Origin of the sequence: Paenibacillus sp. BC26 (genome assembly GCF_900116125.1) — a bacterium.
In the GTDB taxonomy this organism is placed as follows: domain Bacteria; phylum Bacillota; class Bacilli; order Paenibacillales; family Paenibacillaceae; genus Paenibacillus_Z; species Paenibacillus_Z lignilyticus.
This window is the reverse complement of the sequence record NZ_FPAD01000001.1, coordinates 3,460,097-3,517,767: the sequence shown is the minus strand read 5'-3', so window position 1 is coordinate 3,517,767 and position 57,671 is coordinate 3,460,097. Positions and strand designations below refer to the sequence as shown.

Annotated in this window: 49 protein-coding genes (1 of these 49 cut by a window edge); 42 read left to right on the top strand and 7 right to left on the bottom strand. The window is 52.3% G+C overall.

Going from position 1 to position 57,671, the window contains the following annotated elements:
• Positions 1–174: 174 nt before the first annotated feature.
• The 3 genes from BM412_RS15910 (at position 175) to BM412_RS15900 (ending at position 4,359) form a co-directional block, all read left to right on the top strand.
• On the top strand, positions 175–669 hold the full coding sequence (locus BM412_RS15910) for a ComEA family DNA-binding protein (protein ID WP_091219776.1): 495 nt from the start codon (positions 175–177) through the stop codon (positions 667–669).
• Positions 670–903: 234 nt separating this feature from the next.
• The gene (locus BM412_RS15905) at positions 904–1,434 is read left to right on the top strand and encodes a deoxycytidylate deaminase (RefSeq protein ID WP_091219773.1); all 531 of its coding nucleotides are present in this window, start codon (positions 904–906) and stop codon (positions 1,432–1,434) included.
• Positions 1,435–1,578: 144 nt separating this feature from the next.
• Positions 1,579–4,359, top strand: a complete 2,781-nt coding sequence (locus BM412_RS15900; protein WP_091219770.1) for a ComEC/Rec2 family competence protein — start codon at positions 1,579–1,581, stop codon at positions 4,357–4,359.
• A 47-nt stretch (positions 4,360–4,406) separates the two neighbouring features.
• Here the strand turns inward: BM412_RS15900 and BM412_RS15895 are convergent, their stop codons facing one another.
• Positions 4,407–4,724, bottom strand: a complete 318-nt coding sequence (locus BM412_RS15895) for a hypothetical protein (protein ID WP_091219767.1) — start codon at positions 4,722–4,724, stop codon at positions 4,407–4,409.
• A 149-nt stretch (positions 4,725–4,873) separates the two neighbouring features.
• On the opposite strand from BM412_RS15895, the gene BM412_RS15890 reads away from it, so the two are divergent.
• The 4 genes from BM412_RS15890 to holA all read left to right on the top strand — a co-directional run bounded on the left by BM412_RS15890 (position 4,874) and on the right by holA (position 9,103).
• Positions 4,874–5,833, top strand: a complete 960-nt coding sequence (locus BM412_RS15890; protein WP_091219765.1) for a D-2-hydroxyacid dehydrogenase — start codon at positions 4,874–4,876, stop codon at positions 5,831–5,833.
• Positions 5,834–6,164: 331 nt separating this feature from the next.
• Positions 6,165–6,713 carry an RNA polymerase sigma factor gene (locus BM412_RS15885; RefSeq protein ID WP_090980011.1) on the top strand — a complete coding sequence of 183 codons (549 nt, stop codon included), beginning with the start codon at positions 6,165–6,167 and terminating at the stop codon, positions 6,711–6,713.
• Positions 6,710–7,834, top strand: coding sequence for a zf-HC2 domain-containing protein (locus BM412_RS15880; protein ID WP_091219762.1), 1,125 nt, complete (start codon positions 6,710–6,712; stop codon positions 7,832–7,834). Before BM412_RS15885 ends, BM412_RS15880 begins: the two co-directional genes overlap by 4 nt.
• Before the next feature lie 252 nt (positions 7,835–8,086).
• Positions 8,087–9,103 (top strand): DNA polymerase III subunit delta, encoded by a 1,017-nt coding sequence (holA, locus tag BM412_RS15875; RefSeq protein ID WP_371264819.1) that lies wholly within the window; start codon positions 8,087–8,089, stop codon positions 9,101–9,103.
• 65 nt (positions 9,104–9,168) lie between these two features.
• Here holA and rpsT read toward each other — a convergent pair whose 3' ends face one another.
• Positions 9,169–9,441, bottom strand: a complete 273-nt coding sequence (gene rpsT, locus BM412_RS15870) for a 30S ribosomal protein S20 (protein WP_091219755.1) — start codon at positions 9,439–9,441, stop codon at positions 9,169–9,171.
• 189 nt (positions 9,442–9,630) lie between these two features.
• On the opposite strand from rpsT, the gene gpr reads away from it, so the two are divergent.
• The 20 genes from gpr to BM412_RS15770 all read left to right on the top strand — a co-directional run bounded on the left by gpr (position 9,631) and on the right by BM412_RS15770 (position 29,407).
• Positions 9,631–10,638, top strand: coding sequence for a GPR endopeptidase (gene gpr, locus BM412_RS15865; protein ID WP_091219751.1), 1,008 nt, complete (start codon positions 9,631–9,633; stop codon positions 10,636–10,638).
• A gap of 246 nt (positions 10,639–10,884) precedes the next feature.
• Positions 10,885–12,204: a stage II sporulation protein P gene (gene spoIIP / locus BM412_RS15860; protein ID WP_091219749.1), complete on the top strand. Its 1,320-nt coding sequence runs from the start codon at positions 10,885–10,887 to the stop codon at positions 12,202–12,204.
• 24 nt (positions 12,205–12,228) lie between these two features.
• The gene (locus BM412_RS15855; RefSeq protein ID WP_091219746.1) at positions 12,229–12,711 is read left to right on the top strand and encodes a hypothetical protein; all 483 of its coding nucleotides are present in this window, start codon (positions 12,229–12,231) and stop codon (positions 12,709–12,711) included.
• A gap of 66 nt (positions 12,712–12,777) precedes the next feature.
• Positions 12,778–14,595 carry a translation elongation factor 4 gene (gene lepA / locus BM412_RS15850; RefSeq protein WP_091219743.1) on the top strand — a complete coding sequence of 606 codons (1,818 nt, stop codon included), beginning with the start codon at positions 12,778–12,780 and terminating at the stop codon, positions 14,593–14,595.
• A 113-nt stretch (positions 14,596–14,708) separates the two neighbouring features.
• Positions 14,709–15,866: a radical SAM family heme chaperone HemW gene (hemW, locus tag BM412_RS15845; RefSeq protein WP_091219741.1), complete on the top strand. Its 1,158-nt coding sequence runs from the start codon at positions 14,709–14,711 to the stop codon at positions 15,864–15,866.
• Between the two features lie 108 nt (positions 15,867–15,974).
• Positions 15,975–16,436 (top strand): N-acetyltransferase, encoded by a 462-nt coding sequence (locus tag BM412_RS15840; RefSeq protein WP_091219738.1) that lies wholly within the window; start codon positions 15,975–15,977, stop codon positions 16,434–16,436.
• Between the two features lie 189 nt (positions 16,437–16,625).
• Positions 16,626–17,693: a C40 family peptidase gene (locus tag BM412_RS15835; protein ID WP_177245850.1), complete on the top strand. Its 1,068-nt coding sequence runs from the start codon at positions 16,626–16,628 to the stop codon at positions 17,691–17,693.
• A 252-nt stretch (positions 17,694–17,945) separates the two neighbouring features.
• Positions 17,946–18,971, top strand: coding sequence for a heat-inducible transcriptional repressor HrcA (gene hrcA, locus BM412_RS15830; RefSeq protein ID WP_091219731.1), 1,026 nt, complete (start codon positions 17,946–17,948; stop codon positions 18,969–18,971).
• A gap of 62 nt (positions 18,972–19,033) precedes the next feature.
• Entirely contained in the window at positions 19,034–19,600 is a 567-nt protein-coding gene (grpE, locus tag BM412_RS15825; protein WP_091220572.1) for a nucleotide exchange factor GrpE, read from the top strand.
• Positions 19,601–19,657: 57 nt separating this feature from the next.
• A complete protein-coding gene (gene dnaK, locus BM412_RS15820) occupies positions 19,658–21,505 on the top strand; it encodes a molecular chaperone DnaK (protein ID WP_091219728.1) in 1,848 nt (615 codons plus the stop codon).
• A gap of 125 nt (positions 21,506–21,630) precedes the next feature.
• Positions 21,631–22,767: a molecular chaperone DnaJ gene (gene dnaJ / locus BM412_RS15815; RefSeq protein ID WP_091220569.1), complete on the top strand. Its 1,137-nt coding sequence runs from the start codon at positions 21,631–21,633 to the stop codon at positions 22,765–22,767.
• Positions 22,768–22,850: 83 nt separating this feature from the next.
• Complete coding sequence (locus tag BM412_RS15810) at positions 22,851–23,006, top strand: YfhD family protein (protein WP_143111636.1); 156 nt, start codon at positions 22,851–22,853, stop codon at positions 23,004–23,006.
• Positions 23,007–23,019: 13 nt separating this feature from the next.
• Positions 23,020–23,211, top strand: coding sequence for a hypothetical protein (locus BM412_RS15805; protein ID WP_091219723.1), 192 nt, complete (start codon positions 23,020–23,022; stop codon positions 23,209–23,211).
• 120 nt (positions 23,212–23,331) lie between these two features.
• On the top strand, positions 23,332–23,661 hold the full coding sequence (locus BM412_RS15800) for a cupin domain-containing protein (RefSeq protein WP_177245849.1): 330 nt from the start codon (positions 23,332–23,334) through the stop codon (positions 23,659–23,661).
• Entirely contained in the window at positions 23,658–24,683 is a 1,026-nt protein-coding gene (locus BM412_RS15795) for a Gfo/Idh/MocA family protein (RefSeq protein ID WP_091219718.1), read from the top strand. The genes BM412_RS15800 and BM412_RS15795 overlap by 4 nt, the downstream gene beginning before the upstream one ends.
• A 138-nt stretch (positions 24,684–24,821) precedes the next feature.
• Positions 24,822–25,802 carry a 50S ribosomal protein L11 methyltransferase gene (prmA, locus tag BM412_RS15790; protein ID WP_091219716.1) on the top strand — a complete coding sequence of 327 codons (981 nt, stop codon included), beginning with the start codon at positions 24,822–24,824 and terminating at the stop codon, positions 25,800–25,802.
• Between the two features lie 36 nt (positions 25,803–25,838).
• On the top strand, positions 25,839–26,546 hold the full coding sequence (locus BM412_RS15785) for a site-2 protease family protein (RefSeq protein WP_256256329.1): 708 nt from the start codon (positions 25,839–25,841) through the stop codon (positions 26,544–26,546).
• 139 nt (positions 26,547–26,685) lie between these two features.
• Complete coding sequence (locus BM412_RS15780) at positions 26,686–27,462, top strand: RsmE family RNA methyltransferase (protein ID WP_091219713.1); 777 nt, start codon at positions 26,686–26,688, stop codon at positions 27,460–27,462.
• A 5-nt stretch (positions 27,463–27,467) separates the two neighbouring features.
• Positions 27,468–28,850 (top strand): tRNA (N(6)-L-threonylcarbamoyladenosine(37)-C(2))-methylthiotransferase MtaB, encoded by a 1,383-nt coding sequence (gene mtaB, locus BM412_RS15775; RefSeq protein WP_091219711.1) that lies wholly within the window; start codon positions 27,468–27,470, stop codon positions 28,848–28,850.
• 119 nt (positions 28,851–28,969) lie between these two features.
• Entirely contained in the window at positions 28,970–29,407 is a 438-nt protein-coding gene (locus BM412_RS15770) for an NUDIX hydrolase (RefSeq protein WP_091219709.1), read from the top strand.
• Between the two features lies 1 nt (position 29,408).
• Here the strand turns inward: BM412_RS15770 and BM412_RS15765 are convergent, their stop codons facing one another.
• Positions 29,409–30,392 carry a Na/Pi cotransporter family protein gene (locus BM412_RS15765; protein WP_091219707.1) on the bottom strand — a complete coding sequence of 328 codons (984 nt, stop codon included), beginning with the start codon at positions 30,390–30,392 and terminating at the stop codon, positions 29,409–29,411.
• Here BM412_RS15765 and BM412_RS32150 point away from each other — a divergent pair.
• The 7 genes from BM412_RS32150 to BM412_RS15735 all read left to right on the top strand — a co-directional run bounded on the left by BM412_RS32150 (position 30,382) and on the right by BM412_RS15735 (position 46,200).
• Positions 30,382–30,525 carry a hypothetical protein gene (locus BM412_RS32150; protein ID WP_177245848.1) on the top strand — a complete coding sequence of 48 codons (144 nt, stop codon included), beginning with the start codon at positions 30,382–30,384 and terminating at the stop codon, positions 30,523–30,525. The genes BM412_RS15765 and BM412_RS32150 overlap by 11 nt on opposite strands.
• Entirely contained in the window at positions 30,494–31,903 is a 1,410-nt protein-coding gene (locus BM412_RS15760) for a class I SAM-dependent rRNA methyltransferase (protein WP_091219705.1), read from the top strand. The genes BM412_RS32150 and BM412_RS15760 overlap by 32 nt, the downstream gene beginning before the upstream one ends.
• Before the next feature lie 1,084 nt (positions 31,904–32,987).
• Positions 32,988–36,530, top strand: a complete 3,543-nt coding sequence (addB, locus tag BM412_RS15755) for a helicase-exonuclease AddAB subunit AddB (RefSeq protein ID WP_091219702.1) — start codon at positions 32,988–32,990, stop codon at positions 36,528–36,530.
• Positions 36,530–40,753 (top strand): helicase-exonuclease AddAB subunit AddA, encoded by a 4,224-nt coding sequence (gene addA / locus BM412_RS15750; RefSeq protein ID WP_091219700.1) that lies wholly within the window; start codon positions 36,530–36,532, stop codon positions 40,751–40,753. Before addB ends, addA begins: the two co-directional genes overlap by 1 nt.
• A 25-nt stretch (positions 40,754–40,778) precedes the next feature.
• Entirely contained in the window at positions 40,779–42,014 is a 1,236-nt protein-coding gene (locus BM412_RS15745; protein ID WP_091219698.1) for an exonuclease SbcCD subunit D, read from the top strand.
• Positions 42,011–45,457: an AAA family ATPase gene (locus BM412_RS15740; RefSeq protein ID WP_091219696.1), complete on the top strand. Its 3,447-nt coding sequence runs from the start codon at positions 42,011–42,013 to the stop codon at positions 45,455–45,457. Before BM412_RS15745 ends, BM412_RS15740 begins: the two co-directional genes overlap by 4 nt.
• Before the next feature lie 131 nt (positions 45,458–45,588).
• Positions 45,589–46,200, top strand: coding sequence for a hypothetical protein (locus BM412_RS15735; RefSeq protein ID WP_091219694.1), 612 nt, complete (start codon positions 45,589–45,591; stop codon positions 46,198–46,200).
• A 134-nt stretch (positions 46,201–46,334) separates the two neighbouring features.
• Here the strand turns inward: BM412_RS15735 and BM412_RS15730 are convergent, their stop codons facing one another.
• From BM412_RS15730 to BM412_RS15715, 4 genes are all read right to left on the bottom strand, one after another.
• Positions 46,335–47,462 carry a Ger(x)C family spore germination protein gene (locus BM412_RS15730; RefSeq protein WP_091219691.1) on the bottom strand — a complete coding sequence of 376 codons (1,128 nt, stop codon included), beginning with the start codon at positions 47,460–47,462 and terminating at the stop codon, positions 46,335–46,337.
• The gene (locus tag BM412_RS15725; RefSeq protein ID WP_091219689.1) at positions 47,459–48,529 is read right to left on the bottom strand and encodes a GerAB/ArcD/ProY family transporter; all 1,071 of its coding nucleotides are present in this window, start codon (positions 48,527–48,529) and stop codon (positions 47,459–47,461) included. Before BM412_RS15725 ends, BM412_RS15730 begins: the two co-directional genes overlap by 4 nt.
• Before the next feature lie 6 nt (positions 48,530–48,535).
• On the bottom strand, positions 48,536–49,954 hold the full coding sequence (locus BM412_RS15720) for a spore germination protein (protein WP_177245847.1): 1,419 nt from the start codon (positions 49,952–49,954) through the stop codon (positions 48,536–48,538).
• A 219-nt stretch (positions 49,955–50,173) separates the two neighbouring features.
• Positions 50,174–51,517 (bottom strand): FAD-dependent oxidoreductase, encoded by a 1,344-nt coding sequence (locus BM412_RS15715; RefSeq protein WP_091219684.1) that lies wholly within the window; start codon positions 51,515–51,517, stop codon positions 50,174–50,176.
• 268 nt (positions 51,518–51,785) lie between these two features.
• On the opposite strand from BM412_RS15715, the gene BM412_RS32525 reads away from it, so the two are divergent.
• From BM412_RS32525 to BM412_RS15675, 8 genes are all read left to right on the top strand, one after another.
• Positions 51,786–52,280: a hypothetical protein gene (locus BM412_RS32525; protein WP_240548123.1), complete on the top strand. Its 495-nt coding sequence runs from the start codon at positions 51,786–51,788 to the stop codon at positions 52,278–52,280.
• Positions 52,281–52,431: 151 nt separating this feature from the next.
• Complete coding sequence (locus BM412_RS15705) at positions 52,432–52,770, top strand: histidine triad nucleotide-binding protein (protein WP_091219681.1); 339 nt, start codon at positions 52,432–52,434, stop codon at positions 52,768–52,770.
• 119 nt (positions 52,771–52,889) lie between these two features.
• A complete protein-coding gene (rpsU, locus tag BM412_RS15700; RefSeq protein WP_090573672.1) occupies positions 52,890–53,063 on the top strand; it encodes a 30S ribosomal protein S21 in 174 nt (57 codons plus the stop codon).
• Positions 53,064–53,078: 15 nt separating this feature from the next.
• On the top strand, positions 53,079–53,522 hold the full coding sequence (locus tag BM412_RS15695) for a GatB/YqeY domain-containing protein (protein WP_091219679.1): 444 nt from the start codon (positions 53,079–53,081) through the stop codon (positions 53,520–53,522).
• 142 nt (positions 53,523–53,664) lie between these two features.
• Positions 53,665–55,011: an MATE family efflux transporter gene (locus BM412_RS15690; protein ID WP_091219676.1), complete on the top strand. Its 1,347-nt coding sequence runs from the start codon at positions 53,665–53,667 to the stop codon at positions 55,009–55,011.
• 76 nt (positions 55,012–55,087) lie between these two features.
• Positions 55,088–56,464 carry an NfeD family protein gene (locus BM412_RS15685; protein ID WP_256256327.1) on the top strand — a complete coding sequence of 459 codons (1,377 nt, stop codon included), beginning with the start codon at positions 55,088–55,090 and terminating at the stop codon, positions 56,462–56,464.
• An 18-nt stretch (positions 56,465–56,482) separates the two neighbouring features.
• Positions 56,483–57,478 carry a flotillin-like protein FloA gene (gene floA / locus BM412_RS15680; RefSeq protein ID WP_091219671.1) on the top strand — a complete coding sequence of 332 codons (996 nt, stop codon included), beginning with the start codon at positions 56,483–56,485 and terminating at the stop codon, positions 57,476–57,478.
• A 50-nt stretch (positions 57,479–57,528) separates the two neighbouring features.
• Positions 57,529–57,671 carry the 5' portion of a hypothetical protein gene (locus BM412_RS15675; protein ID WP_091219668.1) on the top strand. 367 nt of this gene lie beyond the right edge of the window, so the window shows 143 of its 510 coding nt (coding positions 1–143); it begins with the start codon at positions 57,529–57,531; the stop codon falls past the right edge of the window.

Genomic DNA, 57,671 nt, shown 5'->3' with positions numbered 1-57,671 from the left:
CAATCCCTCCTATGCGCTATAAGGCGATCAGCGCAGCTTTAACACTGTATTGGGTAAGCGGATCAATAAAGTCATTAAGGTGCTCTTACTACGTTATGCCGGAAAGCAAGGCCATCATGACCAGCAATAACGTTAAAAATTACAAAGTTTTCTAAATCGGGGAGGAGTAATGGGATGCCGCAAACAAAATCAGGCCGTTGGGATCGACAAAAGCTGCTGATTCTCGCCTTGTTTCTCAGCGCTATCTTATTGGCCGTGACCGCTCTCTTACATCCGAAGGATGAGGAGCCGCCGGGCTGGGTATCGGTGACTGATGAGGTGGATGTGGCATTAAAGCCGCTTGAGAAGCGAATCGCGGATATGCAGGTAGGCGGCGTTAAGCCTGCACCTGAAGCGGCAGCAGCATCTGCTGATACAAAGCCAGAAGTTGCGGGTAAGGAAGAAGAGGTACGTTCAGCCGACACGGCCGGCGGGAAGATTGACATCAACCATGCGACGGTCGAGGAGTTGGATGCGATTCCGGGTATCGGTGCTTCTAAGGCGAAATCAATTATCGAGGATCGGGAGAAGAACGGATTGTATAGCAGCATGGACGACCTGCTTCGTGTGAAAGGAATAGGGCCGAAGCTGCTTGAGAAAATGAAATCTTCCATTGTTCTCCATCCTTGATTATGCGACAATAAGAGAAATATCGGGAAGCAATGGCTATAAACGCGCATGAAGGAAGTAGAAAGTATTTCGCTTATTAATGATCATACGTTCCCAAGCCCGTACATGTGCCGCCGGATTGAATGAGAGGCATAGATGATATTTTGCATGAGTTGATTGAGCGTGCAGCTTGCAGTTTGCAGTCATAGATGTAAATGTAGATGGTACGGATGCACAAGGAGGAAGAGCCGGAGAATGACAGAAGAATTTCAAGACAGCGCCAGAAAAGACTGGGATACTTATTTTATGGATATCGCGTATATGGTTTCGACCCGTTCGCGTTGTCCGCGACGACATGTCGGCACCGTATTGGTTCAGGGGAAGAAGCTGCTTGGAACGGCCTATAACGGCGCTCCAATGGGAGTTGCGGACTGCTCTGAGGATGGCTGCATGATCGTCGAGGAGCTTGAAATGAAGCAGGTCGGTGAAGTGGAGCAGATGGTGAAGAAACAGCGCTGCATCCGCACGATTCATGCCGAGCAGAATTTGCTGCTTTTCACGGACCGGATTGACCGCGAGCGTTCGACCGTTTATGTGACGGATCAGCCTTGCTGGACCTGTGCGAACATGCTCGCTAACAGCGGTGTGCGCGAGATTGTGTATCATCGCGCCTATGCCAAAGACAGCGATAAGGTAGCATCGCTGATGAGCTTGAAAGGCATTGTTTTTCGTAATCTTGCTGCGTATGAGCCGCCGGCTCAGGCCGGTATGAATGTTATTGGTTAATCAAATCATCAGCACAAGTGGGGAAGAACCTCCGACTGTGCCTAGGGAAGAGAGCTGTGCGGTCCTTTATGGATTGAACATGGCTGCTTTCTTGGGTGTAGCGGAGGTTTTTTGTTGTTGTTTTAATGGAAGGGGGATGGGTGGATGGTGGCGCGAAGACCGCTCATCTGGTTTACGGTGTGTTGGATAGCAGGCGCAAGTGCCGCTGCGAGCTTGACGAACAACGGCGTTTATTTAACCGGCGGCGCTTTGCTTGCTGTATTGCTAGCGCTGGGGCTTATGAAACGTGCCTCATTGCCGCTCGCAGCTGCATGTTGCATCGCCTACATGGCTGCTGCCGGAGAGCGGATGTGGGCGGATTCTCGCAATGTCACTGCATTGCCAGAGCTTCAATCGGCTGCTTATGAGGCTGTTCCGGCAGGTTCCGTCGTGTTCGGTGCGGAGATCAGAGGGACTATCATTTCGCCGATTGAGATTGACGGCGATCAGGTTCGGTTCCGCGTAGCGGTAAATGAGGTATTGCTGGGGGGCGGAGAAGCCAGTCCTGAAGGGGTTGGTGGTGAGCGAGTTCAAGTACAGGTACGGCTAGCGGCGGAGGCGGAGCTTGTTGAAGCAGCTTCATGGAAGCGCGGGCAGAAGGTGTCGGCAGCCGGAGAACTGTCCGCGCCAATGGCCGCCACGAACTTCGGCGGCTTCGATTATCGCCGCTATTTGAACAGCCAGCGCATTCACTGGCTGTTCAATGTGGATGGCGCTTCCGCGGTGCAGAAAAGCGCCGGGACACGTTGGTCGGCTGCCGGGCTGCTCCGCTATGTCGATGATCTGCGCGCCGCGCTTGGAGCGCAAATGGACAACTTGTATCCGGACCTCCAGTCCGGTTACATGAAAGGCCTCGTCCTCGGCATCAGCGACGATCTCGATCCCGCCGTGTACGGCCGGTTTGCGCAGCTGGGGCTCACGCACATCCTGGCCATATCGGGCCTGCACGTCGCGGTGTTTCTCTATCTGCTCGGCGGCCTGCTGCGCTTAACGCGCATGACCCGTGAGCGCATGCTGCTGCTGCTCATGGCGGCGGTGCCGCTGTACGTGCTCCTCGCGGGAGCCTCGCCGTCGGTCGTACGCTCCGGCATTATGGCCGTGCTCGGCTTAGGTGCAGCCCGCCTGCACAAGCTCGGCGACGGGCTGCACCTGCTGGCCGCCGCCGCGCTGCTCATGCTCGCCTTCGACCCGTACATGCTCGGAAATGTCGGCTTTCAGCTGTCGTTCCTCGTAACGGCGGGTCTCATTCTCGGCGTACCGCCCGTGCGCGGCTGCTTGCCCGCCGGGAAGCGCCGGTGGGCGCGCTCCCTGCTGGATCTGCTCACCGTCACCGTGGTCGCGCAGCTCGTTTCACTGCCGGTCACGATCTACTATTTCAACGCTGTACATCTGCTCTCGCTGGGCGCGAACCTGGTACTCGTACCTTTCATTAGTTTTATCGTCATGCCGCTTGGCGGGGCATCCATGCTGCTCGGAGCGTTATGGCATCCCGCGGGAGCGCTGTTGTCGCAGGTAGCCGTCGTCGGCAATGATTGGACGTTTGCTTTTGTTACGCAGCTGAGCAGCTGGAACAGCTTTCGGATGATCTGGGCAGCCCCGCCGCTCTGGTGGGTGGTAGGGTACTACGGATTGCTATGGGGCTGTTTCGAGTTGCTTGGAAGGATAGCGCGTCGAGGTCGGCTTTATTCGGAAGAAACCTCATCACTGGGGTTAGAGGCGGATTCAGTTTCGGGTTTGGAATCATATTCCCACTCGCATTTGCTCCATCATTCAAATCCATATCCCAATTCAGACTCGACTCAGCCGATCCATGCATCCAATCCAGCGGTACCGCTCGCAATTCCGTTCATAGACATGTCTTCAGCGGAATCGCCGCGTGCCCGCCGCAAAAGCATCATGCTGCTGTCCTTCACGGCAGCAGGCTTAAGTTTGCTTGTATTATGGGCCTACCACCCTGATTTCAGAGACCGCAATGCGTATGTCGATTATATCGATGTGGGCCAAGGCGACGCGATCCTGATTCGTACCTCGGGCGGCAAACATATCTTGATTGATGGGGGAGGAGCTGTACAGTTCGGCAATCAAGAGACTTGGCGCAAGCGCAAAGATCCCTATGAGGTAGGCAGCAAGCTTCTCGTGCCGCTGCTGCAGAAACGCGGGGTACACCGGCTGGATCTGCTCGTCCTATCCCATCTCGACAGCGATCATATTAAAGGACTGCACGCCGTGCTAAGCGATATCGAAGTTAAGGCGATCATGTGGAACGGGACGCTGAAAGCTTCCGAAGATGCGGCGAAACTGCTGCGGACGGCGGTCGATAAGGATATCCCGCTATATAAGAGTACCGCGGACTTGAAATGGCAAGTCGACCCCGGTACGGCAATTCAAGTACTCGGTATGGCGCCCGGCGATGACGAGGCTATTGCGGAGGAAGACGAACAGAACGGGCAGAGCGTAGCTTTGCTCGTCGAATTGTACAATCGGAGATTCCTGTTTACGGGCGATGCTGACGCTCAGGAAGAGAAGCTGCTGCTGGAACAGCTTCATCTCTCCCAAACTTCACTGTTTGCGGATCTTTCTTCGTCTTCACCGTCTGCGGATCTCACTCAATCTTCACCGCCGTTTCCCCCAATCGACGTCATGAAAATCTCTCACCACGGCAGCAAAACCTCGACCTCCGACCTCTGGCTTAACTATTGGAGGCCGAAATGGGCGATCGTCTCCGTCGGGAGAACCAACACCTACGGTCATCCGGCTCAAGAGGTGTTGGAGCGCCTGGCGAGCGCCAATATTCAAATTCGCCGAACGGATTGGAACGGCGAGGTCCAATTTCGCGTGAGCCCCGATCAAACAATCGCCCGCAAAGAAAAAATCCCCGACTCCTAGCAGCCAAGCTGCAAGGCATCGGGGAAATCCATTTATGTTGTATCTATTTAATTAAGCGATTTGATTTTCTTCGCCAAATCCATGCGCTGTAGCTTCAAGGTTCCGATCAGCTCGCGAATCGTGCTTTCCTCGGCGGGATCGCTGCTCTGCTTCATCTGGGCAAGCAGATCCATCATTTGATGGTTGATCGTATTGAATTTATGCCACAGCTCTTCTTTGGCACTTCGTACAGCCTCTTCGCGGTCCAATGCATCCTTCTGACGCATCGCTTCGAGCAGCTCTTCCTGCCACTGCTGATCGCCAAGCTGCTTGGCAAAGTTGTAGAGGTCCAAATAATCGTCAAACCAATTGCTGGTCTTAGTCATCGTGGAGGGCTCCTTTCGTGCGCTTGTCTACCTCATATTATACTGAGATTGGGATGAGAATCAAACCTTGCCGTACTTTTCAGTTTGACATCGTTCTCGGAGCGGTGGTAATCTGTGGCAAAGAACGGTTTGGGAAGGGGATTAAGCCCATGGGAACGATCGTGTCCGTACATCCTTTTGACGAAGAACAAGTGAAGGCCATACAAGAGGCTTGTCCAAGCTTAGACTATGTAAGCGTAAGCGGCTTTGGCGCCGATGAGGCAAGAGCAGCTCTGATGGATGCAGAAGTCATTTTGGGCTGGAATCGCGATGTGCTCAAAATCATTCATGCAGACGGCATTTCACTCAAATGGCTGCAAAATCTAGGTGCGGGTGTCGACCACATCCCGCTGGAAAGGCTCCAATCGCTCGGTGTCACTTTGACGCATGCTTCCGGTGTTCATCCGAACGGAATATCGGAATCGATCTTTGCCATGCTGCTCTCCTTGACGAGGAACGTACATATTGCAATTCGCAACCAGCAACAACAAACCTGGAAGCCATCGAAGATTATGGGAGAAGCGCATGGGAAAACCATAGCGATTCTCGGGACCGGCGCCATTGGGCTTGAAACGGCCAAGCTGGCTCAGGCGTTCGGCATGAACGTGCTCGGCGTTCGCAAGTCGGGCGTACCGGCTGAATGGGTTGACCGTATGTATACGATCGAACAGTTAAATGAAGTACTTGCGCAAAGCGATTACATCGTGAATTGCTTGCCGCTGACCGCGCAGACGAAGCACCTGGTAGGCAGGGAACAGTTTGCGGTCATGAAGCCGTCCGCGATTTACATTAATATTGGGCGAGGCGGCACAACCGATACCGCTGCGCTCGTTGATGCTTTGCAGCAGGAACGAATCGCCGGCGCGGGACTGGATGTATTCGAGCAGGAGCCGCTGCCGCAAGAGCATCCGCTGTGGAATATGGAGAATGTTATTATAACGCCGCATGAAACGGGCAATACGCCTTATTATATGGACCGAGCACTGTCGATCGTGCTCGATAACTTAACGAATTACAGCGCACAGGGAAAACCTTGCCGAAACGTGGTTGACTGGCAAGCGCAATACTGATTTGTTACGTGGTCCAAAAGCCGTACGCCCACTGGTAATTTCTAGTAGGGTGTACGGTTGTTCTATTTTCTGCTATCATTTTGGATAGTATGCTTTCCTTCATTAATTCTTCAAAATCGAAGTGAAACCGCATCGTTCTTTAGGAACGCTCGTAATAAGATGTGTGCCGATTGGCCTGGAAACGGCGATGATCCGCAATTTTACGGCACTTTTTCATTGATTTTCATTTAGCTTCATCACAACAGCTTAAATTTTTATAAAGAAATGTTTAGGCTTGGTGCAACATTATAACGAACCTTTCCGTCTGAAAGGTTGCAAGGGGGGATCCTCCGTGGTAGAGCCAGGCCTTATTAAAGCCGCACAAGCCGGCGATGGCGACGCTCTTATTTCTCTATTGCGCGAGATTGAGAATCATGTTTACCGGACAGCCTACTATATTGTAGGCAATGAGCAGGATGCGATGGATGCGGCTCAAGAAGCACTTATTCGTATTTATACGAAAATCGGCAGCTATGAAGAGAAAGCCCAGTTTAAAACTTGGGTACAGCGGATTGTGACTAACATATGCATCGATAAGTTTCGTCGAACCAAACCGACTGTATCCATTGACGAGCATGAAATGGTGTTCAAGGATAATCAATCGGTGGAGGAGGAAGTTCTTACTTCCTATGCTGCGCAGGATATTCGCAAAGCGATCGACAAGCTGCCTGAGCATCATCGGGCCGTTGTTGTTCTTCGTTATTTGCAGGATTTCTCGTACAACGAAATCGCAGATTCACTTGATCTGCCGCTGAATACGGTCAAATCTTATTTATTCCGGGCAAGACAACAGCTGCAAACATACCTGCATGATTATCAGAGAGGGGGTGTCCGAGGATGAATTGTCAAGAGGTGATGGACTATATGCAAAGGCAGCTTGACGGCGATCTGGATGAGCAGGAAGCCGAATTCTTGATGACTCATACACGGCATTGCCCGGAATGTGCAGCCATGCTTGAACGGCTTGAATTGCTCTCCTCCGGACTAACCAACCTGCCGAAGGTCACGCCGAGCTACAGTTTAGTGGACGCGATACTGCCACGACTGGCAGAGCTTCGAGTCGCTCAGGATACCGTTCAAGGCAATACTTCCATGCAAGACCGTGAATTGAATTCATCGGCAACGGCAAGACGAATTGCGCCAAGCTCGGAGAAGAGAAGATGGACGGACCGATTCTCGATCCGTGCAATAGGCGGCATTATAGCAGCGGGGATCATTGCGGGGCTGTTTATCGTCAATTACGACCCGAGCAGGTCGATGAACGATTCCGCACAGGACATGGCCGCAGATTCATCCAATACTTACGATACGGCACAGAATACATCAACAGCCGATGCTTCGACCAGTGCCGATCAGTCGGAGAAGGCAACGAACGATTCCGTTGCTGCCAATGAAATTACGACTGAAACAGCTGCGCCGCTGGCCTCTATGTCCGATGAGACGCCGACGATGAAGTCGGAGATCCGGAATGTCGATCCGAATGGTGAAACGATGCCGCCGCTCACTGCCGAAACGGATGGCGGGGCACCTGCTGTAAAAGGCCAATCGCCTAACTACGAGGTTTCTCGTTCAAGCGATGCCAACTCCGATTCCGGTAATACCGCTGCTGCTACGGACAGTGGTGCCGAGGATCAGGCGGCGAACAGTAAGCAGGATAATGCCAATTCGACGGCAGATAAAGACCGTACCGGCTTCACCACGGAAAATATGATTATGGCGTCGCCTATCTCGCCGGACGGCATGTATCAAGCGTTTATTGTGGAGGATACCGTTCGCGTCTATACCGTGCAAGACAGCCTAATGATTTTTCAAGGCGTCAAACGAACCGGCATTGCGAATTTGAAGTGGTCCGAAGACAGCTTGGTATTGACTTACGAAGGTGCGGATGCCGATGGGAATAAGCATGTTTATTCCGTGGATGCCAAGAAAGCAACCGAGCAGCAAGTACAATCTATTAAATAATGTGGCGGTTGATGCACACTTTACGGGATGTTCGCGTATGGTGTAGGGAGCAGGAAACCAGTCATAGGACGGCACCTTGACGTCGTATGACCATTCGCAGCCGGTACCATGGACCGTATGCTAGCGAGTGTTTATATAGATGTTCGGGGACAAAGGGATGAGTCGCAAGCTGACTTCATCCCTTTGTTGCGTTTTTTGCAAAATGGCGCTATCGTAGGGTTGGTGGTTTAAAGGGGGACTCGATCCGTGGAAATGAAGGATGTCATGAAGGAATTGAAAGCGGGAACGTTCCGCCCCGTCTATGTACTGTACGGGAAAGACCGGTATCGCATGCGGCAGTTTGTGTCAGTCTTGGCGGACAAGCTGCTGCCGCCCGAAGAGCAAGAGCTTGGTCTTGTTAAATTCGATACATCGGAAACACCTATAGAAGAGGCCGTAGCAGAAGCCGAGACATTGCCTTTCTTCGCATCGCGCAAGCTGGTGCTTATTCGGGATTCCTCTGTGCTCGCAGCGGCTCAAGGCAAGGAAGGGAAGCTTGAGCATGGGACAGACGCGCTGATTGCTTATTTGAAGCAGCCTAATGAGAGCAGTGTCATCGTGTTTCAGGTCATGGCTGAGAAGCTGGATGAGCGTCGTAAGGTTGTTAAGCTGCTGAAGGAGCAGGATGCGTTAATTCCGTTTCAAGAGCTTCAGGAGAATGAACTGCTGCAGTGGACGGTTAAACGCGCGGAAGAACAGGGACGCGGTATGAGCCGTGACGCTGCACAGCTGCTTCTGGCCCGTACGGGGACCAATATGCAGCAGCTGGCGCATGAAGTGGACAAGCTCTGTCTGCATGCCGGCAGCGGCGGCTCCATCAGCGCCAGTGATGTGGAACATCTGATTGCCTCGACGGTAGAAGAGGACGTCTTCGCGCTTATTGACGCAATGGCATCGCTGCAGGTGGACCGTGCGCTTAAATTATATGGAGAGCTGCTGCTGCGCCGCGAGGAGCCGATAAAGATCGCAGCGTTAATCGCGCGGCAATTTCGGATTATGCTGCAGGTGAAAGAGCTGGAGCAGCACAATTATTCCCCGCAGCAGATGGCAGGGCAGCTGGGCTTGCATCCATACGCCGTCAAGCTTGCCGCAGAGAAGGCCAAACGGTTTACGGCACAGACGCTCGGGAAACATCTGAATAAGCTGGCAGAGCTGGATTACAGCATGAAGACGGGGCGCATTGATAAGACGCTTGGGCTGGAGCTGTTTCTACTCTCGCTTGCGGCCTAATAAGAACATAAAAAAAGTCCTGCTATTGCGCACTAGGCGTAAGAGCAGGACTTTCGTTTGATTGATTAGGCTTGTGCGCTAAGTGCGTTAAGCTTTTTAGCCAGGCGCGACTTCTTGCGAGCAGCTGCATTTTTATGAATCAGGCCTTTAGTTACAGCTTTATCCAGCTTTTTTGTAGCATTGATTAGAGCTGCTTGAGCAGCATCAACATCAGTAGCAACAACAGCTTGATCAGCAGCTTTAACGGCCGTGCGAAGAGCTGATTTTTGCGAAGCGTTCAAAGCGCGGCGTTTCTCGATAGTTTTAACGCGTTTGACTGCGGATTTAATGTTTGGCATTGCATTCACCTCCTGTAAAAAGGGAGAATCCCTTTGTAACAACACAACTTGACATAGTGTATCATGGGCATGACCAAAAAGCAATAGTTCGCTATTGCCTGAATTCCACGGAATACGACAGTAACCGCATAATTAGAGGTTCCCTTTCGCAAACTAGACACAAACGGATGGAAGGAGCGCCCTTATAACATGAGTGAGCTTGATCTGCAAGAGTTTAACGTGGGGATCGATTTGGCGCTTGAAGCGAAGGAATATGCAGAGGCAGCAGGGAACGGTCCGGTACCGGGTGTTCTCTCCGACGTATCGGAGGATGACGGGATAACGATCACGAGACTTGAAGTTACAACCGAAGAAGGCTCGCGGATTATGGGCAAAATGATCGGTCACTATGTGACCTTCGAAGTGCCGGAGCTGCGCAAACAAGACACCGTGCTGCAAGACCGCGTGGCTACGAAGCTGGCGCAGGAATTTGCGGAGTTTCTTCTGCGAATTGGCATTAGCAAGACGGCGAACGTCTTAATCGTCGGACTTGGCAACTGGAACGTAACGCCCGATGCGCTCGGTCCGATCGTCGTTGAGAACGCGCTTGTGACGCGTCACTTCTTCGAGCTGATGCCGAACGAGGTCGCACCGGGCTACCGCAATGTAAGCGCCGTTGCGCCGGGCGTGCTTGGAATAACCGGCATTGAATCGAGCGACATCGTACAAGGGATTGTAGATCGCTCGAAGCCGGATCTCATCATTGCGATCGATGCGTTGGCGTCTAAGGCGCTTGAGCGGGTAAACACGACGATTCAAATTGCGGATACCGGCATTCATCCCGGTTCGGGCATCGGGAACAAGCGGCGGGGGATTACGAAGGAGATTCTGGGAGTGCCGGTTGTTGCGATCGGGGTTCCGACTGTGCTGTATGCTTCGACGATCGTCAGCAACAGCATAGATCTGATGCGGGAGCATTTGAAGAAACATGCCGCGGGCAAAGCGGAGGGGTTCCTTGGCTTGCTTGATTCTATCGACGAGAATGAGCGATTGCAGCTTGTCCGCGAGGCACTTGGGCCTCTGGGTCATGATCTGCTTGTGACACCGAAAGAAATCGATCAGTTCATCGAGGACATCGCCAACATCGTAGCCAGTGGACTGAATGCCGCGCTGCATGAAGCAGTCGATAAAACGAATGTAGCGGCGTATACGCACTAGGTTATTCGGGACGAATTTAGCATTAGAAGCTCGGAAGCTGCCCCAAAAGTCCATTATGGCTTTTGGGGCAGCTTTTTGTAGGTTCGCGGAAGAAAACTCTATTCGCACTTTATTAAATCTAGCAATCTAGCAATCTCCAACTCTAGTAAACTTTCGGTTCTATTAAATCCACCTGCTTCATAAAGTGATACTAGCCTAGTGCGCGATGAAGGAATGCCACAATTGGAACTGGGAGGAGTACATGGAATGAAGCGATGGATAGTGACCCTGAACCTTGCCAAAGGCAGCATGCGTTTGCGTCAGCTGCTTGTAGCAGGCCGTACCTTTGCGTTGTTGTCATTGGGATCGATGATCCTTGTCCTTGTAGTAGGAATCGGTGCAATCGTGCATCAGAACGCCGCGTCATCGCCGGTATCGTCGATGAAAGGGTTCGCGGCAGCGGTATCCGGCGGATTATTTAAAGACATGCTGTCCATGGAATTGCCGGGCACAAGCGATGGTTCACCTAGAACAGCCATTAATGGCCGCCAGATCAGTACGTTTTTGTTCCGACTGCTGACCGACATTAACCCGGAGGATCCGAGGAGCCTGCTGGCAAGCCAGTACCCCGGCATGAGCGGCGATACGACCGTTATCCTTCGACCAGGGACAGGTACAGATGCGGTCGTCGAATCGGGAGATCACGATTCGATTCCGGGTCAAGAGGAAGGATCAGGGCTTCCGGTAACGGATTCGGGGAGGCCGGATCATGAAATAGGAGACACGCAGCCGGATCAAACGGAACCGGATAATAGCGCGACGGATACAGGGGAAGAGCCGACGACGCCGGTGAAGACGCCGGGGGATACGAAGCCGGATTCAGATCCGGAGCAGGTCGAGCCGGTTAATCCGGCGACGCCGACAACCGGAGGCAAGAAGGTCGTATTTATCTACCATTCTCACAGCCGCGAATCCTGGTTCCCCGAAATCAGCAGCAAGAAATACGCCGAATCGTCGGTGAAAAACATCACGCTGCTTGGCAAACGGCTTGCTTTTCAACTGGAGAAGAGCGGCATTGGGGCACAACAATCTTCCACGGATTATGTAACGGCGATTAAAAACTACAATTGGCTCCTATCCTATAAGTATTCGAAGAAAACGGTCGTCGATGCGATGGCCAAAAATGACGATCTCAAATTTTTCTTCGATATCCACCGAGATTCCTTGCGGCGCAAAAACACGACGATCACCATTAACGGGGAAACGTATGCGGAAGTATTCTTCATCATTGGGCTGGCCAACCCCAATTGGAAGCAGAATGAAGCGCTGGCGAACCGTATGCACGAGGCACTGGAGAAGCAATATCCGGGACTGTCACGCGGGATTTTGGGCAAAACGACCGCCAGCGGAAACGGGGAATATAATCAATCGCTTTCGCCGGACAGCGTCCTGATCGAAGTGGGCGGAGTCGACAACACGCTGAAGGAATCCTATCGGACCATTGATGTGCTGGCGAAGATCATCTCGGACATCTACTGGGATTCGGCGAAAGTTACGGCACAGCCGGTATCGAAATCGAAAAAATAGAGTACTCGTAGGGGAGTGAATCGAATGCGTCGTCAATCGATGAAAATGGCACTGGTAGGGGGAGCGGTTGCGCTCATCATTCTGTTCGGTATAGATATGGCGTCAAGCGGCATTGAACGTGTATATGGACCTGTTGAAGGAGGCGTTCAAGCTGTTAACCCTGCCGGTTATTCGTCTTCTATCCTGACCGACAATGAGGGCAATTCCAATACTTCCGGTTTATCGGATGCGGCTAAGCTCGACCAACTCCCCGAGAATCAAGTGGATCAAAATGTTCAAAGACGCACCGTGGCGGATGCGCAGCACGGAAGAACGGAAGAGGAAATTCGTCAAGAATACGAGCGCAAGCTCCAAGAAGAGCTCAATAAACGACTGACAGGCTTGCCTGATTTGCGCAGCGATGCGACGGTTAATAAGGTTGCAGATGGGACGGCAGGGGTGCTTCAAACGGTGTCTTCGAAAGGAATTCGGATGGTCGTTTCGTTTTTTGAATCGGTAACGGATTGATGGTCACCCTACAAGCTGTTATACTTATAAGAATGATTAGCAATTAGGTACCTCTGGGGGTTTAGCATGGCGGACGTACGAGACAGACAAAAACGAATTCGCAACTTTTCAATTATCGCCCATATCGATCATGGGAAATCAACGCTGGCGGACCGGATTCTTGAATTTACCGGGGCGTTGTCATCGCGAGAAATGCAAGAGCAAGTGCTCGATCAAATGGATCTGGAGCGCGAACGCGGCATCACGATAAAGCTGCAAGCCGTCAGACTCGGTTACAAAGCCGATGACGGTGTTGAATACATTTTGAATTTGATCGACACGCCGGGACACGTAGACTTTACGTACGAAGTTTCGCGCAGCTTGGCTGCTTGCGAAGGCGCTTTGCTCGTTGTTGATGCCGCGCAAGGCATCGAAGCGCAAACGCTTGCCAATGTGTATTTGGCACTCGACAACAACTTGGAGATCATTCCGGTATTGAACAAAATCGACCTGCCAAGCGCAGAGCCGGACCGCGTTAAGCAGGAGATCGAAGATGTTATCGGTCTTGACGCAAGCGATGCCGTTCATGCTTCTGCGAAAGCGGGCATCGGGATCAAGGAAATCTTGGAGCAGGTTGTCAGCAAAGTTCCGGCGCCGACCGGTGATCCGGACGAGCCGCTTAAAGCGCTTATCTTCGACTCGCACTACGATCCTTACAAAGGGGTTATCGTATATGTGCGCGTTATCGACGGCAGCATTAAATCGGGCAAGAAAATTCGCTTCATGGCAACGGGAGCGGAGTTTGAAGTCATCGAAGTCGGTGCCTTCATGCCGCGCATGGGAATCGTCGATGAGCTCGCTGTCGGTGACGTTGGTTTCGTCGTTGCGGGAATTAAGAACGTAAAGGATACCCGTGTCGGGGATACCGTTACCGATGCGAAGAAGCCTGCTCTGGAAGCACTGCCGGGTTATCGCAAAATCAACCCGATGGTATTCTGCGGCTTGTATCCGATCGAAACGCAGGATTACAACGATCTTCGTGATGCGCTTGAGAAGCTCGAACTTAACGATGCATCGCTTCGTTATGAAGCGGAGTCGTCCACGGCGCTTGGTTTCGGCTATCGCTGCGGATTCTTGGGATTGCTCCACATGGAAATCATCCAAGAGCGGATTGAACGCGAGTTCAATATTCCGCTCATTACGACCGCGCCGAGCGTTATCTATCGCGTTACATTGACGAATGGCGATGTCATTGAGATCGACAACCCGTCGAACTATCCGGAAATCGGCAAGATTGAATATGTCGAGGAACCGTTTGTAAAAGCAGCTATCATCGTACCGAATGATTACGTTGGAGCGATCATGGAGCTTTGTCAGAACAAACGCGGCGAGTTCGTTAACATGGAATATCTGGATACGAACCGAGTAACGATCACATACGATATGCCGCTCTCCGAAATCGTGTATGATTTCTTCGATCAATTGAAATCAAGCACGAAGGGTTATGCTTCCTTCGACTACGAGCTGTCCGGCTATCGCCAGTCCAAGCTTGTGAAGATGGACATCATGCTCAACAACGAGCAGGTGGATGCCTTGTCCGTTATCGTTCACCGGGACCGCGCGTATCACCGCGGACGGATCATTTGCGAGAAGCTCAAGGAGCTTATCCCTCGTCAAATGTTCGAGGTGCCGGTTCAGGCATCGATCGGAACGAAGGTTATCGCTCGCGAAACGGTTAAAGCGATGCGCAAGAACGTTCTTGCCAAGTGTTACGGCGGCGATATCAGCCGTAAGCGGAAGCTGCTTGATAAGCAGAAGGAAGGTAAGAAACGGATGAAGCAAGTCGGCAGTGTTGAAGTGCCGCAAGAGGCATTCATGGCCGTGCTGAAGATCGACGAGGATTAGAATCTTAGAGACGTTGTTCTGGGGAGGGAGCCATCGTGCTCCCTTTCTTCATGACAACGATAAGTTACACCTTGCTGTAACGAATTCCCGTCTTATGGAGGTGACAATCGCTAATGTTTAACCATGCGCCGAAGGCGCTTTATATTCATATCCCTTTCTGTACGAACAAGTGTCACTACTGCGATTTTACGTCTTATGTGCTTCGTGGGCAGCCTGTAGATGCTTACCTGGATGCGCTGGAGAGCGAGATGGCGCGGACGGTTGAGGCGCTTCCGCCGGAAGAAATCCATACGGTATTCGTTGGAGGCGGCACGCCTACCGTGCTGACACCGCCGCAGATGGAGCGTTTTCTGACTTCCGTGAAGAAATACTTCCCCATTCATCCGGATGCGGAGTTTACGATGGAAGCGAACCCGGGGACTACGGATTTGGACAAGCTTACAGCCATGAAGGCAGGCGGCGTTAATCGGATCAGTTTTGGCGTGCAGTCGTTCGATAATGGGCTGCTTGAGCGGATCGGCCGCATTCACAATGTCGACGATGTCTATCGCAGCATCGAGAATGCGCGTGCGGCAGGCTTTAGCAATTTATCGATCGATCTGATGTTCGGCCTACCCGGCCAGAGCGTGGAGCAGCTCTCTGACAGTGTTAATCGTGCTTTGCAATTAGGACTCCCGCATTACTCGCTTTATGGTCTTAAGGTTGAAGAGAATACGTTGTTCCATGCGTTATATGAGCGTAATGAGCTGCCGCTTCCGCCGGAAGAGGATGAGCTTGCCATGTATATGCTTCTGATCGATAAGCTTAAAGCGGAAGGGTTTCATCATTATGAGATCAGCAACTTCGCTAAGCCCGGCCATGAGAGCAGACACAATATTACGTATTGGCGCAACGAGCCTTATAATGGGCTTGGTGCAGGTGCGCACGGTTATGCCCGAGGCGAGCGGCACGTTAATATTAAAGGCATTCAGCCTTACATTGATGCGGCGGCGCAGCGGCTTCCTCGACTTGAAACGAACCCGGTACCCGAGCATGAAGCGATGGAAGATTTCATGATGGTCGGACTTCGCATGCTCGAAGGCGTGAATAATGATCGTTTCTCGGCTCAATTTCCCGGCCAAACGATTGAAGGCGTGTTCGGAGTGGCGCTTCAAACCGTACTCTCGCAAGGGCTGATCGAGTACACGGAAGGCAGCGGGGGCGGATATCGATTGTCTGAGAAGGGAATCCCGCTCGGCAACGAAGTATTCGGTGCCTTTATCAGCGGATAAGGGTGCGGATGCAGTCAAATTATTCTTGTGTTAACATTCATGATGGTGTATATTTATTCGTGTTAAAAGCTGTTAACTATGGAGTTTATGGAAGCGGAGGCGAGTGAGATGCAAGCGGTATGCAGAAAGGCGACCGAGAGTGATATCGAAACATTAGTGGATTTAATAGCAGGGTACGCCGAGAAAGGAATTATGCTGCCGCGATCTCGCGATATGCTGAAGCGACAAATTCATACCTTCGTTGTAGCGGAGGTTTCAGGTGAGGTAGTCGGCTGCGGTTCTTTAACACAGCTGGGCGCCGACCTCGTCGAGATCCGCTCGCTGGGCATATCTGAAGGCTATAAGGGACTGGGCATCGGCAGCAAGCTTGTCGATCAGCTGCTTCATGAAGCGAAGGAGCAGAACATCCCGAAAGTGATGGCGCTGACTTACGAGGTTAATTTCTTCGAGAAGAACGGCTTCACGATCGTGAACAAAGAGATTTTTCCCGAGAAAGTATGGACGGACTGTATCCACTGTCCGAAGCAGCATGCTTGCGACGAAATCGCCGTACTAAGAATGTTGAACTAATGTAACCATAACGACCAATTATGTTCCGACGAATAGCATCATATAACTTAAAAGCCACTGTGCCTTTTCGATAAGGTACAGTGGCTTTTTGTTTCTTCCAGTCTGGGATCGGCCATAATAATGGCCGGAATGGGAACAATACAAGCTGTTAACATGAGATCAGCAACCCTACAGGAGGATACGCAAATCATGAAGCGTTTAATGATCTTCATCTCCCTGGCTCTAATTCTGGCCTCTTGTTCGGCTAAAGAGAACGCGCATATAGGGAAGAATAACGCAAGCGGCTCGCTCGTCAATTTGCAAATACAAGGGCATCAAGGGGCGGTGACGACCCCTTATAAGATGAGAGACGGGAAGGTTTGGATTCCGGCAGATCAAGCGGCAGAGCTGTTCGGGTATCGGTACGAAATGGAGCCTGAAAGCCAGTCGGCATCAATGGGCTACACGGATCCCATATATCGATTCAAGCTGAATTCGAAGCAGGCTCATATCGGCGATGAGCCGCTGACGCTGCATGAGGCTCCTCGGCTAATAGATCGTAAACTGTATTTGGAAACGAGCTCGTTGTCGCAGCTTTGGCAAACGCCTCTCGATTGGGATGCGAAGCTCAATTCAATCGTGGTAACACCTCCTGCGGTCGAAGAGCCTGATCGATCATCCGCCATGAGCGTGCCAAGAAACACACTTCGTGCCAAAGCTTTAGACACGGACGATTCGGAATGGAACCCGAATGATAATACGGATGGAAATCAGGATGAAACGGAAGCAAATCCTGACAATAACCAGGATGGGAATACAGGAGCCGAGAGCCCCGATGGAAATCAAGGGGGAAACCAAGGCGGAAACCAAGGCGGCAATACCGCGCCTAGTGCAGATGCTGAGAAAGTCATCTCGTTTGCTAAGCAATTCATGGCGATCCCTTACAAATTTGCTGCAGCGCCTTATGTGGAGAGTCGCAAATTCGATTGCTCATCATTTGTGCAGCACGTGTTTGACCATGTAGGTATCGAGCTCCCGCGCTCATCCAGAGCGCAATCGAAGATCGGACAATACGTTACCCGCGAGTATTTCAAACCGGGAGATGTGGTGTTCTTCTACACCCCCGGCAGATACAGCAGCAACAAAATTGTCGGCCATGTCGGCATTTATATCGGCAACAACCAGGTCATTCATACGTACGGAAGTCCCGGCGTGACGATCTCCGAGCTGGAAGGAAGCTGGAACGATCGGGTTTTGTGGGGGAGAAGAGTCCTTTAATACTTTACGAATGATTGCAATGAAATGGCTGTCTTGAAAGTGCGCAGGGGAATGCTGCTTTTGAGATGGCTTTTTTCATCTTTCTTCCCGCCCAAAATACCGAACTGACTTGACAATAGGCAAGCGGTTTTGGTATTTTTGTAGTAATGATTAGCACTCATCGATAACGAGTGCTAACGGTAGAGGGATGACCGTAATAATTGGGAAGAAGCTTAAGTAGGAAACGATCTTTATAAACCGGGAGGGACTGCGATGTTAACTGAACGGCAGCGAATGATTTTGAATGTCATCATAGACGATTATATCCGCTCAGCGGAGCCAATTGGTTCACGCAGCATTTCGAAACGAAGCGATGTCAGCTTTAGCCCGGCAACCATTCGTAACGAGATGGCTGATTTGGAAGAGCTCGGATTTCTGGAACAGCCTCACACCTCGGCAGGTCGTATTCCATCCATTAAAGGCTACCGCTATTACGTCGATCATCTTGTAAGACTGAGTCAAGTCAACGAACAGGATATGCAAACGGTTCGCTCCTTCTTCACGGAGAAAGTGAACCAAATGGAACAGATTATTCAACATGCAGCCATGATTATGTCCAACCTGACGAATTACACGAGCATTGTGCTTGGGCCGGAGACGTTTACGAATTCGCTGAAGCATTTCCAGCTCGTTCCCATCAGTGATGACACTGCGGTCGCGATTATCGTTACCAACACGGGTCATGTTGAGAACCGCACGATTTCCTTGCCGGATGATATGAGCATGGAGGAAATGCAGCAGGCTGTTAACATTCTGAACAGCAAATTGATCGGGGTGCCGATTGCGCGCCTTAAATCCAAGCTGTATTCCGAAGTCGGTCAGGAGCTTGGCCGTTATGCGGACCAATGCGAGCGACTGCTCGGCGTACTCGACGACGCATTAATGAACGAAGACGATCATCGTGTATTCTTAAGCGGGACGACGAACATGCTGACGCAGCCGGAGTTCAAGGATGTCGACAAAGTAAAGACGCTGCTCGACCTGCTTGACGAGACGCCGACCATTATGCAGATGTTCAGTACGCTGCCTAGCGGTATTCAGGTTCGTATCGGAACCGAGAATACGCATGAGGCGATCAACAACTGCAGTTTGATTACGGCGACTTATTCGGCACAAGGCAAACAGCTTGGCACGATTGGGATTTTGGGACCGACACGAATGGATTACGGTAAAGTGATCAGCTTGCTGGATTTACTGTCCAAGGATATGGCGGTTCTGCTCGGTCGATGGTACAAATGACGCGAATTAACATGAGTGAAGCAATTAGGGATTACTTTCAGGAGGTGTAAGCGCTCGTGTCTGTGAATGAACAGCATACAGATGAGGAACATAAACATGAAGAGAACCGTACTGCCGAGGAAGCGCAGGAAACGGTGAATGAAGAAACGGCAGCTCCACAAGAAGAAGGAAGCGCAGGAGATTCCCGCGTAGAGGCGCTTGAGAAATTAGCCGAAGAGAACCAACAGCGATACTTAAGAGCACAAGCCGATTTTGACAATTTCCGTCGCCGTACGATGAAGGAGAAGGAAGAGCTTGGACAATATGCTTCCATGAAACTGATCGGGCAGCTTCTGCCGGTAGTCGATAACTTCGGCCGCGCCATTGATGCTGCGAAGAACGGCGGCGACGGTGAATCGTTCTCCAAAGGCGTCGACATGATCTTCCGCCAGCTTGAGCAAGTGCTTGAAGCTGAAGGACTTAAAGCGATGGATGCGGTCGGGCAGCCGTTTAACCCGGATTTTCACCAAGCCATTATGCAAGTTGAATCCGATGAGCATGAGGAAGGCATCGTTGTTGAAGAAGTGCAAAAGGGCTACGTCCTGAAGGATAAAGTGCTGCGTCCCGCTATGGTTAAAGTCAGCGGTTAACAATCAGCTTGCCTATAGATGATTCAAATTATATCCCTTTGAGGAGGAACTTTAATTATGAGTAAAGTAATCGGTATCGACCTTGGTACAACAAACTCTTGCGTTGCGGTAATGGAAGGCGGCGAAGCTGTCGTAATCCCGAATCCGGAAGGCAACCGCACAACACCTTCCGTCGTTGGTTTCAAGAAAGACGGCGAGCGTATTGTCGGTGAATCGGCTAAACGTCAAGCGATCACGAATCCGGACCGCACGATCATGTCCATTAAACGTCACATGGGCTCCAGCCATAAAGAAGTTATCGATGGCAAAGATTTCTCCGCACCGGAAATTTCCGCAATCATCCTGCAAAAGCTGAAATCAGATGCTGAGGCTTACCTTGGCCAAACGGTAACACAAGCCGTAATCACAGTACCGGCTTACTTTAATGACAGCCAGCGTCAAGCAACGAAAGATGCCGGTAAAATCGCAGGCCTTGAAGTGCTTCGTATCGTCAACGAGCCGACAGCTGCCGCACTTGCTTACGGTCTGGAGAAAACAGAAGATCACACGATCCTTGTTTATGACCTTGGCGGCGGTACGTTCGACGTTTCGATCCTTGAGCTTGGCGATGGCTTCTTCGAAGTAAAAGCAACCAGCGGCGACAACCGTCTGGGCGGCGATGACTTCGACCAAGTAATCATCGATTACCTGGTTTCCGAATTCAAGAAAGAACAAGGCGTTGACCTTTCCAAAGATAAAGCAGCTGTACAACGTCTGAAAGACGCAGCTGAGAAAGCGAAGAAAGAGCTTTCCGGCGTACTGACTTCGACGATCTCCCTGCCGTTCATCACTATGGCAGACGGCGTTCCTCAGCATTTGGAGCTTAGTCTGACTCGTGCGAAGTTCGAAGAATTGTCCCATGCCCTTGTAGAGCGTACGCTTGGCCCAACTCGTCAAGCATTGAGCGATGCTGGCATGTCCCCAAGCGATATCGATAAAGTTGTTCTTGTTGGCGGATCGACTCGTATCCCGGCTGTACAAGAAGCAGTTAAGAAATTGATCGGCAAAGATCCGCACAAAGGCGTTAACCCGGATGAGGTTGTAGCTCTTGGCGCGGCAGTTCAAGCAGGCGTATTGACAGGCGATGTGAAGGACGTTGTATTGCTTGACGTAACTCCGTTGTCCCTTGGTATCGAAACTGCAGGCGGCGTGTTCACGAAGATGATCGATCGCAACACGACAATCCCTACAAGCAAATCCCAAGTGTACTCCACTTATGCGGATAACCAACCGAGCGTTGAAATTCACGTGCTTCAAGGTGAGCGTCAAATGGCTGCAGGCAACAAAACGCTTGGCCGCTTCACGCTTGGCGATATTCCACTGGCTCCGCGCGGCGTACCGCAAATCGAAGTTACATTCGATATCGATGCCAACGGTATCGTAAACGTGTCTGCGCTTGATAAAGGCACAGGCAAGAGCCACAAAATCACGATCACTTCTTCCGGCGGTCTGTCCGAAGAAGAAATCGACCGCATGATGAAGGATGCGGAATTGAACGCAGAGGAAGACCGCAAACGCCGCGAGCTTGTTGAAGCGAAGAATGCGGCTGACCAACTGGTGTACTCCGTGGACAAAACAATCAAAGATCTTGGCGATAAAGTAGATGCAGGCGAAATTGCAAAAGCGACTGAAGCTAAAGAGAAAGTTACTGCAGCGCTGGCAACAGACGATGTGGAACAAATCAATGCGGCTGCAGAAGCGTTGACGGAAATCGTTCAACAGCTATCCGTGAAATTGTATGAGCAAGCACAAGCTGCGGGTCAAGGCGCTGAAGGCGCAGGTCCGGAAGCGGGCGGCGAATCATCATCCAGAGGCAAAGACAACGTAGTCGATGCCGACTATGAAGTTGTAGACGACAAGAAGTAAGTAGTGTAAATTAAGTTATACGCAAACGGTGTGCCGTCCGAAAAAACTTTGGACGGCGCAGCCGTTTTTCGTGTGTCTAGATAGATAATGATTTTGCAGCGCAAATAGGAGACGGGGTGACGGAGTTGGCTGACAAGCGGGACTATTATGAGGTGCTCGGCGTCGGGAAAGACGCAGGCGAGGACGAAATTAAGAAAGCGTATCGTAAAATGGCGCGCCAATACCATCCGGACGTAAACAAAGCGGCGGATGCGGAAGATAAATTTAAAGAAGTCAAGGAAGCTTACGACGTACTTAGTGACGATGGTAAGCGCGCTACGTATGACCGACATGGTCACGTAGATCCGAACCAAGGCTTTGGCGGCGGTGCCGGCGATTTCGGCGGCGGCTTCGGCGATATTTTCGATATGTTCTTTGGCGGCGGCGGTGGCGGTCGTCGTGATCCTAATGCTCCGCAGCGCGGAAATGACTTGCAGTATACGATGACCATCGAATTCAAGGAAGCCGTGTTCGGCAAGGAAACGGAAATTACGATTCCGCGCACCGAAACATGCGATACTTGTGTTGGTTCAGGCGCGAAACCGGGTACGAAACCGGAAACCTGTTCCGTTTGTCGCGGTACGGGTCAGCAAGAAGTGGTTCAAAATACGCCGTTTGGCCGTATGGTAAATCGCAGAGCATGCTCTAACTGTAATGGCGCAGGCAAAATCGTCAAAGAAAAATGTACGACTTGCCACGGCGCAGGCAAAGTGAAGAAGCAGCGTAAAATCAATGTGAAAATTCCTGCCGGTGTCGATGAAGGCGCACAAATCCGCTTAAGCGGCGAAGGTGAAGGCGGATTCCGCGGAGGACCATCCGGTGACTTATATATCGTAATTCGTGTGAAGCCTCATGATTTCTTCGAGCGTGAGAACGATGATATCTACTGCGAAGTACCGCTAACGTTTGCGCAAGCGGCACTTGGCGATGAGATCGAAATTCCGACGCTGACAGAGAAAGTGAAGCTGAAAATTCCTGCAGGCACGCAGACCGGCACTTATTTCCGTTTGAAAGGCAAAGGTGTTCCGCGCCTTCGCGGTTATGGTCAAGGCGATCAGCACGTTAAAGTAACCGTCGTGACGCCAACTGCCCTGAACGAAGAGCAGAAGGAATTGTTGCGTCAGTTCTCCGGCGTTGGATCAGCAGGCGGCACAGATGCCGGACAGCAAGAGCACCATGAATCGATCTTCGAGAAGATGAAGAAAGCATTCCGCGGCGACTAATAGGCTTAAAAGCATAAGATCGCGGCCACTTGTTTATGCTAACTTTCGTGTCTGAATCCATTTCTACATGAAGGAGCATGAACATGAGCGATCAAGACTTGGAGAAACAAAATTTCGCAGAGCTGCCGATCGGTAAAAATGAAGATGTGGAATTCTCAGCGGAGCTGGCTGACGAGGAAGATAAGAAAGCCATGCAGCGAGCGGCCGAGGCAGACGCCAGAGCGCAGAAGCAGTCATGAGGCTGCTTCCTCTATGACAGTCATTCATGCCACGTTTCAAGATGGAGATGGAGCACGTGAGGCGCAGCTGAAGCTGATGGCATTGCGCGTGCTGCAAGTGGACGGCGGCGCTGACGGCGCATCGCTAACCGCTACTGTCGGGGATGATTTGGTTGACCGCGCTCTTCATTTGATTGAACAAACCGGTGGAACAGCTAATTTGTGAACAAATCCAGGTACCGTACCCACGAAGTTGTCGAGGTGCGGTATCTTTTTTATTCCTTGTGAAACGTTTCAACGTATGGCAAAATTAACGAGAGTTTGAAGCAATGTGAGGAGGATGTACATGCCTGTTAATTTCAGAAGTGCAGCACAGGAGTATCCGGAGTGGAGCGAGCTAAGCCATTATGGGATCAACCATCTTAAAGTCGGCGATATCGTTCAACTGCATTATCATGATGCGAATGAATACTGGATCATTATAAGCGGCAAAGGAACGTGTACCACGGAAGGCGACACGTACGAAATCGGTGCCGGAGACATGGTCCTCACAAAACGCGGAGATGAGCATTCCCTAATCGTTACCGAAGAGATGGTTGCCGTCTATATTTATGGCATTATGCCTGAAGGCGGCCGGGTAGGCTATCTATTTAAAGATAAAGGAGCCGCACAATGACATTGAACATCATTCAAGTGGGTCTCGGCATGCACGGTTTTGGCGTTGCGCTTCATTTCGTAAAGCAGTCCGTTGACTTCACTTATGCGGCTGTAGTTGAAATCAATCCGGCTCGTCTGAAAGAATGCGCGACAGAGCTCGGTGTGGCTGAAGAGAAATGCTTTACGGATTATCTGGAAGCGTTCACATCCTGCGAGGCGGATGCCGTCTTTGTAACGGCAGCTTCTCCTTATCATTATGCAATTTGCAAAGCTGCCTTGGAGCATGGGCTTCATGTGCTGGTCGAGAAACCGTTCGTCCTGGATATCGGTGAAGCTTGCGAACTGGTCGAGCTTGCGAAGGAGAAACAGCTCATTCTGATGGTCAGCCAGAACTATCGTTATCAGAACCATGTCCTGTCGCTGAAGAAGGCCATCTCCGAAATGGGGAAACCGCTGTTTGTGCAGGCTCAGTTTTACTATGATCATTTTGGCAAGGACTATCAGCAGGTAATGGAGAATTTTATGCTGCTTGAGATGGCGGTTCATCACGTGGACATGGTTCGCTATTTACTGGAATCCGATATTCGGACCGTGTCGGGAAAAACGTGGAATATCCAAGGAAGTATGTACAGAGGTCATCCGAATGTGCAGGCGAGTATGGAGCTGGACAACGGAATCCCTGTCTTCTACTTAGGCAGCCTCGTATCCAAGGGACTATCAACGCCTTGGGAAGGTGACTGGCGCATTCAATGCGATAACGGTTCGATTCATTTGGATGATCTCGGTCAAGGATATGGTGTGTACATCGTCGACCAAGAGCAGAACAAACGATTCATTTCCTATGCGGACGGTCCTCTGCCGGACTCTAAACAAGGCATTCACAGCGTATTGTCTGAGTTTGCCGCACGGATCGCAGACGGCGGAGAGCCTTCGACATCGGGCAGAGATAATTTACGCACTCTGGCTGCGCTGATTGCGATCAGTGATTCCTCACGCACCGGTAAAGTCGCTTACCCCGATAGCTACATTGTTTCTAAGTAAGGCTGTGATGAGAAGTCTCTGCTGCCGATAGGCTGCAGGGGCTTGTTTTTTGTGTGAAGCCTTTATCTGGTGTAGAATAGACAAGATAGGTTAAAAATGACGAATAGAAACGATAACGCGATCAGGGGGATTTACAAAGTGAAATGGCATGAACTGACAATCTCGACAACCGAAGAAGCGATCGAGATGATTTCCAACTTCTTGCATGAAATGGATGCCGACGGCGTATCCATTGAAGAATCAGGTACACTGAACAAACAGCGGGACACATCGCTCGGCCAATGGTATGAGCACCCGCTTAACGATATCCCTGAAGGCCAGGCAGTTATTAAAGGCTACTTCTCGGAGCTTGATTCGGACATCGATGCACTCATGGCCGTACTGCCTGAGCGAATCGACCAGCTTCGCGAATTCGATATTGATCCAGGTGACTACAAGATTACCAAGGCACTTGTCGACGAAGAAGACTGGGCTAATGCCTGGAAGCAGTATTTCAAGCCGATCCGGGTGTCGGAGCGTTTGACGATTAAGCCGACATGGGAAGAGTACACACCTGCGCCTGATGAGCGGATTATCGAGCTTGATCCAGGGATGGCATTCGGAACAGGTACGCACCCGACGACAGCGCTTTGCTTGCGTACGCTGGAGACGGTTATTAAGGGCGATGAGGAAGTTATCGATGTAGGGACAGGTTCCGGCATCTTGGCGATCGGCGCGATTCTACTGGGCGCACGCCGCGTGCTTGCGCTTGATCTGGATCCGATTGCAGTTACATCCGCTACGGAGAATACACGATTAAACAAGCTGGAGAACGATATTCAAGTGCATTTGAGCGATCTGCTGGGCGTACTGAACACAGATGGCAACACAACGGATAAACCGCTGAATGTGACGGTACCGGTTGATGTTGTCGTAGCTAATATTTTGGCTGAAATTATCCTGCTGTTCATTGACGATGTTTATGCTGCGCTTAAACCGGGCGGTACTTATATTGCATCGGGTATCTTTAAGAACAAGGAAGATGCCGTCGCGGAAGGTCTTGAGCAAGCAGGCTTTACGATTATTGATCGTCAGCGTGACCAGGACTGGCTTGCTTTCATCGCGAAGAAACCGGAGTAAGCATACGCTCCGCAAAATTGTGTAGGAGGGTGAACGGTGTCGGACTTTTTGTGGTATCCGATTAAAGACTTACCTTTTATTTTTCTAACGATCATGATTGCTTTTACAGTACATGAATTCGCACATGCTTATAGCGCCTATAAATTCGGAGATCGCACTGCGTATGATGCCGGTCGGGTAACACTGAATCCCCGCGTCCATCTCGATATATTCGGGACAATTTTATTACTGATTGCCGGGTTTGGCTGGGCTAAACCTGTTCCCGTTAATCGAAGCCGCTTTAAGTATCCTCGATTAATGGGGATCGTAGTTTCGGCAGTAGGGCCGCTCAGTAATTTACTGATCGCTGTAGTTGGCATTCTTGCTGTATATATTGTGAATGAGACCGGCTTTTTGGGCTCCGCCTCGCACGGGGTTCAACAAGCTATTGGGCATTTTTCCTACTATTTGATTACGATAAATATCCTGCTATTTTTATTCAATCTTATCCCAGTACCACCATTGGACGGTTATCGAATTATTCAAGATCTAGTCCCTCTGTCGGTAAGGGTACAGATGGATAAACATGCGCAGTGGGGGATTTTCATCTTCCTTTTGATTGTATTTATTCCATCTCTGCGGCAGGAAACACTTGATCCGCTATTTTCGGTGTGGATTAACATTTTCTTGTACTGCCGAGATACGTTTGAGTTGTTCTTCTCACCTGTAGATTGGTCGACCCTTTGGACCGATTTCTTAATGTAGCTTCTTGCGACGCGGGTATCTGGAAAATGTTTAACGACCCTAGCGGAGCGAGTGCAAACCGTGTATGATGTAGGTTGGAGTTTTGACACAGACCTTGAACGTAATGGCCTGTGATTTGACTGGAAAGGTTCTACCGAAGATGCAACGATATTTTGTCACGCCGGAGCAGTTTACTGACAATCTGGTTGTTCTGACAGGCGACGATGCTCATCATGTTACACGCGTGATGCGGATGGAAGCCGGAGACACCATCATTGTTAGTGACGGCCGCACACGTGTCGCGGAAGCGACGATAAGCGCTCTATCACCGGGCAAAGTGGAAGCCGAGGTTTCCGAATGGCTGACTATGAGCGGGGAACCGACTTGGTCGGTAACGGTAGCCCAAAGCTTGCCGAAGGGCGATAAAATGGAGATTGTCATCCAGAAGGGGACAGAGATCGGCGCAGTAAGCTTCTTGCCGTTCCAATCCCAGCGGATGATTGTTCAATATGATGAGAAGAAGGAAGCCAAGCGTCTTGACCGTTGGGGCAAGATTGCGAAGGAAGCTGCTGAGCAGGCGCACCGCAGTCGTATTCCGGTTATAGAGCCGGTTGCGTCATGGCGGGAGCTGGTCGCACGCATTCCGGAGTACCACTTGGCATTGTTTTGTTATGAGAAGGAAGGCGGTGGACTTGGTTTGCGTGATGCAATCCAGGCGCGCCGAGGAACAGCAGAAGGCTGGAGCAATGATGAGCCGCGTAATATCTTGCTCATTGTTGGACCAGAAGGAGGCTTCACCGAACGTGAAGCTGAGGAAGCAGAAGAGGCCGGTGCTGTCATTATCGGTCTTGGCAAGCGAATCTTACGCGCGGAAACCGCTGCGATGGTTGGACTCGCCTGCCTCATGTATGAATCCGGAGAAATGGGAGGCGTTTAACAACTATGCCATCGGTTGCTTTTTACACATTAGGCTGCAAAGTTAACTTTTACGATACGGAAGCGATCTGGCAGCTGTTTAAGAAGGAAGGCTACGAGCAAGTCGACTTCGAAACAACTACTGCTGATGTCTATTTAATCAATACTTGTACGGTAACGAATACGGGGGACAAGAAGAGCAGACAGATTATTCGTCGTGCCATTCGTCGTAACCCGGATGCCGTTATTGCGGTTACGGGCTGTTATGCCCAAACTTCGCCTGCCGAAATTCTTGCTATTGAAGGTGTCGATCTTGTCATCGGAACGCAGGATCGGGACAAGCTGATGAATTATATCACGGACCTGCAAAATGAGCGTCAACCCGTGAACGCGGTTCGCAATATTATGAAAACACGTGAGTTCGAAGAACTGGATGTGCCGGATTTCGCCGAGCGTACTCGTGCGTTCCTGAAGATTCAAGAAGGCTGCAACAACTTCTGTACCTTCTGTATTATTCCGTGGTCGCGTGGATTGTCCCGCAGCCGTGAAGCGGAAAGCGTCATTAACCAAGCTCGTCAGCTGGTAGAATCCGGTTACAAAGAAATCGTGCTGACAGGCATTCATACCGGCGGATATGGTGATGATATGGAGAACTACCGTCTATCTGACCTGCTATGGGATCTGGATGCCATCGAAGGTCTTGAGCGGATTCGGATCAGCTCCATCGAAGCGAGTCAAATCGACGATGCGATGATCGACGTGCTGAACCGTTCCAGCAAAATGTGCCGTCATCTTCACATTCCGCTGCAATCCGGCGATAACGATGTGTTGAAGCGGATGCGCCGGAAATACACCGTGGAACAGTTTGCCGAGAAAATCAAACTGCTGCACGAAGCGATGCCGGGTGTTGCGATTACGACGGATGTTATCGTTGGATTCCCCGGCGAGACGGAAGAGATGTTCGAGAACGGCTATGCGTTTATGGAGCAAATGGGCTTTGCCGAAATGCATGTTTTCCCTTACTCCAAACGGACGGGTACACCTGCCGCGCGCATGGAAGATCAGATCGACGATGAACTGAAGAATGAGCGCGTTCATAAGCTGATCGACTTGTCCGAGCGGATGCAATTGGACTATGCGAAGAAATACGTCGGCGAAGTGCTTGATGTCATTCCGGAGCGTGAGCATAAAGGCTCCGAAGGCTCCGGTCTGATTATGGGCTACTCCGACAACTATATCCAAGTTGTATTCGAGGGTTCGGAATCGCTGATCGGCGAGCTGTGCAGAGTGAAAATTACGGAAGCCGGCGTCAATGAGTGCCGTGGACAGCTTGTACGCGTATTGGATGTCCATTCGGCGTCAACGGCTCGAGTCGAAGCCGCGCCGCAGCCGCAAGCGATGCAGGCGTAAACCGATACGAATTCAATAGCTTGAAGCGAGGATTCTAATGCGGCCGGGACAGGGCTGCAAGAGAGTCCTTGCTCTACATAAGAGCAGTAGTATCCAAGAAACGCGAAGGGGGAACGCAAATGAAGGAGATTTCAGCAGGTGGCGTCGTGTTCCGTAAGGTTGGCGGTGAGCTGCAGGTGCAGTTGATCCAAGACCGCTATGGCAAGATATCGCTGCCTAAAGGCAAAATGGAACCGGGCGAAACCATTGAGCAAACAGCCCTTCGCGAAATCGTCGAGGAGACGGGAATGGAAGGCGTTATCGTTTCGCCAATCGATCAAATCAAATACAAATACAACCATGAGTCCAAAGGGCTTGTGGATAAAGAAGTTCACTATTATCTCGTGGAAGCAGTAGGCGGTAAGCTGCAAGCGCAGGTAGAGGAAATTCGAGGCGTGGAATGGTTTGAACCGTTGGAAGCATGGCGCAGGCAGAAGCAATCCGGCTATAACAACAATGATCGGATTCTGGCCGGAGCGCTGCGCCTGCTCGGATTGAACGTACAGAACGGCGGCTGATTCAAGTTGCTGACAGCTTCCTTAAACGCGGAAGATAACAGATCGGCAACGCAATTACCGAGCACAGGACATTAAAGATGGTTTGGGCATGAGCGATTTGACTGGCCGGCGACGAGGTTAAAGAGGCCGCAATGGTGCCAAGTTCGCCTGCGAACGGTGCAAACAAGGCAGCTCCGCCGACATTAAGCAGCACATGAGCCCAAGCGACGAAACGCCCCGATGGCGTTCCCCCAAGCGCAGCGAGTACGGCCGTGATACATGTGCCTACGTTGGCTCCGAGGACAATCGCGATGCCTACGTCGAGCGGCATGGCACCTGACTGGGCGAGTCCCATCACAATGCCAATAACGGCGGCGCTGCTGTGTACGGCAGCCGTTAGGACGACTCCTGCCGCTAGTCCCCACAGTACGCTGTCTTCCGCACGGCTTATAAAGCCTTGGAAGAAGGTTGTCGCTTGTACGGCAGGTGCCACGGATTGCATCAGTCCGATTCCGATTAGGAGCAATGCGAAACCTCCCGTTAAGACGGACCCGTTGCGAAAGGGTTTTAAGAAACGGCTGGCTTTCTGTCCTGCACGGCTGAAGCGGCCAAGGCCAACCTCGCCGAATAAGGCGGTTAGCAGCCAGAGTACGAGCGAGATTTGGAGCAGCGGCCATCCAAGGCTGCCGAGATTAAGACCGATCAGCTCGGTCGTTAAGCAGGTACCGATATTGGTGCCGAGAATGATGCCGAGCGTACGCGGGAACGTGAGAACACCGGCATTGACCAGTCCAATTGCGATTACGGTAACGGCTGTGCTGCTCTGCAGTACAGCCGTTGTTGCTGTCCCGACAGCCAATCCGTGAAGCGGTGTGGCGGTGGATCTGCGCAGTACGTCCTGCAGCCGATGGCCGACAGAACGATGCATCGCCAGCTCCATCGCTCTCATGCCGAGCATGAAGACGACAAAGCCTCCCAGCACGCGGGTTATAATCATGAATAACATGGCAGCAAGCTCCTTTAACAAGATTAACGATACATATGCAGCAGATTGGACGAGCATGACAAGATCGGACCAGGCAAGCGATAGAAGGGATGAGGATACAGATGGAACGCGCGAAGGCGATATTGCAGCGTGACCGCAAGAAACGATTGGAGGCCGGACACCCTTGGGTGTTTGCAGGCGAAATCAACCGTGTTGAAGGAGAGGCGGTACCGGGAGATTTAGTTGACCTGGTTACGCATCAAGGCAAGTATTTGGCGACGGGCTATTGGAATCCCAAATCGCAAATTACCGTTCGGGTAACATCGTATAAGCCGATTGAAGCTATGGACGAAGCATACTTCCGCGAGCGTTTCATGCAATGCGCGCAGCATCGGAGTCGTTTCGTAAACGGTCATGATTGCCGTTTGGTCTATGGAGAGGCAGATTTTCTGCCGGGTCTGATCGTAGACCGATTCGGCGGCGTGCTGGTCGTGCAATTGCTGACCCAAGGCATGGATATTCGCCGTGAAGCGATTGTCGCAGCATTAGTCGCCGTATTTGCGCCGCAGGGCATTTACGAGCGCAGTGACGTGTCCGTTCGCGAGCTGGAAGGAATCGAGCAGCGGACAGGCGTTCTGTATGGCGAATGTCCGCGTATTGTGGATATTCTGGAAAATGGGCTTCAGATGGAAGTGGACATCGAAGAAGGCCAGAAGACAGGCTATTTCTTCGATCAACGCGAGAACAGAGCTTCGATTGCTCCTTTGATGCTTGGCTGGGGTGCGCGCAGCGGCATTCAATTGAAGCCGGTAGAAGAAGGCTCGCCTTCTTCGGCTCCTTCAGATGATACCGGCACGCTGGCATCTCTGAACGAAGAGAAACTTGTCCCCGTCAATGCGAATGGCAAAGTCGTCACATTCCCTTATTGGGATGGCGCAACGGTGCTGGAATGTTTCGCGCATACGGGCAGCTTCACACTGCATGCCTGCAAATATGGCGCCAAGAAAGTAACATGCCTTGACGTATCGGAGCATGCTATCGAAACAGCGCGCCGCAATGTCGTTCGTAACGGCTTCGAGGAGCGAGTGGAATTTGTTGTCGCGGATGCGTTCGAATATCTGCGCAGACAAGTGAAAGGAATCGAAGAGCGCCAAGAGCGCGGCAGCTCGAAATCCGCGGATACTTCGAAGAAGATGGGAGAAGCCGGTCGCAAATGGGATGTGGTCATTCTCGATCCTCCGGCGTTCACGAAGTCGAAGAACGCTATCGAAGGCGCAGTACGCGGCTACAAGGATATCAACCTGCACGGGATGAAGCTTGTGAATGAAGGCGGCTATCTGGTTACGGCCAGCTGCTCCTACCATATGCGTCCCGAGCTGTTCCTCGAAACGATCCAAGCAGCAGCAATCGACGCAGGCAAGACACTGCGTTTAATTGACTGGCGCGCAGCCGGCAAGGATCACCCCCAAATCGTCGGCGTCAACGAAGGCCATTATTTGAAGTTTGGGATTTTCGAAGTGCGGAGCCGGTAGTTGGATTATCGTTTTTTAAGACTCCCTTACTTAAGTGGTCACTTAAGTAAGGGAGTGTTTTTTGGGAGGGCAATGGAGCGCCTGCACACGCACTCGCACCCGTAATCGACTTGCACTCGACCAGCACCCGCACCCGTACATGCACCCGCACTTGTACTCGCACCTGAATTTGCACATGCATTAGCACTTACATTTGCACTCGCACCCGCACCCGTACTAGCACTCGCACTTATACTCGCACCTGCACTACACTTGCACTCGACCAGCACTCGCACCTGCACACGCACTCGCACCTGCACACGCATCCGTATCTGCACACGCACCCGTACCTGCACTCGCACTCCCACTTGCACTTGTACTTGCATTAGCACGTGCACACGCACTTGTCTCGCACTTGTACTTGTACTCGCACCTGCACTCGTACTTGCTATTGCACTTGCACTCGCGCCGACACCAACACCAACACCAACACCAACACCAACACCAACACCAACACCAACACCAACACCAACACCGTACCAGCACTAGCGCCAGCACCAAACCTACGATCCTCACCACCCACACTAACGTTTGTGTTTTGGGGTGAACCAAGTCAGCGACAATCTAGCCATGAATTTCACAACACAGCCACACAACACCTCACACCCCAGCAACCCCCGCCCCCCATACCATACACCTACACACTCGCACAGAGATTGGTAGCCTAGAAGCTAAACCTGAACTAGAAATTGTTGCATGGAGTAAATGCTGCTCAAAGTGCAGCATTTGCTCCTATTAGCGGAGTTGTTTCAGTCATATGTTGCTGAGAATGCAGCATATTTCATTTTTTATACTAACTACATGCGAATTGGTTGGGAGATGTTGCAGAAATAGCATCATTTGGCTGATAGGCACGTCTTTGCTGGGGGAGATGTTGCAGAACATGCAATATTTGATTGGATATCCAGCTGATTGGTTCAGCGCGTTGGCACAAAGAACAATTTACCTTAAACAAAAACGAACAAATGTTTGCGTTTCGGGATGAAACAAGCTGGGGCATATGGTAGAATAGGAGAATCGAATAACGAGAAGAGGTTGGCGAGTTATGACGCTCCGTTTTGTAATTGGCCGGTCAGGGTCGGGGAAGACCCGTTATTGTTTGGATCAAATTCGCAGCAGCGTGCTGGCACAGCCGGACGGGCCGCCGATTGTCATATTGGTGCCGGAGCAGGCAACCTTCCAAACGGAATATGCATTGCTGAATCATGCAGAGCTTAGTGGTTCTATTCGAGCGCAGGCGCTCAGCTTCCGCCGTCTATCATTCCGGATTATGCAGGAGACAGGCGGTACCGCGCTGGTTCCGATCAGCGAGAACGGCAAGAATATGCTGCTTTACAAAATCGTACACCGTCTCGAGGAGCAGCTGCAGCTGTTCAAAGGCAGCGAGTCCCAGCATGGATTCATTGAGCGTCTGGGTGAACTGATGACCGAGTGGAAGCGGTACGGCATTGGCACAGATGAGCTTTCCTCATTCGTCGAAAGCAGAATGCCTCAGAAAGGCAGCTCGCTGCTTGGAAGGAAGCTTCATGACCTGCAAATGATAGCCTCAGGACTTGAGCGCGAGCTGGACGGCCTCTATGTTGATGCCGAGGATTATTTGAGCTGGCTGGTCAAAGGTTTTCATCAAGCGCCTTCTACGGCAGATACAGAGATTTGGGTAGATGGCTTTCATGGATTTACGCCCAAAGAATTCGACGCGCTCGGCACGCTGATGAAGCACTCCAAAGGCATGACCGTGACGTTAAATTTGGACAAGCTTTACGAGCAAGGCGAACAGCCGCATGAGCTGGATCTATTCCGGCCGACTGCCGAGACCTATATGAAACTTCGCGATCTGGCAATCGAGAATGGCGTGGAGATTGAGGAGCCTGTCCTGCTGGACGGCATCCCGTACAGGTTCAAGGAAAATCCGATGCTGGCGCATTTGGAACGCCATTACGGCGGAAGGAAGCCGCTTCATCTATCAGAGCATGAGCTGGAACGTGGCGGCGTCTCGCTTCATGCTGCAGCTAATCGCCGCGCAGAAGTGGAAGCCGTAGCACGTGATATTACGCGAAGAGTGCGTGACGAAGGGCTGCGCTACCGGGAAATGGCCGTCATGGTGCGGAATGCACCGGACTACAACGATTATATTAAGGCGGTTTTTGCAGACTACGGAATCCCCTATTTCCTCGATCAGAAGAATGGTGCGCTTCATCACCCGTTCGTCGAGTTTATTCGTTCTGCGCTGGAAATTGCCACCCATGGCTGGCGATATGAAGCCGTATTCCGCTGTATTAAATCCGAGCTTCTCATCCCCGAGGACGGCAGCATCACGAGGGAAACGTTTGATTTGCTGGAGAACTATGCGCTTGCATCAGGCATGAACGGCAACAGATGGACGACGCTCAGCCAGTGGAAGCCCTTAATGCGGGATACGTTGGATGGCGACCCGGTGCAAGCAGGCGAGAATGAGCTAAGGGAATTTGATGCGATTATGGCCGCAAGGGAAGCGGTCGTACCGGTTCTGCGCAAATTCAGCAGAGAGATGAAGAAAGCAGGCAGCGTTCGCCAAATGTGCGAGGCCGTATACAGACTGTTGATTACAATCGAAGCGCCTGACCGTATGGAACGCTGGAGTCGCAAAGCGATTGCGGAAGGCAATCCCCTTCGGGCAAGAGAGCATCGCCAGCTGTGGGACGGCGTTATGGATTTGCTCGATCAGCTGACCGAAATGACGGGAAGCGAATCGATGCCGCTTGAACTGTTCACGGGCATGGTAGAGACCGGACTTGAGAGCTTGAAGCTGGCATCGGTTCCGCCTTCCCTCGATCAAGTGCTGATCGGAAGTATGGATCGAACGCGCTCCGGCCAAATCACAATTTGTTATTTGCTTGGGGCGAATGACGGGGTCGTGCCGCAGCGCATGCAGGAGGATGGCGTTCTAACCGAGCAAGAGCGTGAAATGCTTGAATACGGCGGGCTTATCATGGCACCGGGCGTGCGCCGCAAGCTGCTGGATGAGCGTTTCATGATCTACAATGCGCTGACGACACCAGGAGAGCATCTGTGGATAAGCTGGCCGCAGTCTGATGAAGAAGGGAAAAGCTTGCTTCCTTCGGAAATTATCCGCCATATTAAAGGACTTTTCCCCGGCATGACGGAGAAGGGCATCGCAGGCGAGCCGGTTCCGGCCATGCCGGAGTCTGTTCAGCAATCGTTTATGGCACATCCGGAACGAACGCTGTCTTACCTCATCACACAATTGCGTCTTTGGAAGCATGGCAGCGAGATTGCTCCGCTTTGGTGGGAGGCTTACAATTGGTTTGCCGTTCGGCCGCAGTGGCAGGACAAGCTTCAGCGTCTCGTTGCTTCTCTGCAATATACCAACGAAGAAGTGACGCTCTCTCCGGAAACCGCCGAGCAATTATATGGAACGCTGCTGCGAGGAAGCGTGTCGCGAATGGAGCGCTTCGTGTCTTGCCCGTTCCAACATTTTGCGATACACGGACTCCGTCTTCGTGAGCGAGCCCTCTACAAACTGGCTGCTCCGGATATCGGACAGCTCTTCCATGCTGCACTAAACCGGTTAACGGAATCAGTGGGAGACAGCTGGCCTTCTCTAACACCGGAGCAGCTTCGCGAGGCATCAACGGAAATCGTCAACGAGCTGGCGATGAGGCTGCAATCGCAGATCCTGTTCAGCAGCAACCGACATCAATACGTGGCGCGTAAGCTTCGCGATATTATTAGCCAAGCTGCGGTTATTCTGGGCGAGCATGCAAGGCGTGCACAGTTTAAACCGGTAGGACTTGAGATCGGCTTCGGGCCGCAAGGACCATTGCCGCCGGTTACGATCCCGCTGTCTGATGGCAAAATGCTGGAGATGGTCGGCCGAATCGACCGCGTTGACGCCGCGCAGACAACGGACGGTCTGCTGCTGCGCGTCATCGACTATAAGTCTAGCGCCAAGCAGCTGCGCTTAGAGGAAGTTGCCTACGGAATGGCGCTGCAAATGCTGACCTACTTGGACGTGCTGCTTACGCATGCGCCGGAATGGCTGGGTCAGCCTGCGAAAGCAGCAGGCGCATTGTATTTCCACGTGCATAATCCGATGCTTTCCACCTCCAACGGCATGCCGCCCGCGAAGGCGCGTACGGAAATATTGAAGCGATTCAAGCTTAAAGGGCTGGTTTTGGCCGATGAGGAAACAGTCAGAATGATGGACGGGGCACTATCAACGGGGTATTCCGAGCTCTTGCCGCTTGCGCTGAAGCGTGACGGCGGCTTCTATAGCAGCTCTTCGGTCGTTTCCGATGAGCAGTGGGGAACGCTGCGTCGTTCGGTACGGGGGACGCTTCGCCGAATCGGCGATCGGATCGCCGGCGGAGATGTTTCGATCACCCCGTATCGACTGGGAAATAAGACGCCATGTCAATTTTGCGCGTATAAGCCGGTGTGTCATTTTGACCCATTGGTAGAAGGCAATTGTTATACAAGGCTGAATAAGCCGGGTAAAGATGAGGTTTGGGAGCTGCTCGCAAGCGGTGATGATGAAGGCGATACAAGCGATGTACAAGAAGATACAGGGAAGGAGGAGCAAAAGTAATGACGACAACGTTACCGGGGAGTTCAACTCTCCCGCCGAAGCCGATCGGAAGCACATGGACGGACGATCAATGGCGCGCTATCGTGACAGGCGGCAGTAATATATTGGTTGCTGCGGCTGCGGGCTCGGGGAAGACGGCAGTTCTGGTCGAACGGATCATTCGCAAAATATCGGCGGATACCGATGTCGATCGACTGCTCGTCGCTACCTTCACGAAAGCGGCCGCCGCGGAAATGAAAGAGCGCATTCGGATCGCGCTGGAGAAAGAGCTGGATCGAAATCCGGGCTCTGACCATTTACGCCGTCAGCTTGCATTAATGGGACGTGCTTCGATTACGACGCTGCATTCCTTCTGCCTTGATGTCATTCGTCGCTATTATTCGCTGATCGGACTTGATCCCGGATTTCGCATTGCCAATGAGACTGAGGCGGAGCTTCTTCGCATTGACGTGCTTGATGCCCTATTCGAGGAGCGTTATGGGGAACCGGAATCGGAGGAAGGTCAAGCCTTCCTTCAGCTTGTCGATAAGTTCGGCGGGGAACGAGGCGATGAACCGCTTTACGCGCTTGTGATGAAGCTCTATCATTTCTCGCAAAGTCATCCTTGGCCTAAGGTATGGTTAGAGGAAACGGCGAATGCGTTCCAAGTTGAGGGTGCGGATAAACTCAGTCAAACGGAATGGGTGACAAGCCTGACGGATGCCGTATCGTTGTCTCTGCAAGGAGCGGTAAGCCTGCTGGAGCAAGCGGAAGCTCTAACCTACCAACCCGGAGGTCCGGATGCTTACGGCGAAACGTTCAAAGAGGATCTGATGCTTGTCCGCTCACTTCTGCAACGTGTTGAAACTCAGCCATGGACCTTGTGGCATGAAGGCTTCAACTCAGCGAGCTTCGGGAAGCTGAAGAGTCAGCGCGGCGATGCATGTGACAAGGGACTGCAGGAGCAGGCAAAGGATTTGCGTGATCGGGCCAAAACGATCATAGCCGATTTGACCGACGAGCTGTTTACGCGCACGCCGGAGGCGTTTGCGGCGGAGCTGGCCGAAATGGCACCGCTCATGAAGACGCTGGCCTCGCTGGCCGATCAGTTCGGCAGCCGATTCGAAGCGGCGAAGCTGGAGAAAGGGTTGATCGATTTCGGCGATATGGAGCACTACTGCCTGCGTATTTTGCGTGACGCCGATTCCACTGCGACATCGTTAGTGCCATCAGCCGCGGCTTTGGAGTATCAGCAGCAGTTTCAGGAAATTTTGCTGGATGAGTATCAAGACACGAATATGGTTCAGGAAGCGATCGTATCGCTGATCTCGCGTTCAGGCAGAGGGAACCGATTCATGGTTGGCGACGTGAAGCAGAGCATCTATCGATTCCGTTTGGCGGAACCGGGATTGTTTCTGCGTAAATACAAGAGTTATCAGATGGCCGGCGAAGTCGACGCTGCAGCTTCGGAGATTGTGCCTGACGAGCAAGGCAGCGGCGAGTTCGGCGTACGGATCGATCTGGCACGGAATTTCCGCAGCCGGCAGGAAGTCGTGGATGGCGTTAACAACGTGTTCCGCGCAATCATGCGCGAGAAAGCCGCGGAGATGGACTACGATGCGCGTGCAGAGCTGGTGTGCGGCGCAACCTATCCGTCTTCAAGCGAAGGTGGCCCTGCCGAGCGTTACTCGGTAGAGCTTGCCGTATTGGACCGTGGCAAAGGGGAATCCGCAGAGCATTCTACTGAAACGCAAGAAGAGACGGATTCGGAAGGCGAAGGTAATTCGGCGGCTGAAACAGCGGAAGATTTGCAAACCGTTCAGCTGGAAGCCCGCTACATTGCAAGTCAAATCGTTCGTTTGAAAGGCATGGAGACCGATGCGGCAAACGCAGTGCCATTCGAGGTGTACGACGGCAAGAAGGGCCGGAAGAGACCGCTTGCTTGGCGAGACATCGTTATTTTGCTGCGGGCCGATAAGCAGTGGGCGCCCGTAATCATTGAAGAGCTGCAGCAGCACGGGATTCCGGCTTATGCAGAACTAAGCAGCGGCTACTTCGAGGCGACCGAGGTTGAAACGATGCTGTCGCTGCTTCGCGTCATCGACAATCCGTATCAAGATATCCCGCTGGCCGGCACACTTCGCTCACCGCTGGTTGGGCTGACGGGCGAAGAGCTTGCGCTTATTCGAATCGCTGCGGGACGCGTTTCGTATTTCGAAGCGGTCAGACATGCGGCGGACGATCCTAATATACCTGAAGATACGCAGCGGAAGCTGCAAAACTTCCTGGCAACGCTTGAAGTGTGGCGGGGGGAGGCGCGGCAAGGCTCGCTTGCCGATTTGCTATGGCGCATCTATCGGGAAACCGGCTATTACGACTTGGCGGGCGGTATGACGGGCGGGCTGCAGCGGCAAGCGAATTTGCGCGCGCTTCACGACCGGGCAAGGCAGTATGAGGCGACAACGCTCCGAGGTTTGTTCCGATTCCTGCGGTTTATTGACCGGATGCGCGAGAGCGGCGGCGACCTCGGAACGGCCAGAGCACTGGGGGAACAGGAAGATGTCGTGCGCATTATGTCCATACACAAGAGTAAAGGACTGGAGTTTCCGGTCGTCTTCGCCGCGGGCCTTGGCAAGCAGTTCAATAAACGGGATCTAAGCAGTCCGTTCCTCATGCATAAACAGCTGGGCTTCGGACCTCGTTATGTGGATACGGAGCTCAGAGTCAGTTATCCGACTTTGCCGCAGCTGGCGATCAAACAGCGCCTCGCGATGGAAACGTTGGCGGAAGAGATGCGGATTCTGTATGTAGCCTTGACACGGCCGAAGGAGAAAATGTTCCTCGTCGGAACGGTTGCAGACGCAGCGAAGCAGCTGCAGCGCTGGGAGTCTGCGCTGGATGCGGACGGCGGATTGGCGGATTTCCGAATCGCCGGAGCGTCGAGATTTCTGGACTGGCTCGGTCCGCTTGCAATGGGAGCGGGAATTCCGACCGTCATGGTTAATGACATGGAAGATTCCGTAGACGTATCAGGAAGCTCGGAAGTATCCGAGCTTCCTGATATTATCGATTTCGCGGGAGTAGAACACGAATCGGATGCGCCGCCGTCAACTGATAGAGTCGTGGAAGATGACGGAAGAGTGATCTCCTTCAGCGATTGGCGGACAGCAGTCGTTCCGGCATCGGTGCTCGGTCTAGAAGCGGCAGTTGGCACGGAGGAAGCCACGGAAGAGGCGGCGGCTTTTGCCGAGCGCATGCAAGCGGTGCAGGGGCTTGTGCCACTGCCGGAATCGCCGGAAGCGGCAGCGGAGATTGATCGGCGCTTAAGCTGGCAATATCCCTATACAGCGGCAACATTGACGGCAGCCAAGACATCCGTAACCGAAATGAAACGGCTGCATGCCGAAGCCGGAATGGACGAGGCGGCGTTTCTGCTGACGGAGCTTGCCGGCGAAGATGGTAGGGCCGGTTGGGGATCGGCGGAAGAAGCTGTTCCTCATGAGGAAGCGTCTGAGGTCGAGGAGGTCCTATCGCCATTTAACGTTGTAGGGATTCAGGATCAGGTAGAGTTTCTTTTTGACGAGGAATCTATTAGCTTGGTCCAAGAAGAACCGACTTCCCGGCGTGCAGCAGATGAGACTGGTAAAGGAAAACAGACCGGCGACGGCGACTATACCTTCCGACTGCGCCGTCCGAAGTTTATGGAGGAAACCGCATTAACGCCGGCCGAACGAGGGATGGTCAGCCATCTCGTGATGCAGCATATTCCGCTAACGGATGAACTGTCCGAAGAGGCAGTACGAGCAACGGTCGCAAGTCTTAGAGAGCGCAATATGCTGTCTATTCAGCAGGCGGCGGCCGTGGATGTTGCGGGTTCGGCGGCATTTTTTCAAAGCGAGGTCGGGCTTAGACTGCTGCGGGCACAGTGGGTGCGCCGTGAGACGCCGTTTAGCTGCACGTTCCCCGCGGATCGCGTTTATCCCAATGCTTCGCACCAGTTGAGCGACGAGCCGATCCTTATCCAAGGGGTTATCGATTGCTTGTTCCAAGATGAAGCAGGCAGACTTGTGCTGCTCGATTATAAAACGGACCGGATTACGCTGAAGCGATGGACGGAAGCGGCTGAGCGTCACCGTTTCCAGCTTACGCTGTATGCGGAAGCGATTCAGTCTATTATTGGCCGCAAGATCGATGAATGTTATGTGTTCTTCTTCGATGGAGGACAAGCGGTGAAATTGTTCTAGAAGAGAAGGGACGGGGAAACAAGCGATGCGCATACTGCATACGGCAGACTGGCACTTCGGGCGGTCGCTCGAAGGCCGCAGCCGATTAGAGGAACAAGCGGCTTTCGTGGATGAGCTTGCCTCTCTCGTTAAAGACGAAGAGATAGACTTGGTGCTGCTTGCAGGCGATGTCTACGATTCTGTTAATCCGCCGGCCGCGGCGGAGCAGCTGTTCTATGAAGCGGTTGCCAGATTGGCCGACGGCGGGAAGCGGACCATAGCGGTTATTGCAGGCAATCACGATCATCCGGAGCGGGTCTCCGCCTCCGCGCCGCTTGCAGCGCGCAGCGGCATTCGCCTGGTGGGCATGCCGACAGACCAACCGATTATCGTCGATGTTGCCCGCACGGGGGAGCAGGCGGTTATCGCAGCTTTGCCCTACCCGTCAGAATCCAGGCTGCGCGAGCTGTTAAGCGAAGCGACCGATGAGGCGCTGCTGCGCACGGCCTACTCGGAGCGAGTCGGACGTCTTATGACGCAGCTTGGCGGTGCTTTTCGACCTGATACAGTGAATTTGGCCATGAGCCATATTTATGTGCTTGGCGGTTTGGAGACCGATTCCGAGCGTCCGATTCAAATCGGAGGCGCCTATACGGTAGATCCGTCCGCACTTCGAATCGGCGCGCAGTATGTTGCGCTGGGTCATTTGCATCGTCCCCAGCGCGTAGCCGGGGATGAAACGATGCGGTACAGCGGCTCGCCTCTGGCATACAGCTTCTCAGAAGCCGGGCAAGCGAAGTCGGTTACCGTATTTGATGCGGAGCCTGGTAAAGTGGTTGTGCCCCAGGAGATATTGCTCAGTTCCGGCAAACCGCTGGTAAGCTGGAATGCCAAGGGCGGTTTGGCCGAAGTCTATAGCTGGCTCGAAGAAGGCCGCGATGCGCGTGCATGGATTGATCTGGATGTATGGATGACCGAAGCGATGACGCTTCAGCACATTCAGCAGCTGCGCAAGCTGCATGACGGGCTCATTCATATTCGTCCCATCTATCCGGAATCCGCCGGCGCGTTGGAATCTGGCGAACGCTCACGCGAGCAATTGCCTGCGGAAGAGCTGTTCAGGCGCTTTTTTGCCAAACAGACCGGAGGCGGGGAACCGGATGCTCAGACCGTTCAGTTGTTCTTGGAGCTGATTGCCGAAGAGGAAGATGTACAAGGCGGCGACAACGGCGCAGCGTCCTCGGACGGAGATCTCCAATTGTCGGGAGGTGATCGAGCATGAAGCCAATATCCCTTCGTTTAAGCGGGTTACAGAGCTACCGGGAACCGCAGGAAGTCGACTTCGAACGGCTGACCGAAGCCGGCGTGTTCGGTATCTTCGGTCCGACAGGAAGCGGGAAATCCAGCATTCTGGATGCGATAACGCTAGCGCTCTACGGCAAAGTGGAACGAGCTGCGAACGGCACTCAAGGTATTATGAATCAAGCGGAGAAAACGCTAGCGGTGTCGTTCACGTTCGAGCTCTCCGGTGCCGGCGAGAAGAAGCGTTTTCGTGTTGAGCGGCAATTTAAGCGCGGCGGCGATGTGTCCGTCAGCAATACGATCAGCCGTTTCGTGGAGCTTACCGAAGCCGGCGACGTCGTTCTCGCGGATAAGCTTGTTGATGTGACGCGCTGCGTAGAAGCGCAGATTGGTCTTCACATGCAGGATTTCACGCGCGCGGTGGTTCTCCCGCAAGGGAAGTTCGCCGAGTTTCTGTCGCTGACCGGCAAGGACCGGCGCTCGATGCTGCAGCGTCTGTTCCGTTTGGAGCGATTCGGCGACGGCTTGGCGCTGAAGCTTAGCCAGCGCATGAAAGCGGCGGAAGCCGCGCTCAATGAGGCGGCCGCCGAGCAGCTGGGCCTCGGCGACGCCTCTGCCGAAGCGGTGGCTGCCGCGGAGGCCCGTTACCGCGAAGCGGCAGCCGCGGCCGCGGCAGCGCGCGCCGCGCTTGCCGAGGCGGAGCGGCTGCACGCGGAGCGCCTGCATGTGCGCGAGCGGCTGAGCGCGCTGCGCGAGAAAGAGGCGCTGCAAGCGCAGCTGCTCGCGGAAGCGCCGCGCGTTGCGGCGCTCGAGCGCGAGCTTGCGCGCCTCGCCGCAGCGGAGCGGCTCGCGCCGGCGCTCGGCGCAGCCGCCGCGGCCGAGGCGGCGCTGCGCGCAGCCGCCTCGCGCCGCGAGGCCGCCGGGCTGGCGCACGCCGCCCGGCTTGAAGCGGCCACGGCCGCAGCCGCCGCGCGCTCGGCGGCAGCCGCCGAGGCCGCGGCGGGCGAGCCGCGCCTGGCGCAGCGGCTCGAGCAGCTCGCGCAGGCGCGGCGGCTCGAGAGCGAGGCCGCCGCGCTCGCGCGGACCGTCGCGGACGGCGAGCTGCGCGCCCGCGAAGCGGAAGAGCGCAGCCGCAGCTACGGCGAGCAGGCTGCGAAAGCGCAAGAGATGCTTGGCAAAGCATCGGCCAAGCAGGGCGACCTGCGCCTTGAGCTGAAGGCGGTGGAGCTTACCGCCGAAGACCGGAACAAGCGCAATGCGCTGAGCAAGAGGCTGCAGCAGCATAATCATCTGAACGCGCAAGCTTCGGTTGCGCATGCAGAACTAAATGCTGCGTCCGAGCAGCACAATCAAGCGAAGCTTCGAATGGAAACGGCGCAAGCGGAGCAGCGTCAAGCCGAGCAGGAATTGCTGGGACAGCTCCAGCAGTTGAAGCCTGTATATGCCTCGTTGACAAGCTTGAACCGCGAGCTGAGCGAGTGGAGCCGTTCGCTGCCGCAATGGCTGGAACGTGTCCGCCGGGAGCAGCGTGAACAGCAGCGGGTGCTGCTGGCCGCACAGTTAGCGGAAGGGTTAATCCAAGGTGAGCCATGTCCGGTGTGCGGATCTTGCGTCCATCATGGCATCCACGAGAATACGGAGAATGAGAGTTCTGCAGATGATACGGTATTTGCCGCATGGGAGCTGGGAATTCAACAGGCTCAGCAGCTGCAGCTGCGATTATCGCCTCTGCAAACCAAAGCAGGTTCGGCAATCGATAGATTGAGTGATGCGATGGATTCAGGCTCCGTGCAGGCGCCGGTTACGGCAATGCCGGAAGCCGCCGCTGCAGTCGAGGTCACCGAAAGACTTCCATCGGATACGCTTGCTTCAGCCGAAGCATTGACATCCCATCAATCCGCGATTCAGGCAATCGCTGAAATGATAACGATGCATGAAAGCTGGCTTGCGAATGCGGAGAAAGGTTTTGCAGGCAGCCGAGTTCGTTTTACCGAGGCCGCTCGCAAGAGTGAACACCTCGCGAATGACTTCCGCACCCAAAGAGCACTTTCGGACCGCGCACAAGCGCAATTCGAGCAATCCGCGAAGGAACTGAAGCAAGAACAGGCGCTTTGGTCAGCGCAATTCGGAGTGGCGCTGCAACCGGCGCAAGGAGAAGAACTGCTCCAAGAGCTGGAGAAGCGTGAAACAGCTGCCCTGGAACTGAGGAGCCGTCTTGAGCGAAGCGTCAGCTATATCGAGGAGACCACGCGGACTCAGCAAGATAGTGCGAAACAGTCTCAAGCGGCACAGCTGGAATTTGCTACGTTATCCGCCACACTTGCCGGCCAGCAGCAGCAGTTAGGCGAGAAACGAAACCAACTGCAGGGCATTACCGGCGGAGCTCCGGCAGTTGGATTAATCGAAGCGGCTGAACAAGAACTGTCTATGCTTCGTGCGAATCATAAGCTGTTATCGGAGCGTCATGAAACTGCACAACAGGCGCTTTCGGAAGCGGCGCAGCAGCGGAGCGCTGCTGAAGAGGCGGAAGTGGCAGCCGGCACCAGACAGAAGGAAACGAGCGCTGCATGGGAGGAGACCCTAGCAGCATCCCCGTTTGAGAGCAGCGAGGAAGTTACTGCTCTGCAGCCGATGCTGGTTCATCAACCTCGTATCAAAGAAGATATCGCGAAGTATCAAGAAGCGCAGCAGCAGCTTGCCGCGCAGGTAGAGCTGCTCCGGGATCAATTGCAAGGACGCAGTCAAACCGAAGAAGAATGGCTGGAAATGGTTGAGCTGCTTGAACATAGCCGCGCGATGAACGAAAGCATGCTGCAAGCTTCGGCTAAAGCCGAACGGGATATGGATGAGCTGAAAGCGAAACAGGAGCGGTGGAACGGCTTGGAAGCCAAACGTCTGGAGATGGAGCAGCTTTGCGGCAGACTGAAGTCGCTGCAAACGGTATTCCGCGGGAATGCATTCGTCGAATATGTCGCAGAAGAGCAGCTGGTACAGGTGTGCCGTGCGGCTTCCGAGCGTCTCAGCTTCTTAACGAAGCGGCGATATGCGCTTGAAGTCGATTCCGGCGGCGGCTTTGTCATCCGAGATGACGCCAACGGCGGCATTCGCCGCCCGGTTTCGACCCTCTCCGGAGGCGAAACCTTCTTGGCCTCGCTGGCTTTGGCACTGGCGCTCTCCGGTCAAATTCAGCTTCGCGGCAAATATCCGCTGCAGTTTTTCTTCCTGGACGAAGGCTTCGGGACACTGGATCCGGAGCTGCTGGATACGGTTATTACGGCGCTCGAGAAGCTGCATAACGATACGCTGTCCGTCGGCGTAATCAGTCACGTTCCAGAGCTTCGGGCACGCCTGCCGAGACGGCTTATCGTTACGCCGTCTGAGCCGTCAGGTCGAGGCAGCCGCGTGGAACTCGAAACGATGTGACGGATCTGTTAACGTTGCTCCATTCCGGTTGCATTCGCGAGCGGAAAACGCTACCTTAATGGAGGGCCCTTACGGACAAACCAAGCGTAAGCGCCAATCCTAATATGAATTAACCTTTTGGAGGTAACACCGTGGAGGAGCACAAGCCAAAACGACCGATTTTCACGCCAGTTGTCCTTATTTTGCTAACATTCAGTTTAATCGGCAATGTGTTTCTATACAGTCGTACGATTCAACATGATAAGGATGTGCGGGTAAGCCGCGGGACGTCGATTCTGCAGTCCGGCAATGACGCCAAGCTTTATTTTGATCAAGTGACGGCCGGACTTGAGGATTTGCTGAAGCATCAGGATATCCCGACCCGGTTGGCAGCCAAGAGCTTGCTAATCGCTGCGTACAATAAGAGCTCTGCTGTCACGACCTTTATCAAAGAAGCGGAGACCTCAAGCGGAACTCCATTCCCTGTGACGAAACGCAATGCGGCTACATTCCTGGAGCAATCGGAGAAATCGCTGCAGACGCTTGGCAATCACACAGGTCCGCTGACTGATGATGAACGCATCTATTTGAAATCATTATTGGCCGTCAATCAAGCCTGCGCGGCGGAGATGGCCACCTTCAAGCATGATACGATTTCCGAGACGACCTCGCTCACGATCCTTGTCGATGAAGCGTGGGTCAATTCCGGGAAGAAGCTGGTGGAATTTATGAACAAGCCGGCGAATGTTATGTTTGGCAAGTAATCAAATGCAAAAAGGCTGTTCTCCAAGTGCGACAACGCATCGAGGAAACAGCCTTTTTCAATGTTCAAATTTTATTTTCCAATTCATTAATCTCTCAATTCTTCAAATTCTCAATTCTTCAAATTCTCAATTCCTCAATTCTTAATGCCCTTCGAAATAATCTCAACATCAACCTTCGTCTGAAAATCGGTTTTCGAATAAACAGCCTCCCAATCGACCGATTTCCAATAGGCAGGATGGAAAGCAATCAAATCGCGGCCGATGCCAAGCGCATCCGAATTCGCGCGGCGAAGCACCTTCGTAACCTGCTCGGCTTCAGCAGTGAGCATGGCGGAGAGACGTTTGTTTAAGTCGGCAATGACCTTCTTATCGGCGAGATCGTCCTTTCCATATTCAATGACGGAAGCTTTAAGCGACAAATTCAACTGTACGGTCACGTTTCCTTTGGCATTAACAGAGACATGTTTGGAGCGCTTTAACTTGACGATATCGAAGGAGATGTACGATATGAAATCACCGGGCGAATGCTTCTCCCCATCTTCAAAGTTTCGGGTCATGATACAGATGCCTTCAAGCTTGTCGCTCAGCAGCAATAACATCATAGATTGGTTCTCATTCAAGTGATATCCGGTATACTTGCGATTATTCATCAGCGCGACACCATCGATTTCTGCGCGGCTTCCGACTTTTTTCATGATGGGCAGAACCGAATCTTGCCCCGGATCGAAGAAGATGGGAAAGACGGAATGCAGGGTCACATCCGGAATCGCAGTTTCATAACGAGCGCTGATGATGAGTTTTCTCAGATACTCACCGGCCGTAGCCGACCCGAATCGCTCCAATCGAATCAAATCGCTGGCTTTGCCCTGAACGATCGCAACCATGGATAACATGGGATCGGCAGAGCTTCGGAATGTAGCATCGAGCAGAGCGGCCATGTCTTGTCGTGCGAGCTTATCGCTGATCAGCATCACTTGATTCTTGGAGGTGGCGACGGGGCCGGCTAATTGCACGCCGATTTTCTTATATAAGGATTCCTCCATCGTAGCGCCTGAGGCGGATATAACTTCATGAGTCGGAGCCGAACGCTCCTTTCCCCCCGGAGATTGAATCGTTACGGTCGTCACAATCTCGTTCTTATCGTTCAAATCCAGCGAAGTGGCGTAGATAAGCTGTAAGTTCTTTAATTCGTTGTGATAGCTGCACCCCGAAACCGTCAGCACGATGAGCATCCACGTCAAAAGCAGAACAGTTCGCTTCATGCGGCCTGACCTTCCTTTTTACCCGTTATCCACGCAATGAGCAGCAGGGCAACCGGGAATCCGAGTACGAAATAGGCTCCGAATTCAATCATTTTCGTTAAGTGCGCAATCCCGGTGTCCGACCTCCAGAACAAACCTGCGATGCAGATGAGCGGCGTCATGTAGTAGATGGCGATTTTCTGTTTATTGCGATGAAACAGGTGACCAAGCCCTTTGCCGGTCGCATACACATAACTCGTTAATGTCGCCGTGACTTTGACCAGCCATAAGGACAGAAACAACAGATCGAGCCGCTCTACGAATGGCAGCGAGATTCCATTCATGTAAAAGGGCACCGGCTGCGGAACGCGTACCAACGCTTCAGGGCTAAAGTTAAAGGAGCAGATGAGCACAACGATGAGGTAGAAAAATGTAGCTGACCCGTTCGCCCATAACATGGGAGCGACTAAGCTTTTCCCATTCTGCTTGACATCCGAGCTGATGACCAGCAGAAGCTCAAAGCCGAGAAAAGAGATGACGGAGCTTTTCATTCCCAGCAAAACGGCACTCCAGCCGCTATCTCCGATTGGCAGCAAGTAGCGGTAATCGAAGTTATCATGGCCGAAGCACAACAAGGCGAGCATGAGAATGAGGATGAACGAAATCAAAGTATGGTATCTGGCGATAATTTTGGCGCTTTCTTTGGCGAAGTAGAGGAGGATGACGCCATTGACTATAATGACAAGCCATGGATTGGAGAAAGGGAGAATCCACAGTTCAACGAACACCATTTCCAGAAGAATGATCAGTGTGGAGGTCATCGCAAAATAAACGACATAGGCGAAGGTAACCAGGCTGCCAATCCATTTTCCAAGCAGAAGCGGCGCAAATTCAAATATGTTTTTCTCTGGGAAGCGGGCGCACAGCGCTATATAACATAGCAGCAGAAGCTGTATGACACCGCCTGCCAAGATCACGGATATCCAACCATCCCGACCGGCTGCAAGGTGCAGCGCATAAGGGAAAGCAAGCACGCCAATCCCAACCTGCGTTTGTAAAATAAATCCGAACAATTGAAAGCGCGACATGCGGGTTCACTCCTGCTTGGACGTCTTTTTGCCAAACATCCGCACTGGCAGCTGAATTAGCGCGGGCAGCAGACGCCGGGGCTCTAATGGTGCAAACGGATAGAAATAAGGGACGCCAAAGGATTCGAGTTTCGTAAGATGCATGAATAACAGGCTGAAGCTAAGCGCGATACCGACAAATCCGAGCATTGCGGAAGCAAACATAACCGGAATGCTGACCAGCCGCAGGGCGAGCCTCATTTCTTGGGAAGGCAAACTGAAAGAGGCTACCGCAGTCAGTGCGATGACGACGATCATCGTCGTGGATACCAAGTTTGCGTTAACTACTTCCGTGCCGATAACCAAACCGCCGACGATCGACAGCGTGGAGGCAATCGATTTCGGCAGACGGAGCGCTGCTTCTCGGAGCAGCTCCAGCACGATGATCATGAATAACGCTTCGATTAACGGATCGAACGGAATATTCTCAAGCGATGCCTTAAGCGAAAACACGAGATCAATCGGCAGTACTTCGAAGTGATTGGATACGATCGCAATATAGATGGATGGCAATGCGACAGTCAGTATCATGCTAATGTAGCGAAGAAATCGGAAGAACGTCCCATTCCACCATCTCGACACGTAATCGTCCGGTACTTGAAAAAACATGAAGAAGGTAACCGGCAGTATGACCGCCATCGCATTGCCGTCAATCAGCACCACGACCCTGCCATCCATTAAATGAGACACCGTGGTATCCGGGCGTTCGGAGAAAATGGTTTGCGGAAAGAACGACAAAGTGCTGCTCTCCAGCAACTCCGTTATCTGACCGGCAGATTTAACGAAATCAACGGAAATCCCGGCAATTTTGGCTGCGATTTGCTCCACCACGTTGGGATCGGCCATTTCTTGCAGGTACAGGAGCGAGACGCTCAACGAGCTTTTCGCACCGAGTACGTAATTCCGTTCCACAAGATCTGCCGCTGTTAGCCGCTTTCGGATGAGCTGGGAGTTGGTCGCCAAATCATCGACAAAACCATCGTGAGAGCCTCGAATCGTTTGTTCGTTCTGCGGTTCGGCAGCATGGTCGGTTAACTGGATGCTGACGTCTGCCAGCATGATCTCGTTGCTTTGATCCAACATAATCGCGCATTTGCCCTGCTTCATCCCCTCGGCAGCGGAATGGAAGTCGGTTACGCGTTTCAGATCCAATATAGGAAGCACGTCTTCAAGACGAGTCTCAGTCGCGCGCTGAAGGGGGCTTAGTACGCTGTTTTGCAGACGTTCCCGGTCTGTGTATGCAATATGGTATAGGATGCAGCCTTTGATTTCCTGCAGCCGAAATTCTCTGCCGTAAATATCGCCCGGCGCATTGAAAACATCGGTTAAGCCGCGAATATTCGACTCCAAGTCAGCGGAAGTCGGCAAAGCAACATGATTAGCCACCGCCACTATCCCTCCACATAGCTCGATTAATCGATTTGAGTATGCACCATTATTGGTGTTTTCATCCAAAACCAGAAGGGCATCCCAGTGAAACTGAACCGAGTAATCCTGCCGCCATAACAAAAAAGCCGAGAACCGAATAACCGGTTCCCAGCTCCTTGCGATTACTGTCAGCCACATATCTATCCTATGGCCTACAGGTACCGCCTGTACGCCGTTCTACAGCTCAACGGCATGTCTTCTCGGCTTCGTTGCGTGCTCCTGCGATAATTCCTCTGCAAACCGCTCCGCTACGCGTCGACCGCTTGAGAAAGCGCGTTCGGCCAGCTCGCCTTTCCCTTCGCAGCCATCGCCGCAGAAGTAGAAGGGCATGCTCTCAATCCGGTTAGGCACGAGTCGGTTGCTCGCAATGTTCTTCACGCTCTGAACCATTGCTTTCTTCGATACCCGTTTCACGGCTACGGCATCCCGCCAGTTCGGATAATGGCGGTCGAATAAGGCTTCCATCTGCTGCGTGCGTTCTTCCAAGTAGGCTTTGCGATCTTCATCGCTGCTGCTCTCATCGCTTAGGTAGGCGATACCTTGCAGCAGCTGCCCGCCTTCCGGCACTAAGGTGTGGTCGGTGGCCGATACATCCGAAATAAACAGCTTATGGTTCATATCGCTGATATAACTGAAAGGCCTCGCTACAACATGGTTCAGCCCAATGTCATAGACCATGACTTCGGTTGCCGTATTTTGCTCATACGGTGCCAAGAAGGGTTCCCAAGGCGTCCCACGCAGCAGTTTGACGACCTGCTGAATAGGCATCGCGAATATGACGCGATCGAAAGTTTCTTCTCGCGCTTTAGTACTCAGCACGTATTTGCCCTGCTCATAGCGGATGCCGTCAACGCCTTCCTGAAGCGCGATCGTCCAGCGCCCGGACGCATTGATTTTGTCGCGCAGCTGATTCGTAATGACCGCCCAACTGCCCAGCACATAGTTCACGGGACGGTGGGATAGAAACAAATTATGATAATAATCGCTGATAACGGTACCCGGCACACGGCGTGCATCCTCAGGCGTAATGAAGAAATTGCTGCACACCAGATGCTCCCACAGTTCCTTCACATCCTCTGCGGCACCTGATTCCGCTAAATAATCGCCAAGCGTTGCGTAGTGCTTGATTTGGTGAATGTTCGCCATGATGGCCGTAATCTCACCGACGAATCTGACTTTCTGCATGGCTGTTAATAAATCGGTTTTGACCAGATTAACAAAATCCAGCGGAGCAGGCGTCAGATGCTCGCCTTTCTCATACATCACTTTGCGTTTGTCCACCTGTTTGCTGCTGAAATCCAAATTCAGCTCGCGTTCCATGACCGACAAGGTATGCCGGTCCAATCCGTAAATGGCATGTGCCCCGTAGTTTAGCGTGAAGCCGGCCTTCTCATACGTGAATGCACGTCCGCCAAGCTGCGGACTTCGCTCGAATAGAACTCCTGTGACGCCGGGCTGCTCTGACAAGTATGCGGCAGCGGTCAATCCCGCAAGTCCGCCACCGATAATGGCAACATTCATTTCCGATCTCCTCCTAGTGACAAGCAGCCGGGTTCTTGCTGCAAGCTCTGCAGCGTGACGAGCAGCTCGTCCAATCCTTCCTCGGCAACTTATGTCCTTGTACATTATACGCCGCATGTTTAAGGCCAATCTATCTCATTTCTGACTGATAGACTTGCCGATTCGGCATCGGTTTTCCAGGGGACAAAAGCCCATTTTTCGATCGCGAAGGCGCCATTTGCCTACGGGCGAATATCATGGTAGGAGAATGAAGGAGGTCATGAATCGCATGGAAAAGAAGGTTTCAACGTCGCCCGTTGGCAAAACGGCTAACCAGCCGATGTCAAACAAATCGATGCCTAACAAGTCGATGCCTAATAAATCTATGCCAAACAAATCGATGCCTAATATGCCGATGCCTAATCAGCCTATGCCCAAGCAGTCAACGGCTGTAATGCCGGCAAAACACGACAATAAACCGATGGAAAAGCATGAAATGAAAAAAATGTGTCAAGATCATATGCACCGTTATGTATTTGTGCAGACACATGACGGCTGGTGCTGCGATGGTATCGTTGAGCATATCGACGACGAGTGCGTCTGCATTGCCGTTCCTTATTGCGGACCGCATATGGATCGTGCATTCTTCCCAGGTGGAGGAGGATTCTTTCCCGGTGGCGGTTTCTTCCCGGGAGGCGGATTCTTCCCGCGCCGCCGATTTGTTCGACAAGTGTTTCCGCTTGGCGCGCTGATTGGCTTGTCGCTTCTTCCCTATTATTGGTAATCGCGATTGCTTATCCGTTTCGGTTAGAGCCGGCGTTCTAAGGGGTGCTGGCTCTTTGCATGTTCAACAGCTGTCATTCTGAATTGGACTTGCCCTTTATTTTTCGCTATGATGAACGAAGAATTGTAAACTCGTGAAAAGGAGCAGAGTCATGGACTGTATATTTTGCAAGATTATAGAAGGAGCTATTCCTTCGAACAAAGTGTTCGAGAATGAGCGCGTACTCGCTTTCCACGACATACAGCCGCAAGCACCCGTACATACACTGATTATTCCGAAGAAACATATTCCGACGATGAATGATGTAACGGAAGAAGATGATGCCGTTATGGCGGAATTATTCGCCGTTGCACGTCAGCTCGCGAAGGAGCTCGGAGTTGCTGAAACAGGTTACAGGCTTGTCAATAACTGTAACGGCGACAGCGGACAAATCGTGTTTCACCTGCATCTTCACCTGCTCGGAGGAGAGAAATTAAAGCCTCTGGGGTAAGTGTATAAAAATAGCATAGCCTTTCAAGTTGACACTGCCTTTCCTTATAACATATAATTTAGTTTGATGAACCGTGTTAACTTTTACTGGACGGTCTGATTCGGAGGGAGGGAAAACTGGTGTCTGAAACAAAAGTTCGCAAAAACGAGACGATCGATGCTGCACTCCGCCGCTTCAAACGTACCATCGCAAAGGATGGCGTATTGGCCGAGGTGAAGAAACGCAAGCATTATGAGAAGCCTAGTGTCAAGCGTAAGTTGAAGTCCGAGGCTGCGCGTAAGAGAAAGTTTTAGGAGGATCCTTCCACAATGAACCTTAGCGAACGATTAAACGACGATATGAAGCAAGCGATGAAGAGTCAGGATAAATTCAAGCTCACTACAATTCGAATGATACGAGCATCTATCAAGAATTTGGAGATCGACTTGAAACGTCCACTCGAAGACGCGGAAGTGCTTGATATCTTAAGTCGTGAGATCAAACAACGTAAAGATTCCCTCCAAGAATTTCAGAAAGCCGGCCGCGACGATCTCACGAAAGATGTCGCAGCAGAAATTGAAATTATTAGTGTATACCTGCCTCAGCAGCTGACCGAAGAAGAGATCAAGTTGATTGTTCAGCAGACCATCCAGGAAACCGGTGCTTCTTCCAAAGCCGAGATGGGGAAAGTCATGAGCGCACTTTTGCCTAAAACAAAAGGGCGGGCTGATGGTAAACTAGTAAACACATTTGTGCAGCAATTTCTGCAATAAACATAGGCTGACAGCCAAACACTCCCCGTAAGGGGAGTGTTTTTTCGTTATATCTGCGCTTACTCCAATCAAGACCTATTGACCAATTGCCCAAAGTAGCCCAAAATTGAGGCTAACCTATAGAAACGAGGCATATTGCAGCATGTTGCGTAACTGGAAAGAAATTCTATTGTTAGCTATTCCATCGCTTGTCTCCTTTGCTAGTATGACGATGACCGGTACCATTAACTTGATTTTGGTCGGACAACTTGGCGCACTCATCATTGCCATTGTAGGCGTGTCCAACATCATCATGTATAACGCTTTCGCACTGTTTTCCGGTATCGGGCACACCGTCAATTATTTAGTCGCGCAGAATCACGGCGCAGGTGATATGAAGAAAGGCATTCAGCGTACGTACATCGCGATGTACATGTGTCTCATCTTTGCATTGCTGATTGCCGTAGTCGGTTGGGTCGGAGCAGACGATATTTTGCGCTGGACCGGAGGATCCAAGGAACTGGTTGAAACCGGCGACTTCTATCTGGAGCTGAGGTTCTATGCCATGTCCTTCGGTATTGTCAATTTCGCGTTCCATGGTTTTCTGCGCGGAATAGGCGCTACCAAATTGTCGATGGTTGTATCGCTTCTCGTCAACGTGCCGATTATTTATCTTACGTACACGCTGACCTTCGGTCACTGGGGAATGCCTGATCTCGGATTGACGGGAGCCGGAATTGCCATATTAATCGGTGAAGGTTTGCAAACGCTTATATGTGTCTTCATCTTCTTCATCGTGCTTCACAAGAAATATCACACCCGCAGTCGTATTGCCTTCGCCATCCAGTGGGTGGAAATGAAGCTTCTTATGATCGAGAGCGGAAAGCTTGGTGTTCAAGAGTTTTCGCTAAGCATCTCGATGTACATCTTTACTGCATTCGTGGCGAGGCTCGGCGATCATGCGCTGGCTGCCAACGAAGTCGCATTAAGCATTATGTCCTTTGGTTTCATGCCTGCATTTGCTTTCGGTTCGACCGCGACCATTCTTGTCGGTCAGCATGTTGGCAAAGGCACACCGCTCAAGGGACGCCGCGTCGGTACCGATACCGCGATTTTAGGCTCGATCTTTCTTATTTTGCTCGGTACGGTCGAATTTATTTTCGCCAAACAAATTACCCATCTCTACACGAATGATCCCGAGGTTTATAAGCTTGCAGCTTATTTGATTCAAGTATCTGCATTCCTGCAAATCTTCGATGGACTTCTGAACTTCTATGCCGGCGGCCTTCGCGGAATCGGCGACACCACATTCCTGCTTCGCGTTTCCTTCGTCGTAAGTTGGTTTATATTCGTACCGCTTGCTTATGTGTTCATCTTCGTCTTTCATTGGGGCAGTATGGGAGCGTGGCTTGCGCTCTACGCATTCCTCATGGTGTTCGGCATAGCCGTGATGGTGAGGTTCTATCGAACCGATTGGACCGCAGTTCGTCTGAAGGAAGCGAGCCACTAATATCTGAAACGAATTGGTGTCATGTACGTAACATTAACTTAGGTTAAAGCTTGTTAATGTACAAGGAGGGACTGGCGTGCAGCAAGCCCATAGGTGGAGATTGAAAATGGTGCTGCCTGCTCTGATGGCGCTGCTTTATATGTTGGCGATGGCGATCCCGGCCTTTGCCGCAGCGGGTGACTCAGACAGCGCATCGGTAGGCTCGACCGTCTACGTCGTGAAAGTGAAGCAGTCCGTTGAATCCGGATTGCAGAAAACACTGGAGCGGGCTTATCAAGAAGCTGAAGATGCTAAGGCTAAACACATGCTGCTCGTTCTCAATACACTTGGAGGGCGGCTGGACAGCGCTCTCGAGATCGGAGAACTCATCAGGACGAGTAAGGTGCCGACAACGGTATATGTGCAAGGGAAAGCCGTTTCGGCAGGGACATACATTGCACTTAACGCAGACCAGATTATCATGCAGCCCGGCAGTACGATCGGTGCGGCAGCGGTTGTGGATGAATCCGGCGAGTTAGTCACGAATCCGAAGACGCTTTCCTTCTGGACGGAAGAGATGAAAGCGGCAGCACTGCTGAACGACCGCGATCCTAATATTGCGGCAGCCATGGTGAATCCGAATCTGGAGCTTGAATTGAGCTCGCTTGGGCGCACGAAAGCCAAAGGCGATATTCTAACGCTATCAGCCGGAGACGCGCTGAAAGTAGGCTATGCGGAGCATACGGCGGCAACGGTTGACGATGCGCTGGCGAAGCTGAATCTGCCGCAGCCGAACATTGTCAATTATGAGGCTGGTGTGCTTGAGCGGATCGGACAGTTCTTGACCCTTCCGATCGTCATGACGCTGCTGCTGATCATTGGAATAGCGGGCGTTACGATTGAACTTATGATGCCGGGGTTCGGTGCTCCGGGAATCATTGGCGTACTTGGCTTCGGCTTGTATTTCTTTGGCCATTACATCGTCGGCTTTGCGGGACTTGAGGATGTCATCCTGTTTATAATCGGGATCTTGCTGCTTGTCTCGGAGCTGTTCGTACCAAGCTTCGGCATACTGGGCATACTTGGTTCCATATCGTTAATTGCGAGCGTGCTGATGGCAGCGCCGAATCCGAAGTCAGCCGGTTTATCACTCATCGTGGCTGTCATCGTCGCAGGTGTTATCGTGTATATCATCGCCAAACGTTTTGCACATCGGGGGATATGGAATAAATTCATTCTTCGCGACCAGCTGACGACGGCCGAGGGGTATGTCTCTACGGCAAGCAAAGCATCTTATCTGGGTATGAATGGAAAGACGCTCACGCCGCTGCGGCCTGCAGGAACCATTCGCATTGGCGATAGTCGGATTGATGTTGTCACATCGGGTGAATTCATTCCATCCGGGGCTGACGTAACGGTCATTAAAGTCGAAGGTGCGCGAGTCGTCGTTGCCCAGCTTGACGAGAAGAACTAAATAATAGGAGGGGTTTACATGACATTAGATCCAACAGTAACGATTGTGATTATTGTAGTGCTAGCGGTCATCGCATTATCCGTATTTCTAACCTTCTTCCCCATTATGCTCTGGATCTCAGCACTTGCTTCCGGAGTGCGAGTCGGGATCATTACGCTCGTTGCGATGCGCTTGCGCCGCGTTGTTCCCAGCCGAATCGTCAATCCGTTGATTAAAGCAACGAAGGCCGGTCTTGGGCTGACGATCAATCAGCTGGAGAGTCACTTCCTTGCGGGCGGGAACGTTGACCGTGTTGTCAACTCCTTGATTGCCGCGCAACGTGCGAACATCGAGCTTGAATTTGAACGTGCTGCGGCCATTGACCTCGCAGGTCGTGATGTATTGCAAGCTGTTCAAATGAGCGTTAACCCGCGCGTTATTGAGACGCCAACCGTTGCGGCTGTTGCGAAGAACGGGATCGAAGTAAAGGTTAAAGCACGCGTTACGGTGCGCGCAAATATTGAACGTCTCGTCGGCGGTGCCGGTGAAGAAACAATCATTGCCCGTGTCGGCGAAGGGATTGTAACGACAGTCGGTTCCTCGGATTCGCATAAGGATGTCCTGGAGAATCCGGATTTGATTTCGCGTACCGTACTTGGGAAAGGTCTTGATGCCGGAACGGCATTTGAGATCTTGTCCATCGATATCGCGGACGTGGATGTAGGCAAGAATATCGGTGCACATTTGCAAACGGAGCAAGCCGAAGCGGACAAACGCATCGCACAGGCGAAAGCCGAGGAGCGCAGAGCGATGGCCGTTGCGCACGAACAGGAAATGAAAGCTCGCGTAGTAGAGATGCGCGCGCTCGTTGTGGAATCCGAGTCTCAAGTGCCGCTGGCTATGGCGGAAGCGCTCAAGCAAGGCAAGATCGGCGTGCTCGATTATATGAATTTCAAGAACATCGAAGCCGATACCAGCATGCGTAACTCCATTGGCAAAACCGACTCGTCGGCGCCGGATAAAGAAGAACGTTAATCGCTGACCCATACTTGAGATGACAACGATAATCTGAAGGGGGTGAGCGTTTGAACGAGCTGATCAAGCTGTTGGTTTCCAACATCTACGTCGTCATCGTGCTCATAGGTTTCTTGCTTACGCTCCTCAACAAAATGAGGAGCAAGCCGGGCAATCCGAGCAATCCAACCAATCGGATGCCCTCTTTCGGAGG

Coding starts and splice junctions, on each gene's coding strand:
- BM412_RS15740 (WP_091219696.1), top strand. CDS start 42,011: ATGAAGCCAATATCCCTTCGTTTAAGCGGGTTACAGAGCTACCGGGAA.
- BM412_RS15835 (WP_177245850.1), top strand. CDS start 16,626: ATGAAGCGTTTAATGATCTTCATCTCCCTGGCTCTAATTCTGGCCTCT.
- BM412_RS15715 (WP_091219684.1), bottom strand. CDS start 51,517: ATGAATGTTGCCATTATCGGTGGCGGACTTGCGGGATTGACCGCTGCC.
- mtaB (WP_091219711.1), top strand. CDS start 27,468: ATGCCATCGGTTGCTTTTTACACATTAGGCTGCAAAGTTAACTTTTAC.
- gpr (WP_091219751.1), top strand. CDS start 9,631: ATGAGTGAGCTTGATCTGCAAGAGTTTAACGTGGGGATCGATTTGGCG.
- hrcA (WP_091219731.1), top strand. CDS start 17,946: ATGTTAACTGAACGGCAGCGAATGATTTTGAATGTCATCATAGACGAT.
- BM412_RS15730 (WP_091219691.1), bottom strand. CDS start 47,462: ATGAAGCGAACTGTTCTGCTTTTGACGTGGATGCTCATCGTGCTGACG.
- BM412_RS15880 (WP_091219762.1), top strand. CDS start 6,710: ATGAATTGTCAAGAGGTGATGGACTATATGCAAAGGCAGCTTGACGGC.
- dnaK (WP_091219728.1), top strand. CDS start 19,658: ATGAGTAAAGTAATCGGTATCGACCTTGGTACAACAAACTCTTGCGTT.
- holA (WP_371264819.1), top strand. CDS start 8,087: ATGAAGGATGTCATGAAGGAATTGAAAGCGGGAACGTTCCGCCCCGTC.
- BM412_RS32150 (WP_177245848.1), top strand. CDS start 30,382: ATGAATAACATGGCAGCAAGCTCCTTTAACAAGATTAACGATACATAT.
- BM412_RS15890 (WP_091219765.1), top strand. CDS start 4,874: ATGGGAACGATCGTGTCCGTACATCCTTTTGACGAAGAACAAGTGAAG.
- BM412_RS15800 (WP_177245849.1), top strand. CDS start 23,332: ATGCCTGTTAATTTCAGAAGTGCAGCACAGGAGTATCCGGAGTGGAGC.
- BM412_RS15770 (WP_091219709.1), top strand. CDS start 28,970: ATGAAGGAGATTTCAGCAGGTGGCGTCGTGTTCCGTAAGGTTGGCGGT.
- BM412_RS15765 (WP_091219707.1), bottom strand. CDS start 30,392: ATGTTATTCATGATTATAACCCGCGTGCTGGGAGGCTTTGTCGTCTTC.
- BM412_RS15690 (WP_091219676.1), top strand. CDS start 53,665: ATGTTGCGTAACTGGAAAGAAATTCTATTGTTAGCTATTCCATCGCTT.
- BM412_RS15760 (WP_091219705.1), top strand. CDS start 30,494: ATGGAACGCGCGAAGGCGATATTGCAGCGTGACCGCAAGAAACGATTG.
- BM412_RS15695 (WP_091219679.1), top strand. CDS start 53,079: ATGAACCTTAGCGAACGATTAAACGACGATATGAAGCAAGCGATGAAG.
- BM412_RS15780 (WP_091219713.1), top strand. CDS start 26,686: ATGCAACGATATTTTGTCACGCCGGAGCAGTTTACTGACAATCTGGTT.
- BM412_RS15905 (WP_091219773.1), top strand. CDS start 904: ATGACAGAAGAATTTCAAGACAGCGCCAGAAAAGACTGGGATACTTAT.
- BM412_RS15745 (WP_091219698.1), top strand. CDS start 40,779: ATGCGCATACTGCATACGGCAGACTGGCACTTCGGGCGGTCGCTCGAA.
- BM412_RS15840 (WP_091219738.1), top strand. CDS start 15,975: ATGCAAGCGGTATGCAGAAAGGCGACCGAGAGTGATATCGAAACATTA.
- lepA (WP_091219743.1), top strand. CDS start 12,778: ATGGCGGACGTACGAGACAGACAAAAACGAATTCGCAACTTTTCAATT.
- rpsT (WP_091219755.1), bottom strand. CDS start 9,441: ATGCCAAACATTAAATCCGCAGTCAAACGCGTTAAAACTATCGAGAAA.
- floA (WP_091219671.1), top strand. CDS start 56,483: ATGACATTAGATCCAACAGTAACGATTGTGATTATTGTAGTGCTAGCG.
- spoIIP (WP_091219749.1), top strand. CDS start 10,885: ATGAAGCGATGGATAGTGACCCTGAACCTTGCCAAAGGCAGCATGCGT.
- BM412_RS15855 (WP_091219746.1), top strand. CDS start 12,229: ATGCGTCGTCAATCGATGAAAATGGCACTGGTAGGGGGAGCGGTTGCG.
- BM412_RS15705 (WP_091219681.1), top strand. CDS start 52,432: ATGGACTGTATATTTTGCAAGATTATAGAAGGAGCTATTCCTTCGAAC.
- addA (WP_091219700.1), top strand. CDS start 36,530: ATGACGACAACGTTACCGGGGAGTTCAACTCTCCCGCCGAAGCCGATC.
- addB (WP_091219702.1), top strand. CDS start 32,988: ATGACGCTCCGTTTTGTAATTGGCCGGTCAGGGTCGGGGAAGACCCGT.
- BM412_RS15895 (WP_091219767.1), bottom strand. CDS start 4,724: ATGACTAAGACCAGCAATTGGTTTGACGATTATTTGGACCTCTACAAC.
- BM412_RS15810 (WP_143111636.1), top strand. CDS start 22,851: ATGAGCGATCAAGACTTGGAGAAACAAAATTTCGCAGAGCTGCCGATC.
- BM412_RS15805 (WP_091219723.1), top strand. CDS start 23,020: ATGACAGTCATTCATGCCACGTTTCAAGATGGAGATGGAGCACGTGAG.
- hemW (WP_091219741.1), top strand. CDS start 14,709: ATGTTTAACCATGCGCCGAAGGCGCTTTATATTCATATCCCTTTCTGT.
- BM412_RS15795 (WP_091219718.1), top strand. CDS start 23,658: ATGACATTGAACATCATTCAAGTGGGTCTCGGCATGCACGGTTTTGGC.
- BM412_RS15725 (WP_091219689.1), bottom strand. CDS start 48,529: ATGTCGCGCTTTCAATTGTTCGGATTTATTTTACAAACGCAGGTTGGG.
- BM412_RS32525 (WP_240548123.1), top strand. CDS start 51,786: ATGGAAAAGAAGGTTTCAACGTCGCCCGTTGGCAAAACGGCTAACCAG.
- BM412_RS15910 (WP_091219776.1), top strand. CDS start 175: ATGCCGCAAACAAAATCAGGCCGTTGGGATCGACAAAAGCTGCTGATT.
- BM412_RS15900 (WP_091219770.1), top strand. CDS start 1,579: ATGGTGGCGCGAAGACCGCTCATCTGGTTTACGGTGTGTTGGATAGCA.